Below are 57,381 nucleotides of genomic sequence, written 5' to 3'. Positions count from 1 at the left end.
ATTAGGTTACTCGTGACTCCAAGGTCACGGGCCCTAACCTGCTTAACCTCCATGACGTAGTTGATTATCCTAACCCTAGCATCATTAGGTATCCTGGCTAGGTTGTAGAGGCTGCAGTCAACCATCTGTAACAGGTGGTGCAGAGTAATGTATAAGCCTTACGTAACAAGAAGAACATTGAACCGTAACATGAGGATGAAGGAATTGAATTGGAGGTGGCGGGCCCGGTGGGATTCGAACCCACGCCCTACGGGTTAAGTGCCCGTACTGTGGTTCCGAGGATGTTGAGGTCGTTAAGACGTGGGGGATGCGTAGCTACTCAGTGACTCACTATAGGTGCAGGGCATGCGGTGGCGCATTCAATCGCTACAGGGACCAAGGCACGGGTAGGGAATTCATGCTTAGGTCCGGCAAGAGAAGCAGTCATTAATAGAATGAAGCCGCCACCGAATTCGCTGAAAAGGCGCCATGTACTTAATCAATCGAGGAACAGGCTAATGCCCCCCTCCCCCCTTCATTCTCGTACTGAGCCATACGGGCTCAAGTCGGGCCCGCGGGGGGAAGTAATAAGAACTCCCAACCACGCCCCATACCGGGAGCCAATAAGGGGGTTTAGAGGTTTTTAGGAATGCAGTTCAGGCTTTATAAGTTGAATAGATGATTAAGAATTTTAAATGAGCGCTTGGCTTAGACAGGGACGGGTTCTCGGAAAAGGCCGGGCCGTGAAGGGCGTGGGGAGGGGTTGACGGGGGTGGTTTGGGCCTCGCCATTGAGGATAATCCCTGGGTCGCGATTTTGAGGAGCCGCTCTTATTAGTGATGATGTGGCCGGCGGGGCGTGTTCACGGCCTTTGACTTCACGATCAACGCGAGCAACGTCTTGGCGAACAGCTTGGGGCAGTTCTCGACCCCGAGCGGGGTGGTCACGGAGCTCTTCTACATCGAGGAGCCGGGCCGCGTCACGTTCTACCCCAAGGACATGGTGCGCGGCGAGTTGAGCTGCCTCGACCTAGCCCGCGTCCTGCGGGACCTGAGCAGGGGCGTGCCCCTCCCCCGAGTCGAGGCCCGCATCCTCAGGTACGTGAGGGGCGGGGCTCGCGAGGAGAGCCGCGAGGAGGTTAGGCTGGAGGCGATCGCCGTGGCGAGGAGGTTCCTGCATGAGTACGGCGTGTTGACTCCCCTCCTGGAGTGGGAGGACTTGCAGGACCTCGCGGTGGATGAGGCGGGGGAGGAGGGGCTTCCCCGCGTCTTCGTTAGGGCGAGGGGCTTCGGGAACGCCTACCACCCCGTCGCCGTGACTCCAAGCAAGTGCGAGGCGCGGGGGGAGGGGAGGCGGTGGCTCCCAGCCTCGCTGGGGCTTGACGGAGTTGATTGGGGCGGGGGGAGGGCTTTGTCCTTTAACGAGTGGCTCCTGAACCGCGCGAGCGAGAGGACGGGCGTGCCCGTCACGGCGTTCAACCCCAGGGGGAGGGCGACCGACGCGTCCCTCCGCTTGAGGGTGTCCATGTTCGCCGAGCCCGTGGCGAGGAGCATCACCGCGTTCAGGAAGCACCCCCGCACTCCCTGGACGCTGCCGCGCTTGATTGGGGAGGGGAGCATCGAGGCGGGGGACGCGGCGCGCCTCCTCCTCGCGGCGCTCGGCGTGCCGCCGCACTCGAGGGATGGGGAGCCGAGGGGCGTCCTCATATACGGCCCGATGGGGAGCGGGAAGACGACCCTCACGGCGGCCCTCATGAACACGTTCCCCCCGTTCCTCAGGGTCGCCGCGGTTCAGGACGTGGATGAGTTCAGGATGCTGCCGGGGAGGACGCACGCGCTCCTCAACACGAGGGAGGCGTCCGGGCTTGGGGTGAACTCGATCGGGAAGGGGGACCTAATCATGGACGCCATGCGGAGCGGGGCCCAGTTCATCTTCGTGAACGAGGTGTTGGGGGAGGAGGACGCCTCGGCGTGGGTCAAGGCAGTGACCTCGGGGCACGGCGGGGCGACTAACCTGCACGCCGGTCCCTGGAGGAGTTGGTGGATAGGCTGGAGGCGTTGGGGGTAGCGTCAGCTGGCAGGATCCTCTCCGACTACATACTGCTGGTGAGGATGCGGGACGGGGCGGTCGCGGAGATCCGAGCCCCCGCCAGGGTTGACTGGGGAGTCGAGCCCCCCGCCCCCCTCACGTCCTGGCTGAGGGAGTTGGCGGGCGACCCCTCCCGAGGCGGGGAGGGCGGGGTGAACGCCATGTGGGCAAGCCTTAAGTGCGGCGAGGAGGGGAGCGGGAGCGGGAGCGGGAGCGGGAGCGGAGGGGGGGCGGGAGGGGCGTGAATTGAGGCGAAGACCACCTAGGCACGCGGGGGTGAGTAGGGAAGGAGGAAAGGGAGGGGAAAACGATAATGGATCGCTGTGGCTGAGAAAGTAGGCTGCGAGGTAAGGCTAAGGCACGAGATAATGAGGCGCCACGTGGCAAGCAATGGCGGAGACCCCGAGGGCGGGGAGGAGGTCAGCCCCGTTCCCTCGCTATTCTTAGCCTAGTATTTTTTCCGCATGCGATTCGAGCGCGTGGGGTTCTTATTAGTGTTTCTTTATTTTCTTTTCTCGATGAGGGTTCCCTTCGATGTCTCCATGATAGTCAACATGGGCGGCACCAAGGGCGGGGTGGGCATCAGCACCGTGACCGCTAACCTGGCGTACGTGTTGGGCGGCCCCGGGGCTCAGCTGGAGCCGATTGGGTTGGTGGACGTGGCGTACGGCACGAACAGCACAGTGTCGAAGCTATTCGGGCTCGACCCCAAGCAGCCCGGGTTCTGGGACTTCCTGATGGGCAGGGTGACGGGCAGGGAGGCCTCGATCTACGTGCACCAGATCTATAACCTCAGGATGATCTCGAACGGGAGCCTCAGCCCCGACCAGCTGAGCTGGATGATTGGGGAGCTGCACTCCGCGGCCAGGGGCGACCCGGACAGGGTGGGCTCCTTCGTCCTAAGCAATGCCCAGGAGCTCATAGTCTCCAAGCTCAAGCCATACGGCGCCTCCGTGGTGCTCGTGGACCTCCCGTCCCCCGTGGACTCCGCCGTGAAGTGGGCGTTCCTGCGGCTCGCCTCCGTGGTGAACGTCTTCGTGAAGGCAGGCAACACGCACGTGGATGAGGCCGCGGAGGTCCTCGACCTCATCTCCATAGTCAACGCGCAGAGGGCGAGGGATGGGCAGCCCCAGCTCGCGGTCTACGCGGTGGTGAACCAGTCCTTCCCCAACGACAACACGGTCAGCTTCCTAAAGGGGAAGGGGCCGGTGAGCAAGTTCATAGTCCTCCCCTACTCCCCCTTCGTCTCGGACAGGACGGATAGGGGGAAGGACATAGCCATAAAGTACGACGCCGGGAAGGGAGACGCGTTCTTCCAAGACTGGCGATCGAAGATAATCAACCTAGCAAAGGAGGAGTACCAAGTCGCGAGAGGCGCGGCCCCCAAAAAACGATTCTGGTAACAAAAAAACACCGCCGCCTCCTCCTCTCCTTCCCTACTTCAGTAAGCTACCAAGCCTTGAGGCTAAGGCATACTTCCTACTCCTAACTGAAACTGGCTTACGCCCAAGTGAACCATTCCTCATTAACCTAAGCAACGTGGATTGGGAACGTGGCGTAATTCACATTGGTAAGATTACTGAGACTAAGCGTGCCTTCATAGCCTTCCTAGGCCAGAGACCATTAATTGGCTTAAGAGCGTGTACATGCCTCATAGGGACTCCTTCGTTAGGCTGAAGTACGAGGTTATTAAGGCTGATTACCTAAACGTTGGGGTGAAACCAGAGGAGTGGGGCAGTAGGCTAACCCTTCGACAGGGATAGGCTAAGGAGGGAGATTAAGGAAACAGCCAGGACTATCCTGGGTAGGGAGTTTGAGCTTTATGAATTAAGGGAATTCTATGCTACATGGATGATTAGCCAAGGAGTACCCGAATCCATAGTCAACACGCTTCAAGGAAGGGCACCGCCAAGCGAATTCAGAATATTGGTGGAGCATTACTGGCACCTAGGCATGAGGAGTTGAGGAACTGATACATTAAACATGCACCATGCCTGCTGTGTTAAGGTTTAGGCCTTTGTTAGCATGACACCTAATGCTGCTAGTAGTGTTGGGATTACTACAATTGTTAACCACCTTAATACTCTATACTTGATTAACGATTCTTTAGGTATCACCACGTATCCGCTTAGGAGTAGAATAGCTAATGTAGTTATTACAGGTAGTGCTATTGCGGAGTAGTTGATTATGAGGCTTGGGTGAATTAGGCTAACCACTATTAAGAATAGTGAAACCCCTAATATGGCTAGGCTGGATAGGGCAATAACCCATGCCAGCGTCTTATAGAAACTACTTGAAGTGACGCGATACTTAATATCTATGGGTTCTGCCTTCGATACTCTAAACGTATACACGAAGCTTCTAGGCTTAGGCTCAGTCTCCTCTTTAAGCCCTGGAATACCAAGCTTTAAGTCCTCTATCTTTTCTCCCTTCCTTAAGTTATTTAAATTCTCCTGCAGATCCTTTAGCTTAAACTCCAAGTGCTCATTGTCGAATAGTATTTGGAAGTATTGCCTCTGTCCATGTGGGGGAATCTTCTCTATACCTATTATGAAGTCGCTGAGATCAGCATCATAATAGGGTTTAACCTTATCCCATGTCGTTACTATGATTGGGTAGAGTGATACTGGCCTATGTATGGTGAAGGTAGTTACATGAAGGCGGTTAGGCGTTGCAGGCATTTGAAGACAGATGTAATCCTCACCAGGCTTTAAATTAAACCACTCTTCAACGAAGCGCGTGGGCAGTATGCTGACCGCCTTACCATCCTCATTAATAACCCTCTCAATAAGCAGATACCCACCATCCTCACGGGCAAGGTAAGTACCCACCCCACCACTGTAGACTCTAGGAAAGCATACATAATCAGCGTCTTTACTACATGTAAACGTATACGTCACCTCTTCAATAGTCTCAATAGGACTCCTAATCCTAACATAACGCTGAACACGCACAACCTCAGGACTACAGTAATCAACCATATTTGAAGTCTTGAATGCTCTTTTAAGTATATTTAAATTAACTCCTATTTTGACTAGTATCTTGACTACACTTACTACCATACAATTTATTGGCGGTTTCATACAGTTTCCTATATGGATTAGATCTGGTGAACATAGCATACGCCTTCTTCTCCTTATCATTACCATCCTTCCAGGACTCGATGACCTGAAGCAATTTACACGCCTTATTGGCATCACCTTCATTAAGCGCATATGACAAGTCCCTAGCCATAGCCACTACGGCAGCCTCCCAATCAACAGCCCTCCCAACACCACCTACCCTAGTCCTAACCATTAAACCCTGTATGCGCTCCCCATCTACACCATCCGTAATAGTTTCTGTGGCACCCACACAGGGGAATAAATACTGAGGTTTTAAAATTCTATCAGATATTAATAGTTGATGAACTGGTACCTCATGTACCAATAGCCATGCCGAATCCCGTAAAAGATGAATACATCATTATTAAGCATCAACTGGGTTAAATCAACCATATTCACATTTAGCCAGCGAGTGTGGGGAAACCATACAGAGTGTATTATTGTTTTAGTGATTCTGGTAAGCAGTGCTATGCTTGTACCTGTTTAGGGTTGCGGTTTCATGCACTTGGCCTGTTTCTCACCCCTGTAGAGTTTTCAAGAGCCTTTAATGGGTTTTTAGCCTTGATTAACTTAACTGTCTGCCCATCAACTCCCTAACCTCGATTACTACATTGCTGTTAGCCTCCAGTAACATATCGTATCTGGCTTAATGCCGTGCTTCTCGGCATAATTCGAAGCAACGTTGATCAGCTCATTGATAGTGTAGTCAAGGTCGGTAGCCTTAACAAGCCTTAGCTCGTCGAGTTGGCCTAGTCTCCTGGGGTAGATGTGTAGTAGTCCTATGGCTGCATGTGGTAGGTATTTAAACTTGGTCATGGTGTTCCTGGGCCAGACCAATCACCGTATTGCCATTGCATGCACTGTGTGCAGACAATGGCCAACAATAATAATAGAGCAATCAGTAGTTTAATAATTAATAACACTTCATATCCCTAATTTATTTAATATATCAACTATTATTATAATACCGCTCAGCTTCCCATCCTGTTAAAGAATCAAGCCTAGCTTTTCACACCATAATAATACGTGCAGCTATCGATATGCGCATCAAGTAATGCATGCCTCGAGTTCATGATGTGCGCTTCGCTGCATTGCCTTAATCATTACATACGATAAAGCTAAACCGAAGGATCGCTCATGAGCATTTCATGGCTATCAGTGACGTTACTGCTTTGCCATTTGTTGCACCCAAGTAATTTCATTCATCCGAAACCAGGCAAGCCGCATCGGCGATCCTCAGCACATGACACATCCTTGATCGACATCATCATCTTTGATTATCAGTATTGCATTCATCGATTCTCATCAAGCTGGTGATGAAGCTCCGTATCTCTCTGAGCCGTCCTTTTAGGTTAGGCACATCTATTCTATCGGGAGAGGCGACGCTGATCATGGAAACTATGTTATCCAGTCTGTTATATAGATCATCCATTATATTGGCTTGTTCGTATTTATGCTTGGTGCGCAGAGCGTCCTTAGCGCCGCTGACGTCTCCTTTTAGTTGAGCAAGGGTGTTCCTCAATCCATCAAGGTCCTTATCCGTGAGAACATCGCCAAGCACTCCCAGATATGCGTTGATTGGCTCATAAACGTCACACAAGGCATTGAGTAGATCTGGATCTTGCTCAGACGCGTGTTGGGGGGGCGGAGAGACTGTGGGGGTGGGAGTCGGCGTTGAAGACGTCGATACAGTTGATAATTCAACTAGTTCGGGCGGCGTGAGCCCCGGGATCCTCATCGCCAGCCTACTCCCGAAACCCATGAATACTCCATCCCTGGACAACTCTTGGCTTGATTGAAGATACGTCTTGGTCCTGCCGACATGCCTGACCCTGATGCCGTCTCCCTCCGTCTCTACTAGCACATGCTCGTGGCTCACGCAGTCGTAATCGCCCTTGCTGGTATCGCACCCCCACCTACATCTAACGCCATTAAACTTGTACAGCAGTTTCCCGCTGGAGTCCTTTATTGCTAGGCGATCAAGTTCCTCGTTCTCCTCCTCCACGCGGCCTATTATGAATGGAGGACTAACCCTAAACGACTCGCTGCCGACCCTGACCTCCACCTCTACCTTATTTGTTTGATTTTTTATAGTAATGCGACTCATCTGCACTAGATTATACAATTACCCCTATTATTTTTTACGGTAAGCGTTTTAAAGTAGGACTGGAAGCGGTTGCGCATGGGCGAGGCCGAGAAGGTAACATTGCCGGCCGCCTTCGTATTAGGGCTCATGATTGGTCGCAGAGTTAAGGCGAGGGTCGAGTACGTTGAGCCTAAGATAACCTTCATACCCAGGCCCCAGGGCGGCCAGGCCCAGAGCATCGGGTTTAGGGAATTCACTAATAAACTCAGAGACGAGCTCGCAAAGATGGGCATTCCCCCTCAAGCTGCCTCAAGCATAGCCGGCGAGCTAGCCTCCTCCCAGGAGGTCAAGGCATTCATCGCATTGATGGGCGAGAGGGAGGACATTATCCAAATACTGAGCAGCGCGCCCAAGTCCCTTGAGAACGGCCAGATAAGCTCAATGACTTATCAAGAAATCACGAGGAGGTACATGAATAGGCTCATAGAGGTAGAAAAGGAGCTCAGCGACGTTCAGTCCAAGCTGGATGAAGCGATCTCTGGGATAATTAACAGGGCCGAGGCTCTCATCAGGCAGGGTTTTTCATCACCTCAATGATCTTCCTCCTATGGGTGGCCTCATCTATCTCCCCCGCCATCAACATCTTGTCCAGGTGCTTGATGTAGTCATTGTACATCACGGGCGCCTCGCCGTAGCCGAGACCATCTATAATAGCTCTGAGGAGTGGGTCTTGGAGATCATAATTCGCCTCACCCGTCTTCAGATCTATGAGCACCAGCTTTATGCTGCCCGCGCCCCTCCTTGCTTGTTCTATGGAGTTCCTAGCCCAACCACTTGGAGATGCCAGAACTAGCACTGCGTTCTCGGCTCCGGATCGCAGCTCGTCTACGTCTATCCCAAGTCCCTCCAGCGTCTCGTTGATGCTCAACGGTTCATGATCGTTTCCATAGAGGTATAGCCTCTCTATCCTGGCGTGCGCTCCGGCCACCAGTCTAAGCTTTGCCCTCTTCCTGATAGTGCCGCTCAGCCCGTACCTGACCTCCAGCTTGAATACTCTGGGCAGGACGGACATCAACTCTTCCTCCCTGACCTCCCTGCCCCTGTTCTTCTCCTTGTCGATGAGTCCCTCAACGTGGTTCTCCACAAGATCCTCCGCCCTCCAGTCTATGCCGCCCTCCGCGAGTCCCAGGCTGGGCAACACGTTGAGTGCCCTCTGCTTGAAGTCATCTATGAGGCTCTTTGCCGTCTTGAGGCTCACTTGGTTTATCAACTCGACCAGCTTGGGCCTCCTTATTATGACAACGTCGCCTTCATCCTCTATCACCACATTGCTTTGATCCTCGAGTATAATCGTAACCCCGTTCTGTGTAATGTATGGCACATCATCAACGTAGACGGGCTTCTCAAACTTCCTCACCTCCGGCATGAAGCCCCCCACCGCGAAGCCCGCAATCCCAGCCGCTGCATGTTTGAAAGCCTCGGCGATTAGGTCGCCAGCGTCGATGGTCTGTGGCTGCGATTGCTGGGGAGCCTGCCCGATCGTTTCCTGAACTGCCTGCCGCGGCTGTGGAACTGGGGATCTTGGCTCCTGCGTCGTCTCACGATCGGCGGCACTGCTTTCTCGGGGACCTGGCTCGTCCTTCTTCGGTTCCTCACTCTGCTTGGGGAAATCCAGCTCAATTATGTTCTCGCTCTTACGCGTGAGGACCTTGTTGCCACCATATGCGGCCTCCCACTCCATCGCCAGCGAGTAGGAGCCGGGGCTTGGGGCCTCAACATGTATTTTCACGCTCTTGCTGCTGTTCGCGGCGACGCTCTCTATGAAGCTTCCGCCTCTAATATTGAGATTCTTGCCCCCCTTTACACTGCCCTTAACATCGCAGCTCAGTATCTTGTTGTCGTTGCTTATGATAAGCTCTATTATGCCGGCCGGAGGATTTGACTTCTCGACCTCGAAGTCGTAAGAGATACTGACAGCGAAGTTGTCTAGCTCCTTTTCGAACTCCTCGATGTTATTTAGCCTCTTCTCAATTATCCCCAGTATCCTCTCCCTTATATCGGGCCACTCGATGTTTTTAGCGTTGCTCCAGGCCTTACCTAGCGCCTTCTTGCATTCATCGATGCACCCCAAGCCGTTCAGATCCATGCAGTTCCTTAAAGACTCCAAGCTATCGGCATCCTTGCAAGCATTTATTATCTCGCTGTATCCGCCCATTGGCGAAAACTTGACCGGAGAAATATAAGTTTTCCACGCTATGAGTCATTTATCGCTAACCCGATTCCTCGTTTCATCCGTGTATAGACTGCCTTTCAGCGGGGAATGAACAGCTCGCCCACGTGGCTCCTCACGTCGCTGGGCAGGTCTTGGGCTATTAGATCGGCGAGGCCCGATGCGTTCTTGCCGAGCGTCAAGGCGAGGGCCAAGGCATCGAGCGGCGGGTTCATCAATCCCTTCAGTTTCGCATCGTTAAACGAGCTGATTATAGCGTTCACTTGCTCCTCCTCCACTCCGATGCGATTGAGCTCCTTGCCATACCGCCCAAGCCTATCGGCATCTTTTAATTCCCCTAGCTTCCTGTAAGCGAAACGCAGCTCGCTTATGTATTTGTTGAGGGTCAGATCCTTGCCGCCGTTAATAATCACTATGTTCGGTAGTCTCCTGTATAGATTGACGGTTTCATAGTCCTCGGCCAAGTTATCCCCTACCTCGAATAATAGAAAGCCAAGGACCATTGATTCCTCCGCTTCATCGCTTATCTCTACCGTCACCCCGCCGCTGTTCGCATCCACGCCCTTTACCGCGTACTTGAAGACCCAGTGCTTTAAAACATAGAAGAAGCCGTCGTTGACCATGTCATTTCTGATTACGTCGAATATGTTCTCAACGCGGCTCCTATTGAAGTCCAGCGCATCAGCTATCCTGAGCAGGGCACCATACTTTGCCGTGTCCACCTCATACCCTTCAAAGGTGCTCACTCTGTTCCTTAGCTCGACCTTATTATCGTGAAGCTTGCAGATCTCGCCAACGAGCGATGAGAATCGGGCAGCCCCACCCCCCAACTCCCTTATCAGAGTTACGTCCTTGGGAAGCTTGTGCTCGACATACGACTCGCTGATCCATGGATGATACGCTCTGACGAATCTCAACAACCTAAGCCTGTAATCGATGCTCCTATTCATGCATGCCTTGCTGATGTAGACCGTGCCGAGGTCCGCCACATTGCATGCACTGCCTCTGCAATTGTCCTCGTTGAGGCATCCCTTGAAGAACATGCTGCTTTCAAGCAATTCCCTCTTGAAGTCCCCTATTCTGCTGCCCTTGAGGTCCTTGAGCAATTCATCAACGTGGATGCTCAGATCATCGATGCTCAACGCCCAAGCAGCCATTCCTATATCGTGAAGCCACGTAGAGCAGCCTATCAATGCCCTTTCAAAGCTGTTTCTGCCAACGTTGAACAGCGGAGCCAGGCCGCTGGCTATCCCCTCGACGTTCCTGAAGTGGCGGTAATCGTGTGGCACGAAGTAAGGCAGAATTATCTTCCTGTCCCAGGAGGGGCTCATGAAAATCGATAGTGGGCTCAATTCCCCACCTATCTTTACGCACTCATCCTTGATTATATTCCACCTAATTGCCATATTATTCATAGTACTTAAATTAATTTTAAATATTTTGACTTACAATACAACGAAAACTAAACTAAGTAAGCAAAGATAAAATTCGAGAATTACTTGCCTTTGGTGGACATCCATATGATGGCTCCTATCAGCCCACCTATGGCCGCTAATAAGGCCCCCTTCAACGTCAGTAATATCGGTATCAGTGCCACCAGAGGAAGCAACGCAGTGAACGGGCCCAGTATAGGGCTTAGGTAGCCCATAATGAATGGCATTATTGTCAGTATCAAGATGGCCAGCACTATGCCACCGAACATGCCAGCCAGCAGCCCCGCCGCTACCCCCCTGCCCATGCTCCTGCCTGCAATGTATCCGGCGACGGCTCCAGCAATTATGTCCGATGCGAAGGGTAGTAACGGAGATAGCGCCAGGTCGATTATGAAGCCTATTAGAACCGCCACCAGCAAATTGCCACCGCGCTGAGGCATTTATATCTGGATTAAGCACCATTTTTAAGCATTTCAGTTAGGAAAACTTTAAATATTTTATCCAGGAAAAATGAGTCCCTATGACTATAGTTAGGCTTTCAGGAGATTGGACATGCATAAGCCAGATCGAACTTGCCACAAGGAACCCCTATGACTATAGTTAGGCTTTCAGGAGATTGGACATGCATAAGCCAGATGCTCAATGCCATCGGCGATAGGGAGCCCGTCTTCGTTAACGGTCCCATGGATCATCTAAGGATTCCGTCGATCAACGTGGTCGTCATCAAGGAGGGGTTCTCTATATTCGGCAGTCCGACGCCGAGGGCGTTGGATTACTGCGTGAAGGGGGTGGGAAGGTATGCCGAGGAGCTGGAGGCGCCATTCAGGCTCAAGGAGCTGGAGGCGGCCCTGCCGGATGACCTGCGCGATAAGGTGTCCCAGAGCAACTGCATCAAGTATGCCTTCCACACCAGCAAGGTCAACTTCATGGATGTTCGGAGAGGCGTATACGTGGTTAATGATGTAGTTCTTTTCCTGAACCTAGAGAGGCACTTCAAGGCGTACACAGTCGGCGATCAAGTGCCCTTCGATAAGGTTAAGAAGGCGAAGTGTAATTCAAATGAGCCGAGTCCGATCAATCCTGTAATCAATTATATCGAATTGCCTATATTAAGCGATGAGGATTACATCAATTTGCTATATTACGGTAGCATCGAGAACTTCATATATAGCGTGATAATAGGGGCCTTTCTATCAAAGACCAGGCTAAGGATGCTGAGGCAATTGATTAGGAGGCTGATCAGGTTATGAGGAGCTACTACAAGGAATTGGTGAGGATCGGCGCATCTCTGGAGCTTACATTTGGTTTGGTGGACCTGATAAGGATGATGCTGTTCGCCGCGGGGCTTACCTACTTCTTCGCGGAGTTCATCCCATTAACGCTGCCCGTAATAATGATTCCAGCCGCGCTGGCGGTCGGCATGGGTCTATATACAGTCCTATTCATAGCCAGAAGGGCCGTGAACGATCCTGAATCTATAGGGATTGGCAGGATGCTGACTTGGTCGAAGATAGCCATAGTGGACGCGGTCACCGCCTTAATTGTTGCAGACGTGTTGACGGCACTGTCCAGCGGATTGTTAGCGTTATCATTATACCTATATGCCCGTGAATTGGTAAAGGAAGAAGTAAATAAGAGAAACGCTTAAAAAAATCCATTATAAATTATAATTATGAGGCAGAAGTATTTAGCCAATTTATCCGGCTCCAGCTATGGCGATATAGCCGAATCGCTATTTCGCGCAACGGGTTCCCTATATGAGGAGCCCCTCAATGAGTACAGGTCCCTCAAGCAACGTAGGTCTAATGTAATCGAAAAGATAAAAATGGATGAGGAGAAAATAGCGGACATCAACAACCATGTCAACGAGCTAAATAGGATGCTCGGCAGAACTAAGATGTACTTCATATCGGTATTGGCATTCATTATTGCATTACTGCTATTAACAGTGTTCACCCGCTCATCGCTGTTCATCATAGTAGCATTGATAAGCGGCGCGGGGGTGCTCTACTATGCCTATAATATGAGGAGGAACACATTACGGGATATATCTAACAGCAAGAGGGAGGCCCTTAGGATGGGGACGGAAATAAAGGAGCTCAAGGAGGAACTTAGCAGAGTCGAGTCCCTCATTTCTAACTTCAAGCTGCCCGACATTAAGGCCAGGATATATAGGGTTTACATACCAATAGGCCTGGTCAAATTCAAGGCCCCCACGGGTTCAAGTTACTCGCTCGGCATATCGCCCGCCCTTAGGAACGGCATCTCGTTGAGGTTCGCTGTGGTAGGGAACCCAGAGGATGTCAATGAGGCTATAAGCGAGGTCAGGCAGCAGGATGAGTACTACAGGGATAAATTGATCAGGGAAAAGACGGAAGGAGCCAAGATCATAGATGAGCTCAGGAAGATCAATATGTGGGAGGAGGTGTACAAGGCGAGGTCTCCCGAATCACTGCTCGTAAGGTCGTTAGGTCGCCTTGAGGGTGCGGTGAAGATGATAAAGTACGACGAATTCATGCTTCCCATCATAAAGCCGTCAAACGATAACGTGAAATTTATCAAAAAGATCATTGAATCCTCAACTGATGGCCGCCCACAAAATGTTGACATGGAGGGCGTTGGCATCCTTAGCGCCAGCGTGGGCAAGCTCGAGGACTTGTACAAAATCATAGAAACGCTGTCGAATATCAAGGGCGCCGTGATAGAGACCCATTACATGGCTGACTCAGCAAGTAACTACAGGGATTTAAGCGAAAGAATCCACGATTTAGTCGTTCAATCTATACCAATGGATTCCTTCTCAAGCTTCACCGAGAGCGTTTACTGCAGGAAATGCGTCGAGGGAACCCTAGAGGAGCATGTCAGGCGCGTCGATCTGAAGAGGTGGATAGAGGTTAATGTGCTCGGAGGAGTGTCCGAGGATCCAGACATAGTGAGTCTCCCACCTAGACTCAAGAAGGATGAGGACATCAAGGGACTCCTGGCCAGCATCAATAGGCTATTGATGGAGAAGGTTCCATTACCGGGGGTTTCATCAGAACCTGAAGGCGATCGCTCCATTGATGAGTACGAGAAATTGTACGGCGAGGGCATCATTAAGTACGCATTGGCAATTAGTGGTGCCGATTCTTACATTAAATACATTCTGGGCTCGCCCTTTGAGGAACCCAAGATGGCTTGCGAGGTCTGCAGCGGAGGCGTGAGGGTCGAGGACTTGTACTATATAAGCAACTTGGCGCTGCCATACATTAAGGGCTACATTGCAACCATTTATGAATTCCAGGATAGTTTATACAAGAAATCCGAGGGCGTTAGGTTATCAGTTAATCAATCGAGGCTCTCCAAGGAGCAGAGGAAGAGCATGCTGTCCATCGACGAGACAATGCGGAATGACCTAATAATTAAGATAAGGGATGTTGAATACAACATCAAGAATAATATCAAGTACATTGAGCTGTTGAAGGAACTACTGCTGAGCAGCGAGATCAGCGGCCTGCTGCGCGCATCCACTATATTCAACACGCTAGGCGATATTCAGCGTCTCAATATTCAGGAGCAGGTGATAGAGAGTGAGTGATACAGTACACGAGCTTGAGGAGATCCGCCGGCTTCTCGTGAACATTTATCAAAGCATCGGCGGCATGAGAGAGCAGATCAACAGCTCCACGAACGTTATAAGGACCGAGCTTGATGAGGTGAACAGTAGCATAGACAATCTGAAGGATAAATTGATAGAGTCAACGAACAGCATAAACAAAACCATAAATTACGGTATAACCATGACGATCAGCGAATCTATTTTAAGGGAGTACGCCGACGCCTACTCCAAGGTCGTTGTCTCAAGGCTTCAGCTAAACGTGCTAAGGGAGAGACTCGAGGAGGTCAACCAGAGATACTATAATAACTATAAGAACATAGTTGTCGATTACTTAAGGAATATATACGACTTCCTAAATCAATTCATCAACATGTCGGAGCAGGAATTTAATATCCTCAAGAAGCTCTTGAGGCTCGCCAAGGCTGCCGAGGACATCAATAATGAGGTGAAGCCTGACTGGATCAATAAGGAGCTGATAGAGGTGGTATCGGACTCCAACATCAAGAAGAGACTCGAGGATTTGAGCAACTTCACCGAGAGGTTAAGGGAGATTCACAGCAAGCTAACAGAGGCGGAGAATTCAATCAATAATGTGGAGAGCTCACTTAGAGACGTGCAGCTGCCCATGGACGTCGAAGATGACATTACAGTGTACGTCCCCATCACCATAGTTGAGGTAGAGGTCAATGGGAATTCCCACTCGTACTCTCTTAGGCCTGCTGAGCTCGATGGCGAGGTCCTGGACCAGCTGCTGGAGAGGGCCGGCAGGGTTAAGGATGGCTACCCGTGGAAAATAGATGAAAAGGACATAGACGGTACCCTAAAGATGTTGCAATCCATTGCCGAGAGCGATGATGAACACGAGCTAATTAGCAAGATCAAGGTGTTGCAGGTGAATTAACGTGTCAATGCTTAGGAGGTACCCCCAGGAGGAGGATGTCAGATATGATCCCATCAGCGACTCCGTGGTGCTGCTGGGCGAGTATAGGGGTACATCACCCGTGGTTGGCGTTCGCAAGCTTACCATGGATGCCGGGGCGGTGGAGTTAAACGACTTGCAAGCCTTCGACGAGGTGTACATAGGATCCGGCTGCATCGTTAAAGGCAACGTGGGCAGCGGGCTCAGGGTTATCATTGATACAGCCAAGGGCGATCCAACGGTGATAATTGGAGACGTCTCCGCCGTGCCGATCATCGATGGAAGGAAAACAGTGGAAACATCGATAACTGTGACAGGCAAAGGCAGCACGGTGATCCATGGCAATCTGGTGGCGTACAATATAAGGATTGATGGTTCATCCATAATCCTCGGCGACGTGGTTAGCGAGGGCGATTTAACAATAGATGGGCCCTCCTTGGTGCTGGGCAGGGTAGTCGGCAATAACGTGCAAATCAACGACGCGACCGTATTTCAGGTATACGCGAGGAGAGACGTGACGCTGGGGCCCGGCGTCACGCTGTTGTCACCCATAATCATGTCCAAAGGCGGGGAGATATACTACCTGCAAGACAAGGAGGGCGGTAAGGTGGCGATGAGAAGTGGAGGCGACTCCGTTAGAGTCAGAGTGTTTGGGCCCACGTGCTTGTTCTGCGGCAAGGTAGGTAATCCACTGCTCTGCGAAAAATACCGTAGCGAGGATTGCGGCGACTATGATTACCTGGGGCCTTATGATTACTTCGCGCGTGGCGATAACTATAAGCTGGTCACTTGGTACTGGAGGGCCTCGCCCTCAATGATAGTCCAGAACTTGATGGCGAGGAGGATGTATAATTTGGCCAGGATAACCAAGCCCTCCAACGTTGATTCGACGGCCAAGTTGATCGACGGCGTGGGGCTGGCGGAGCACCCAGGCAGGGTCGCGGGCAGGGTAGTGGAGGATCTGAGGAGCACGTCGGGCTCCTACGCCGAGGCTGTTAAGAAGGCTCTCTTCACGGTTACCGAAGAGTTCTTCAAGGCGAAGAAAATAGGGTATACCCGGTGCCCGAAATGCGGTGCACCGCTGCCCAACGGCACAAAGATATGCCTATTCTGCGGGCAAGTGATGGGTGAGGCAGATGGGCATGGAAGAGGCGGAGCTAGCCATTGAGTCGCTGTACGATGTGGGCGATGACATAATCGGCTTAAGGTGGCTCGGCGGTGAATTTATTATATTGACGGAGCACGGCAATGTCTATGGGTTCAACCACGGCGGGCTTAGGCGGGTTATGGAAAGTGGGTCGAAGGAGCCCATATCCCAATATTCATGGAATGTGCCTCACCTCATAGGCACAGCGTCAGCAACTGGCGACGGCACCATGATCCGATTGATTGACTTGAGGAACCAGAACAATGTATTACTTAGGGTGAATGATGGGATAAATGGATTATTGACCGTGAACGATGGATTGGCATACTGGGGAGGAGGCATTTTGGAGGGTTACCTTGGATTATTCTCGGGAGACGGCGGTTGGAGGATAAAGATCGATCCCCTCCAGGCATTGACGTATGATGATCGCGACGAGAAGCTTTACATGGTCTCGCTCGCCGGCTCGTTGATCGCCATCGAGGTGGGCAAACCAACAGTCCAGGAAACCCTGGGCAAGGTCAGCGGTCGGGTCACCAAGATAGTGAAGCATGGGGACGAGCTAATACTGGCCCAGCCCGACAAGGTCTCCATAATCAACCCGAGGCTCTCAACGAGCGATGCAATCGGGATTAGGCCATTGTCTCTCAACCTAAGCGGTGACGTCCTCGTCGTGACCACGAGAGACGGAGAGATAATTCTCAGGAACTTGAGGAACAATCGGGACAGCGTGGTCAAGGTCGATGGAATATACAAGGCTATCCAGCACGGCGATGAGGTTTACGTGTTGACCAAGGATGGCGTGGTCAGGATAGTTGGAGAAAGCATTGAGAAGCTGCCCCTCGGGGGATTGCCGGTGTCCCACGTGGCGATCGGCGATGGCGTGTCGCTATCTCTTTTTGACATCTTGATGCACGGCACGCCTCAACCGCCTGGGATAGATGTAAAGGCAATGTTGATCGAGGAGAGGGAGAGACCGATGTACTCCATAGAGATCAACGCGAAAACAGTGTCCAGTCTGACGCCCATTAAGAATGAAGAAGTTGTAGTGGAGACCGACGAGGGTTCCTTCAATCTTCAATTAGATGATGAGGGAAGGGCCACCGTGAAGCTCCCGGCTATAGGGCAGGCCAGGGTTAAGATAACGCTGAAGCGCTCTGGGGCAAAGCCGACAGTGATAGCCCTTCCCTCCCCTGATCAATTCGTGGCGGGGGGACACAGGTTAGTGAGAGGCAGTAGGCTCTCCCTTGATGAGCTCCATGAATTGATAATCCAAGAAATGCTGGGGGCAGGGGGCTTCGGGGAGGTGTACAGGGCGTACAGCGCGGCCGAGGATAGGTACGTCGCAGTTAAGCTATTCAAGCTCAGCCTAAGCAGCATTGAGGAGGGGCTGGAATCCATGCTGGGCGAGGTATCGACGCTGGGCAGGTTATCGATGGCGCTGAACACCGATAGGAAAAGGGTGGTCGAGCTGTACGGGCTCCATAAATTCAGGATAGTCACACCGGGCCGTGGATCGGCGGAGGAGGCGTACGGCATGGTGATGGAATATGTCGATGGGGGCTCCCTAAGGAACGTGATCAACTCCAGGGCATCGTTCACCGATAGGATGAGGCTGATAATACGCACCTCGGAGGCGCTGGCTAGGCTGCATGATGCGGGCGTTATCCACGGGGATCTGAAGCCGGAGAACATACTCATCAAGAACAGCAATCCACTGTTGTCGGACTTCGGCATATCGAGGGTGTTCAAGCACCTTGGCGAGAACGTAGTACCCATCGGCTATACAGCCGAGTACGCAGCGCCCGAGGTTGGGCTGGGTATTATCAATGACAAGTCAGACGTCTACTCCATGGGGACCCTAATCATCGAGTTACTCACTGGGAAATTGCCGTTGGGCAAAAGCACTAACTTGCCCGTGAAGATCTTCAACGAGATTAGAACGCTGGAGAGAGGCGGCGAATTGAGCGAGCTGGTGAGCCGCATGAGGGGGCGCGACCCCGATCGCAGGCCAAGCATGATGGACGTCAACGAATCGCTTATAAGGCTTTACGGTCAGCTGTAGAACAGCCGCGTTTGTTTAGGGCGGGGTTCCATAATCGATGCCTCCGTGGCAATGCCGTGGGCGTATATGGGAGTAACGCCCATCCACGATGCCCGTGATACATCGTTATATTTATTATATTTAACGATAATGATGCATCGCCCTCTTGGCCATTATTTAATGCCGGTCACTTTTTCGGGCTTGTTGGGCATTAGTAAACCATAATTCCTTAATATTATTACGATAGCTTAAACTATACCTATGACTTCCTCATTTATTGCGGTCAGCTATTTAGCATTAATTAGCGAATAATTTAAATAGATGTATTATTTACTGTAATAGATGAGTGGTCAGCAGGACCTTGGGATGGCCGTGAAGACGTTGTTAAATTACTTGGGGCAGAGGGCCACGGATGGGTTCCTGACTTGGCTTACTTTTAAGGGCATGGATAACGTAGTGACCCCTCTGCTTGGCCAATTAATCAACCAGATACGCTCCGGTCAACAGCCGTCGCCCTCGGAGATAGAGAAATTAAGGGCCCTGCTCCTACAGCAGGCCCAGTCGCAGTCCCCCCAGCAGGCCCAGTCCACGGATCAGCTGGTCAGCATGGTGATTCAGAAGCTGCAGCAGGCAGGGTATGTTTCCCAGCCTCCGCAGTCAACTCCTCAAGCAGCCGCTAATCCCCTCTACGCGCCGCCTCCAGGCGTTGATTATATAAGGAGTAGGATCAATCGGCTGGAGAGCGAGAGGGATAATCTTCAATCGATAAAGAATGACCTTCAGAGGCAGTACTACGGGGAGTTCGACGATAATAAGAGGAGGGAGATAGAGAGGAGACTTAAGGAGATAGATGATAGGATCAGGGAACTCGACAATGAGATGGAGAGGCTAAGGATGCAATTGCCTGGACAGACGTACTGAGTGGGCTAGCATGTTTGAGAGGCTGCAAGTAATAGCTGGGGCGTTGATCGCCACGCTTGGCCTCTCAATGTCCTATAAATGGTTTTTATCGCCTACCCCATCCAACGTCCCATTCATTGGATTAATAGTGCTGGTGCTGGGCTTGGCGGCCGTCGGCTCCGGCCTCAGATCCGCGTCTAGGAAGTCGAGGAGGAAGGGCACGGGAGGGGGCATAAGCCCCACGACCGCGGTCGCGGGTGGGATAGGCGCAGCGATAGCCATCGCCGGCATAAAGGCGTTAATCGACGAGATGAACAAGAAGTCGGGCGAGAACAAGTCGGAGGCCATCGTCAAGCTCAAGCAGCTCGAGGATGAGTACAACAAGGTTAAGTATCAACTTCCCGAGGACCAGCGCAGGCTATTTGAGAACGCGATCCAGGATTACAAGAGAAGGCTGGGGGTGGATCAATGATAATAGTGGAGGAGGACGGAGGAGTTAGGGCGGTTGATGACCCCAACGAGGTCGTGGACGTGATTAACAAGGCCAAGGGAAGGGTGGTGATAGTCAAGGTAATGGATGTTGGGGAGGATATCATTAAAAGCAAGTGCGCGGGTCAAATAGACGACTGCCTGGGCGAGATAGTTATACTCCGCACGAGCGATCCCGAACGCATTAAGCATAGGAAGGACGTGGAGGTGCTCGATGTTTTCGACCTCGGCGGCGAATATGCAGTCGCCGTCAGGGCGTCGATTGATGCCTTGATCGACATCATGGGCGACGAGAAGGTCAGGGAGGCGGAGAGGGATAGGATGGTGCATACCCTATGAGCGGGTCCGGCGGCGATGTATACGTTTTTTACGGAGACATAGACCTCCAAGCATCCGTGATGCTGAGTACCTCGTTAAGCGATAGGGCTGCCGCATCTGCCTTGGACAGGATGGGGCTTAGGGTGCTGGCGGACCTGGGCGTCGATGTGATGGACGTCTACGGAACAATCGGCGTGGCTGTGGGCAGGGCCGGCGAGCGGGAGCTGAGGGAACTTGATAGGTATGGCATACGCTATGAAAGGGACATCGTGATCAGAGCCCTATCCAGTCCGGGACTACCACCCCAATGGACGCTGAAGCTCATAGGGGTCAATGAGGCGCAAGAAATGGGGCTCAGCGGCAGGGGAGTTAAGATAGCCGTGGTGGACACCGGCGTTGATGGGAGTGCTTGCGGGCTGGAGGGCAAGGTCGTCTACTCCAAGTCCTACGTGCCCCTCGAGGACGCCGAAGACCATAACGGCCACGGAACGCACGTGGCATCGATAGCCGCCAGCAGCGATGATAGGTACAAGGGAGTGGCGCCGGGCGCGTCCATCATGAACTTCAAGGCAGTGAATAGTCGCGGCATAGGCTTCAGGTTCATCATAGCTAGGGCGGTGACGGAGGCGGCCAAGGCCGGTGCCGACGTGATAAACCTGAGCATTGGGGGGCACCCGGCCCGCAAGGATGATTTCCTGAGCCGCGTGGTGGACTCCGCCGTAGCGAGCGGTTCCGTTGTGGTCGCCGCCGCGGGCAACGAGGGGCCATGCAACGGGAACAAGGGGATCAGCACTCCCGGCTCCGCGCCGCTTGCGATAACGGTGGGCGCGGTGGACAGGAACGGCCGCGTTACGTGCTACAGCAGCAGGGGACCCATTGATGACCTACTCAAGCCAGAGGTGGTGGCGCCGGGCGGGGTGCTTAACGATGGGAAGGCTGAGGACGCCGTGATAGCCTCGAGGCCCCGGGACTCGGGTCATTGCCCGGCCGTGGGGGAGTGCTACATGGCGTGCGCGGGGACCAGCATGGCAGCGCCTCACGTGGCCGGCGTTGCCGCGATGCTGCTGGAGGCCATGGGCAAGGAGACGGCCCAGATGAGACCAATAAGTGTAAAGGCGGCCATAGTTAACTCCGCGCGGGATTTGGGCGAGGATAGGTACGCCCAGGGGTATGGATTGGTGAGGGCGGATAATGCCGTGAAGGGCATAAGGAGCTCGGTGAATGCTCAACAAATCCAGCAGCCGGAGTCGTTGGTGGACTCCCTAATCAAGGCGTTTCCCGCAGCGATCATGTTCGGCGGGCTCATGAGCGTCCTCTCTGGCGCGGCTTCCAGGAGCAATACGAGCAGAGACTCACTCGTTACGCTGATCAGGGACCTATTTAGGAGTGGTAGGATCACGCTGAACGACTTATACAGCCTAAGGAATAAGGGGATCTTAACTGAGGAGGATTTGAGGAGGATTCTAAGTTAGCGGATAATTATCAATGCTATCAACAGCATCGCCACGCCCATTATCATGAATGCTTGGTTCAACGCATTATCATTGAACCTGAAGTGACTGATGGCTCGCCTGCGCCCCCTCACGTAGATGCCGTTCTCCGTCATGGAGTCGAGCAGCAGGTGGCTTAATCCGGCCAATGCCCCGATCAAGGCAACGGCAGTCACATAGATGGGAGTCACTTTAGCAAGGAGGGCTAGGGGAGCAGTCGATAGTCCTGTTATCAATGCGCCAGTGGGGCTGTGGGTTCTAGGGATCCTGACTCCGCCCCTGTGCCCAAGCTGGTCAATGGCGTAGTTAACAATTATTGATTGAATGATGGCAATACCGATGATGGCCTCGCTGTCCAACGATGACGCCACTAGGGCGCATAAACCCATGGTGAAGATCACATGGACCTTCAGCAACATCAAGTCAAGAATGTACTCGATATTTTAAGCTTTCCATAATAAAGGGATAATATAAAGCTGTTATGCAGCATCTCCATCACTTGAAAATATATATGTTTGCCTGAGAATCTAGGGCTATTAAGTAACCCCCATCTAAAGCCAATGATACTATGGTGTATCCTGTTGAGTACTTAGATAATATTGCGCCATTATTAGCATTTATGGCATATACATTCCCATCCTCCGTACCAATATAAACAATACCATTAGTGGACACTATGGGAGGCGCCGTGATTGGGCTGTTAAACGTATCACCCCAAATGGTGGCGCCCGTGGCATCATTAATTGCTAAAAATGTACCATTACCTAAACCAGCGTAAAGCCTACCATCAGCAATTGCAGGTGTAGTAAGTACAGGTATATTTATGTCATCAACCCACTTCACCGAGCCGTTTGGCGATACGGCATAAAGCTTACCATTACTTGTCCCAAAGTAAAAGTATCCATCACCATAGGCAGGTGTAGCCGTAATAAATGAGGTAAGATTTAGACTCCATAAATACGCTCCGTTAACGGCATTTAATGCCACTAAGGCGTTAGGACTATTTAAACTAACCACGACAACATTATCCCCAACAGTAGGTATCATGGTAATGTAACCGGTGGTATTCACAGTGGAAGTTAAGTTTCTATACCATACCTTAGCTCCATTATTCAGGAAGTAGGCTATGATGGAGTTACTGCCTGCTGCTATCACTATATAATTATAAATTGTGATAAAACTTGCAAAGAAAGGCATACCTACATCCCAAATCACACTTCCTGCAAAGTTAATATATTCTATTCCTGGAGATGGATAATTACTACATGGACCCTCTGAAGTCATAATATATCCATTATCAGTTAAGTAAGTTAAGGAAAATACTGAGCCGATAGAGCAAAAGCCGTAACCCCAAACATACCCGCCCTGAGCTATAGTACTTAAACTAGAAAGTGATTTCAGGTTTAGGTAAACAATCCATTGCTGATTATCATTCGGTCCAGTATCTGATATTAAGATGTTGGAGCCGTATGCGGTTAAACCTGGTGTACTAACGGGGTTACCATTACTCCCATTCTCATTTAAATCAAGTATTAGCTTCGTTGGTCCAGTGCTGTTTATGAAGCCTGCATGGGCGTAGTCCCCATGGTATTGATTATCCAGTGTTGGTGCGCTGAATACCAGAGAGGCAGTAGTGGTCGTCGTATTTGTCGTGGTGGTCGTAGTTGGAGTCGTGGCCGGTGCCGTGATTGTTTTCATCATAGTCACTGTAGTCGTAATAGTGGATGGGTGAGCAGGCGAGACCGCCGCGCCCGCCGTAGTTACGTACGAGGTCACCGTCGAGTAAATGTATTCCGTCGCTGTGGAGGCGGTCGTTATAGTGGAGTAGACGGTGGATGGTGGGGCGGACGCCGCGGGCATGGGGATAAGGAAATAACTTATCAGGAATCCAATGATAGCGGCCACGATTATGGGAAACCCAAGCCGCCGACCGAGACTCTTATCGCTCAGCTAAACCACCAGGCCAATTATATCAATCCCATTTATAAGTATTTACCTATCCTAAATAAAGATACCTAGATTAGGTCTGATATAAGGCAATGTTTCAACAGTGGATAGTTTGCATTAATTTTATTAAAATGGGCCTTGGCTTAGATATGGGGAACGGCGGCGCTGAGGTGGAGCGCGTTAACGTAGATCAATGCGTGAAACACTGCTAACACGAGCAGGAACGATATGACGGAGTTCACGATATACGTCGACTTGCCGTGGCCCCTATACACCGGGCTCAATGCCTTGGATAGCGCGTAATCTATGACGACCATGGATGCAACGAAGAAGCCCAGGTACGCGACCATCCAGTACTTGAGGAGCCACCACTCCGCCACCAGGACTACTATTGTTATCGGGTAGATCACTACAATGCTTGAAATATTGTTGCCTCCAAGCGCATATATGGCGTAGCTGGCCACGAGGAGAGCCACTGTGATCATCCACTCGCCCATTGCCCAAAAACCCAGCGCCAATAACACTAGCGCGACAGTGGCGGTTAGCGGCAGGCTCCAGCGGCTTGGAGCAAATGCTGCCGCCATCGAGTTGATGGTTATCAGCGATAACATAGACAAGGGCTCCAGCGAACCACGCCCAATGTAGATGACAATGAATCCAAGGAACAATGCTGTGTATAGGGGCAGGTAGTTGGGGGCTTGGTTGCCGTAAAGCAGGCCCAGCAAGGACCTAGGAACCCCCCAATCCCTGTTTTGATAACGGTTAAGGTAATCAATAACGTCACGGCGCCTCCTCTTCATCGCTGCATCAAGGGGTGTCATACCATCCTTATTTCTAGCATTTATATTAGCTCCGTGTTCTACGAGGTACTTAACGACATCGAGCTTGCCTTCCATAGCTGCATCATGTAATGGCGTATTCCCGCCCGCATCTCTGGCACTTACGTCCGCTCCGTGTTCTACGAGGTACTTAACGACATCGAGATTCCCGCGAATTGCGGCGTAGTGCAACGGAGCATATCCATCATTATTCTTAACGTTCGGGTCAACGCCCAACCCCAGCAACTCCTTAACCCTCCCCACGTCGCCTTCCGCCGCTGCATTTAGCAATCTCTCGCTTAGATAATCGGGAACGCTCGCTGGCTTTACTTCAGTTTCTTTGTTCTTTTCTATTTTTTCTTTTGCTATTGCTTCCCCTTCCTTTATTGCTTTTATTACCTTCACTACCTCTTCGCTTGATGGTCTCTCCTCTGGCCTATAATTCAGCATATGCCTTATTATTAAACCTAACAAGGGTTGCCTCAACTCCTTATTGTTTACCTTGCTTAATGCCTCATTAACCTTAGCCTCGTTGACTGCTTCACCATCAATCGTCTCCCCCGTCAAGCATTCTAGCAACACGTCGCCCAACTGGTATACGTCGATCCTATTCTCGAAACCCCCCTCAACGGCCCCCCTCCTCAAGTCCATGAATAACTGCTCCGGTGCGCAGTAGCCTGCAGTGCATATTGATAATCTGCTTGATGATGCAGTGGCCAATAGCATGGTAGCCGTGTTGAAGTCAGTCAACTTAGCCACACCATTAACGATCAAGACATTCTCAGGCTTAATATCATTATGAACAACGCCCCTGCTGTGGATGAACCTAAGCGCCTCAGCCAACTGTGAAGCGTATTTTAGGCAATCACCCCCGCCGAGGCCCTTAGCCATAAGATCCCTAAGCGTGTGCTCGCCATACTCGTAGACTAGGATTGGGAGGTCAACGCCATAGCCGAGGAGCCTAACAATATTAGGGTGATTAAGCTTCGTCAGGATCTCCAGTTCCTTCCTATTGGCGTCGATGCCGGCAACGATGGAGGGCTTGTAACTCCCCTCCACGTAATTCCTGTAATCCCTCGGCACCTTGAATGTTAACCTAGAACCATTATAGTCAACGGCGTATGCGCAGGAGAAGCCGCCGCAGGCGAGGAACTTGAAGCAACCCCCCACCTTCACCTCCCTAAACCCGCCCAAGGTATTATGTACACCAGAACCTAATGTATCATGAACAATCTCCTCCCTTAAATACACCCTAAATGAAGCATTAAAACAAGCCACGTTAATTAAACCAAGCTTAGCCTTTAAAAGTATTACAATGTTGCCAGGTTTGTTTAATATGTAGATTCTTCTCAACTTTGTGTTTGGGGTGATGTGGTTAGCCCTCGCGCTGATTTCCGCCTCTACCGTTTCCCTACCCCCACCCGTTAACTGCATTAACTGTGCCTTTAACTCGCCTAGGGTTGATCTTTCTTCTGGGTTTGGTGATAGACACCTAGCCATTATTGGTCTAGGGCCGCGAGCGACTTGTCGTGGACTGAGGGAGGCTTAAACTCACCCCTGAACTTAGAGCTAATGCTCGTGAATGACGGCGTTCCTATCAACACCTCGTACATTGACTCATAGAGTTGGTAAACATCGGTCTGCTCACCAACCCTACCATCAAATTGCTCCGGCGCAGCGTACGTGGGCGTCAATGCTGGCCTACTTAACAATGTTGGGTGGCTACTCTGGAAAATCCTCGATGCATTCCAATCACTTAACTTAACAACCAAGACGCCATCAGCACCCCTCTTCACCAGCACGTTCCCAGGCTTTATATCACAGTGAACAACACCCCTGGAGTATGTGTACTCCAAGGCATCTATTAGGTTGTGGAATGCTGGGACGACCTCGCATGGATAACTTAACCTTATTATGATTCTCAGCTCTGATAGTTGTGAATGCATTGTAAAGTAGGCTGAATAATACCATATCAACAATATCCCAGTCAGGCAGGTTAATGTTTGTTAGGTTTAAGGATGAGATTGAGCTCTTGGATGAGCTTTTTGACAAGATGGTGCGTTCAACGCTCCAGTTTCCAGACGGTAATAAGCTGTCCTTTGAGGCTAGGTTCAATAAGGATAGCCACCTAGGCTGCGTCATCTATATGCCACGGAGGATGCGGCCAAAGATTGAACTGTATCGCGTCTTAGGACGTTTGCTAAAATAGAACCCATCTATAACGCCTAATTAACAGGGTCGGCAAGAGGTGATGCGGAATGATGTAGGTAAAACCAGGGAGGACTGGCGCTACTGTGAGCGCTGATGCTCCAAGTAATCAGATGAGGATGCGGTTAATGAAAATTAACGCGGAGATTCTGCATGCCATAAAATACCTGTGCTAAAATGAATTCAACGTTGTTTCCGTGGACGATGAAAAAGGCCGTTGTTATAGTGTAGTTCCGATAAAAGGATTGACTTCAAGGAATCGGGAAGAGAAGACTATAAAAACTGCCTCAGGGATTACCATTAACTAGAAAGAGATTGTGAAGGAATGAGGAGGATTACGGCGTGGTCGTAATTAACGTTGATGAGGTCGACATAGGTAAGGTGTTGTCTCAAGTATTCGACAATTGGAAGAGGAGACTGTGTGGACAAGATTGGAGCTTCCGTGAAATTAAGGGCTCCTGGGCCAAAATGGTATTTGCAACTCAGCGGCGATGAGTGCAGAGGTAAGAGATGAGACTAAAGGACTCAGCAGGTTGCAGAGGGGCTTTACATTGTCGTTAGCATTCCCAACTCAATGCATGTCTACTAACAGGATTAATGCTGAGGGCATTAGGGCTATTGAACTGCTTGTTAACAATATAGTGCACGGTAAGCACTCGTCAAGTGCTCATTACCAGCCAGCGAAGCGGAATTACGGGGAAGTGAAAAACGACCAACATTACTGAGATTGGTGATGACAAAACCATCACTTGCGGAGGAACTAGCGAGGTTAATAACCTTAGCCTCAAGGCTTAGCGGCAATGAGGAAAGAAACCCCGAGGAAATAGGTGAGTTAGGGAGAGGCTCCCGTTAATCTACCTGAGCCTGTCAGGTTCCTTGGTGAGGAGGATAAGGGCACCTTCATGCAATTCATGAAGGCACTGTGACAAATTGCTGATGGAGACATTCGCTACAATGACTTTACGGCATTCGGCATAGCTTCCTTAGCTAGGGCCGGCGTGAATAAAGTAATGATATCAATGAGCACTCCGCGCCTAAGCCTCCTGGCCCGACTTCTCCAGGTTAACCGGGCTTATATCCATCAATTAGGTCATTAATGGGGGATGTGATGCATCAAACTATGTAATTGCAAGTTCGGATTGCTTATGGACGCAAGGCAGGCGACAGAGAGTTCTTCAATCCTGTTGATTGTGCGAAAGGTATGCGGGAAAATGAAGGATGTGCGAAGAAGCAGCTCACTGTTCAAGGGCCAACTTCAACAAATGCCGGCATGGAGCTGATTCCGACATGAAGTCCAGGAGGAGCCCAAGCGGCAAGTCAAGATGGTCTGATGCAAGAGGGCGGACGGCTAGGGGGCTCCTTCTAGATCCAAGACATGGAAGTGTCGCAGATACCCCGGAGATGGCAGGTTGGGACGGTATTTTCATAGTTAAAGAGGTTGCTGGGAGAATGCCTCGCATCCGTCCTTAATTATTGAATAATCAGCGAATACAGATAAGGCCTATTTATAACATCATGGAGGCTCGCGGGAATTGCTCAGCATGCATTATAAAAACATAAGGCCGGTTGATAGTTAAAGGAACTCTGTCCACAAAAGGAACAAAGATTAAAAATATTCAACAAAGGAGCTAGAGGCAATTCATGATTAACTAATTGCCTAAGCTTTAAAGCAATGCTTTATAAGTAGTAAGCAAATTATATTAAGTGGCCTTCCCAGTCAACGTTGCCTTAAAGCCAGCCAAACCTGCCTCGCTTCCTAGGAGGCTTAACGTTGCTTCCCTCGAATGTAGAAGCCTTCTTGGCGAGGGCGGCTTCGCCGTGGCGATGCTCTGCGCAGATGACTACGGCGCCAGCCATGTCGTGAAGCTGCCCAGGGAGGTTTACTTCGCAATGCTTAATGGCATCGAGCGCCCAACCATCCTCACCAACACTGATATTGTCAATAGGGAGGTCGAGGTTCTCAGGAGGATTGATCATCCAAACATTGTCAAGTTTGAGGGCTTCGATAAATATCAGTTGGCATTGATATTCGAATACTGCGAGGGCGGCTCGCTTAGGGGAATACTCGAGGGTGGGCCGGTGCCAGTTAAGGAGGCAGTAGGGATAGCCCTCCAAGTCTCAGATGTGGTTAATCACCTTCATGGTCGAGACATAGTCCACGGCGACCTGAAGCCCGAGAATGTGCTGTTCACGAGGGATTCTATACCGAAGGTGTCTGACTTCAACACCGCAAGGTTTGCATCAACGCTGAGTAGAACGGGGCCAGGGTATACGCCGGGCTATGCAGCGCCTGAGCAGTTGATGGGTAACCCAACTAAGGCCAGCGATACTTGGGCGATAGGCATGATAATGCATGAAATGCTTACTGGAAAACTGCCTGAGGTGGATTTCGAGAGGGGCATGGTAAAGATAACACGAACTGGAAACGAACCTATAGATAATGTAATAGAGGAGGCGCTTAGAGTAAAGCAAGGAGAAAGAATAAGCATTAGGGAATTGAGAAGTAAAATAGAAGAGATCTACAATAGATGGGAATCATTGACGGGTAAGACGGCAAGGTCATTGAAGAAGACTGAAGTCGGCGAGACAAAAAAGGAAAATGAGGCTAGAACAACCAATCAAGAATTAAATAGGCAATTAATAGAAGCAGCTAGATATGGTAATGCAGAGAAGGTTTGGGAATTAATGGAAATGGAGGTAAGTCCAAATATTAAGGATGATTACGGCTTGTCACCATTACACCACGCAGCAATGCATGGTGAATTTGACACTGTTGAAATATTACTTGAATATAGTGCAGATGTTAATGCAAGGGATAATTATGGGGAAACACCACTACATTATGCTGCAATGAACGGTGATCTTGATACTGTTAAGCTACTCATCAAATATGGCGCTGATCCTAACACCAAGAATAATGATGGTAAGACACCGCTAGACTATGCCGAGAAGAACGGACACTATGATGTTGTAAAAGAATTGAAACAAAAAGTCAAGAAAGAAACTGAGACAGGATCTCCCAAGAATTTAAGACAAAAAGCCGGGGGAAACACGTAGATAAGAATAGAGGAAAGATAAAAGAATATTATGGATTGCATTAATACTAATATTATTTTTTACTATAACCAGGGCAATTTATATAATGCATTCACCTACTCCGCATGCATCGATCAGCGAGATTATTATTAACTCATGGTATGCGTTCCTCAAGCCGATTAATACTTCATCGAACTCATTCACTACGCCGGAAATGGTAGTCTTGTGGAACTAGGAATATATCATGTAGATAATTACTCTAATTCAGTAATACAAAAAGATGTAAACATCATCAATCAATTTAATAATAATCATGATGATAGCAAAGGTTTTATACTATTGAGTTATGTTATTGGTAATAACAGAGCATCAATAGTAGTAAAAATACCTGTAAAGGGAAACACAATATTATTAAATGAAATAAGTATGGGATACTGGACGATACTGGTTACAGAGCCACAATATATACAACTATTAATATATGCTCTAGATCATCCATGGATTGGATATATAGGTGAAAAAGCAGTATTAACATCAAATCCAGCAATACCCTCTCCAGGCCAGGATACATTAACTATTTTCCAAGATAATAAATAATCTGCAAAACATGGGAGGATTTATTGAAGGATTTATAATGAATGATATGAATAACTACTCAGCGCCAATAATACCATGGGGAATCGCAGTGTATTCAGCAGGTAATTATCTTCCATTGTATTCAAAAGGAATTGAAGTAGAAATTTAAAAATGAAACCGCTGAGAGGGTTAGTAATGGATCCCTTGTAAATACTTATGTGGTTGGGCCCCAGGCTTAACTAAACCTGCTTGCCTTCGCAGCATCCTCTGAGTTATGGTTGAGGAGGCGGGGATTCATGTCTAGAGAATTAGAGGAAGCAACAAGCGTTCCAGATTAAGCAGGGGCTGAGGCAGATGTGATTGGCGGTAAGCCCCTTGGCATTGTTGAGCCTGATGTGGCTAGGTTGCCCGAGGCTCAGAAGGGCCGGGCGCTACTGGATAGGGTCGGCAAGGGCGGTTAAGGTGTATGGGGAATGTTTCCAAGGACTTCGTTAAGGAGGTCGGTGTCTGGCTAAACCTGGACTACCTCAACATAGTAAAGCTACTTGATTACGACGTCAAGCCGCGCCCATATGTGATGATGAAGTCGATGGACGGCAGCTTGGGAGGTTAAGCTACCCCTAAGCGAGGCAGTCCCGACCCTCCTAAGCCTAATTGATGCATTGGAGTACGCCCACTCCAAGGGAGTGGTTTACGGCTACATCAAGCCGGATAACGTGTTGGTGAGCAGGGAGTGGTGGGGTGACTAGGCTAAGTTGACGGATTGGAACGTCTCTAGGATAATGCGTGAGTGCCCAACCCTAGGTAGCATTACGCAGAGCGGGCACACCATGACTCCAATATATGCTGCGCCTGTGCAGTTTGACGGCGGGATGAATGAGAAGACCGACGGCTACTAAATATGCGAGGTCATGTATTGGGTATTAACGGGTGCTCCGCCATTAGCCGACGTTAACTCTAAGTTTAGGGATGAATTCACGGCGTCCTCCATCCACGGCTGGCCGCCCCCGGCCCTGGTTTCCATCATGGTGGATTGCTTGTCGCCGGATCCCATGGCAAGGCCTGGTTTGGGGAAACTAAGGTCGCACCTAATAAACCTACTGCCAAGAGGCGGGGGCGACGCTAAGACTATAAATCACGAAACCAAACGCCGTCAACCTTGGATAAGGTTAATCCGGGATGCTGGACTATACTTGTAGGCGACCAGAATTATTTAAGTAAAATTGCATATGCATTTTGATGTTGGTTGCAAGGAGTTGGCGGGAGTATATGGTACATCTATACAGTACATTAGTTTGTGGCATACGCAGCCAACGGGGCAGTACTGCAAGAAGCAATGAACCTACAACAGATTAAATTGGCTCGTGATTTAATTAAATGATCTTTCTTCTTCTGCTTCGAATGCTGTTTCGTATGTGTTTTCATAACTTATTGCTAGGTATGTTATTGGTGGTTCTGGTCGTGGTGCGCCTGAACACGGCTAGGCTGTTGGGTTCTTTATGTGGGTAAGCATCGTTCACGGTCTCAATTGATCAATCCCCTCCTTTTTTCCTTAATTGAGGCTTCTTCTGCTTCGGAGCCGTAGGTCGTGGGTTCAAATCCCACCGGGTCCGCCAAAAACCATGCCCCCACATTCCCATTCCCTTGTCAGTCTATTCAATGTAATTGAACATGTTGCAGTAAAATATAGTGATTTGACTATTAATGAGTAATTACCGTTAAGTAATTTATGAATTAACATCACGGGTATTAATATGGAAGTGCAGGTTTATATAAATGAGGCACCTAAAGAAGTGCTAATAGCCCCGACTAAAGCGCTAGATTTATTGAATGTTATCTTATACAACATGCTTTTATGAATTTTAATTCTATTTCCAGTAATTGATTCCCAATGCATGGCTTTACTTAATGTTCTCAACGCTCACGTAGCTGGCATTCATTATTATGGCCCCCACGCGCTCCACGGCGCTCACCAATTCCCTCAGCTTTTCCTTACCCCCCCCCCGCTGGGTATATTATTAATGCCCTGCCCATTGCCTCCCCCGGGTTGGCGTACGCATACACCAAATTGGGGACGGACCCAACCACCGAGGACGCTGATTGAAGCACAGACGCCAGCGCACCAACCTCGCGCTTCAATGATAGGTCCAGCACGTAGATCCCGTTCGGGCTGGCCAGCGCCAGCCTAACGACGTGGGGGAAGACGCGCTCCATGTTTTCCAGCGACCTTATTAAATCCATGCCAATGCTCATAATTATCCAGTCCATCTAGCAGTAATTATACCTATCTGTTATATTACAATTATATCAACTTATTTGTTATTTGCATACATAGGTATATTATTACGCTCTCTTACTGCTCGCATTGCCCGTCTCCCTGCCGCGCAGCAGGGATGCGTGGGCGCCGGCGAAGCTGAGGCCCGCCGATGCGGCCAGCACGGTCTTGAGGCCGGCCAGGAATAATGAGTACGCCCCGCCGCCTGGGGCAGCCACCCCCGCCAGCAGGTAGAGCGCCGCGTACCTGCCCAACCTATCCACTAGCACTGCGCTGGCCAGAGTTATGCTCATCAATTGCCCAGTGAACCTCATCGTGCCCAACACCGTTTGTCCCTACGCTTTCATTTCACTCTTTTTGTATTCAATCATGATCGAGTGTAGGGACTTAGCCCTCAACCACCTACCAAACTTAATAATAGGTGGGTCATGGGACTCCTTCGACCCCAACGGCACGGGACTCACATCCTCAGCTCCCTTCCTCAAACTATACAATGCCGCAACATCCCTATGCCATAATTCCCCTCCCTCCCCATAAACACCAAATTGAGCGTTTCGCCTGAACAGGTTCAGGTCCAGCATGGGGAACTCGGTTCGAGTCTCAACGACGGCGAACGCGGCAAGCATGGCTATGGAAATGGCCGGCAGATAGATGAACCTCGACCATCCATACACGGCCGACATCACCATATACGCCACTGCTGATAGGAGCGCCGATCCAAACGTAACGGCCCCCGCCGCAGCCATTGCCTCCCCCCGCCTCCCCAGGTCCAGCTCCCTCATTGACTCCAGCGAGACCCCCAGGCCCAACACCGCCAACGCCGCGCTCATCAGCAAGACGTATCGCCAGCCCAGGAATTGCATCATGGCCCTGCCCAGGAAGGGGGCCGACGTGAGCCCCAGGTAGACCGACATGGCGTTGATGCCGAGGGCGAAGCCCCTCCTCCCCCGCGGGAAGACTTGGCTAACTACGGCGGTGGAGGTGGGCGACAGTATCGCTGAGCCGAAGCCCCATCACCAGCGAGGCAGCGATTAGCGTGGGGAGGCCGGTGGCCGCCGCCCCGATCAGCGACCCGGCCGTCATCGCTACGAAGCCTGCCCTGAATACCTTTATCCTGCCGTGGATGTCGGCCAGCCGCCCCAGCAGAATCATGAGCGGGGGGAGCGGTACTGGGTACGCTATGGGCACGAGGACGAGCGAGTAGAGGGACGCGTGGAACTCCCTCCCCAGGGTGGGCACCGCGAAGGAGAGCACCGTGGAGTTGAAGGGGGTTTGAAATGCGGCAAGCGACGTGGTCAGTAAGATGAGCCCCGGGCCTCGCCTGTCCATGCGAAGCGGCCTGGCGTGCTTATTATAAGGATGCCTAGAGCCCCGCCTCCGTTGGGAACGATTCACGGGCAACCCCGATGGCCTGTAATGATTTTTAACGGGGCCCGCGGTTAACCCGGCGTGGATGCCCTCATAGTGGTCGTGGCGGACCGGGACGTGGGGAGCATATCTATGCTGTTGAGCGATGAGACGGGGCTGCCCATAATTAGGGGGCCTGGGCCCGGGGTCATACCTGTGGTGAACGCACGGGATGGGGAGGCCGTTATCAAGTGGCTGGAGGTCGGGGGATCCGGGAGGGCCATAGCCGTCATGGGCAGGAGCGCTTGGGAGGAGTTGAGGGGGAGGATTCCTCCGATGGACTTGGCGCGGGTCCTCATGAGGGTAGGTCTAAGGGAGTTGAGGAGCGGAAAGCAATGATGCCCTCCACATGTCCTTCATGGCCATGCGCTTTAACGGCTTAACTCGCTAGGCGCGGCCCCGGCGCCCGCCGTGTTCGTAACCATGTGGATTTCTACGAGGCCAAAAGCCTTATATTGCCAATGCATACTTCATAATTTATGCAATTGTCAACTTACAGAGCCGCAATAATGGGATTGGCGTTTTTCTCAATCCTGGCCCTCCTACCTCTCGCGGGCACTATGATTGCCCAAAGCAATGCCGGCCAGGTCGTATCCAGCATAAAGACGGGAACAAATCCGTTTGTGATGATCTACGACCCATCCAACGGCTACATATACGTGGCCAACTTCGGCTCAATTACGATTTCCGTCATCACCCCATCCATCAATGCGGTCACGGCCAACATAACGGTGGGGAAATGGCCTGGCATAATCCTCTATGACCCGTCCAATGGTTATTTATATGTTACCAACGCCTCCTTCGGCTTTGGCTCCCACGCGGTCTCCGTCGTAGATCCATCCACCAATGCCGTGGTGGCCCACGTGAGGGTTGGGTTGTACCCGCTCGCCATTGCCTACGACCCCTCGAACGGGTACATATACGTCGCGGATTACGGCTCCGCCGCCGTCTCCGTCATAGATCCCTCGAACAACTCCGTCATATCGAGCATCCCAGTGGGGAAGTGGCCCATCGTCATTGCCTACGATCCCTCAAACGGCTATATGTATGTCGCGGATTACGGCTCCGCCGCGGTATCCATCATAAACTCATCAACAAACACGGTGATAACCAACGTGACCGTGGGTACTTACCCGGGCAACATATTCTATGACCCATCAAATGGTTTAATATACGTCGCCAACGCAGGCTCCGGTTCGATCTCAGTGATAAATTCCTCCACGGACGCCGTGATAGCCAACATAGCGGACAGCATGAAGCCGGTCCACATCTTCTATGATCCATCGAACGGCCACTTATACGTCATCAACCGCAACTCCAGCATGATATCCGTCATAGATCCAAGCACCGATTCAATAATAGCTGAGATAGCCGTGGGAAGGGAGCCCGTGGACGTGATCTATGACCCATCCAATGGATACTTATACGTGACCGATCACGGCTCCAACGCCGTCTCAGTGATAGATCCCTCAATTAACGCCGTGATAGCCAACATAACTGTTGGAGCGAATCCAGGCGATCTAGTTTACGATCCCTCGAATGGGTACATATACGTCGCGGATTACGGCTCAAACATGGTCTCAGTGATAGCCACGCAGAGCAACGCGGTGAAGCCACCCACCACCTCCACGTCCCCCCTCCCCACCGCGCCCACCCCAACAACGTCGCCTATCAACAAGGCCCAGTCACCCACCACCTCGCAACCGGCTTCAACCGGGGCAACCGGCATCGAGTTCACTCCGTTAGGCATAGCCTTAATAGCGGCCATTGCGGTGATCATCCTGGCACTAATAGCGGTTATAATGCTGTGGAGGCGACCCCACCCCGCCGCCTCAACGCTCAGCGGTTAGCGGCGCGTTAACGCGACTAGGCCCGCGACGGCCAGCGCGGCCCCGCCCGCCATCCCCATCAGCATGCCGAGCCCAAGGGGAGACGCCAGGCCCACCAGCATGGGCGCCCACCCCCCTATTAGGAGGCCCCAATTATACGAGACGCCCAACGCGCTGGCCCTATAATGCTGCCCGAACTCGTTGATCAGGACGTGCGGAACGAGACCCATGGGGAAGTTCTCCACGAACGCCAACGCCACGAGCGAGACTGGGCTGGGGTTGATGAGTAGCGAATAGGGGGCGAGAACCACAGCCGCGACCAGGCTGCCCACAATCAATGGCTTACTGCCCACGCCCGCAGCCAAGGAGCCCGCCAGCAGCACGGCCGCTGTCGCGGCCACAGTAGCGGCGAGGGTGAGTCCAGGAATCTCCGAGGCCCGTCCTAGGAACGCTAGGAGGTCCGGGTATACTAGGTAAGTCGAGTAGTACACGGTCAAGAGACCACCCGTGAAGAGGATCCCCCAAACCAGCGCCCCGCCTGACTTGAACAGCGCGGTTAATGGATTGACCCGGGGCGGGGACCACTTGGGCGACTCCGCCAGCCTGCTCCTGACAATCAACGTTATCAACGCCGCGACGGCGCCCGTCGCCAGGTAGATCCTCCACCCCACCGCGTAGAAGCTGGGCCCCATCATTGAGGCGAAGCCCGCATTCACGAGGGTGGCCATTATGACGCCTATGGGGTAGCCGCTCTGCGTGAAGGCCGATGCGAACTCGCTCCTCCACTTGCTCCATTCCATTATCATGGCCGTGCCGGGCCCGAACTCGCCTCCCAGGAACGCTCCCTGCAGGAACCTCAATGATAGGAACGACGCGGGCGCGGCTGCTCCCATGGAGGCATACGTGGGCATTAATGCCAAGCCCAGCGCGGAGAAGCTGTACCCAGTAACAGTGGCCAGGAGGCCGACCCGCCTCCCAAACCTATCCCCCACATACCCCATCACGGCGGCGCCCAGGGGCCTACCCACCAGCGTGGCAACGAGCGTGGATAAGCCGCCCAACAGCGAGTAGGGGCCGGGGAAGAACAATCGACCCAGCAGCGGCATTATGGGGACCACGAGCAGCGCGTCGTAGCCGTCCAGAACCCACCCCAGGTAAGCCCCGGCAATGGATCTAGCCCTCACCCCCTCCACCGAGTGATTCACGGCTTGCCGATTCCCCTATACTTTATTAAGCAATGCCCCTTAATGCCACCCATTGACCAGCCATGGGCTGTGCGCGTCGAGAGGCGGGGCCATGCCAAATCGCGGCTCATGAATGCTCGATGAGGAACGACGCCGCAGGGGATCCAGTTAAGGCGCGTTGATCACCTTGGGCCCTCCATCATATATCGAGGATACTATGAGGGAACCGCCGAAGCCTCGCGCCGTCCTCAACACATCGCCCAGCCTCTCCCCTCTCACTATGGCGTGTATTGCCTTCCCAATCATGTTCTGAGAAGCACCTATGGCGCCCGCCTCCACCAATGCATCCGCCATCCTGAGGAGGTCCGGGTCCCCAATCCCAGACTCCTCCGCGAACCTCCTGGCCTCTCTCAGCAGGGTCTTAACGGTGGGGTCAGCCCTAACCCTCTCCACGGCCTTCCTCCCCGCCTCGTTGACCCGGGCGAGGGCTTCCTGGGATGACAATACTGAGGACTTCTCCACCCCGCCGAAGTGGACGGAGACCACAGCCAAGCCCTCGCTAAACGGTATCTTATCTATGGAGCCGAACCACGGCGCCCCAGGCTCTATCACGACCCCAACGCCCCCCGCCAGCAACCCCTCAGCCGTGCCGAGCCCGGTGCCGCTGACCACGTCGGCCTCATGCGCTACCCTGACGGCGCCCACGAGCGAGAGGGGGCGGTTCAAGGCCAGCGAGAGGGCCAGGGCGGCTCCGAGCGCGCCGGACGCGCTCGTCCCGAAGCCAGAGCCTATCGGCACGCCAACCTCGTGCTCCACCTCAACTCCCCCCGCGTACCCAAGCAGCCTAGCCGCTATCCTCACAGCGTTCACCGTGGTCCTGGCCTCCTCCAGCCGCCCGTTTATGTAGACCCTCACGCCCGCCCCCTCAGCCAGGCGAACCCTAGTCCTCACTCCAGCGCTAACGGCGAAGCCGGCCCCCCGCGCGCCCACCCTCAACGGGTCCCTTATTGGATTGCCCTCCCCATCCTTGAGGCATGCCTCGAACATGCTCGACACGACGGCCGGAGCGAAAACCTCCGCTGACACGCCGGTTCCCAGTCATTCGTTTTTTAAGGCATTGCGTCAAAGGCCCAGGACGCCGGCCGCCCAGCGAAGCCGCCGCAAGGCTTTAAATAAATGGTTCCCCCTCCCCTCCGTGTACGGACTGGATGGGAGGCAGTGGATGCAGGTGCTCGCGGCCTGGTCCGGGTGGTTGCTTGACGGCTACACTACAATAGCATACGCGTTGGTTGGCGTTACCATAAGCTCGGCGTTCCTCCCCGCCGGACTGGGGCGGTTGGGGCTGGTGGTGACGTTCGCCGGCTTCGCGGTGGAGGCCCTGGCCAGGCCCATTGGCTCCCTAATCTTCGGGAATTACCTGGGGGACAGGATCGGTCGCAGGAACATGCTGGCGACCACGGTTCTCGGCTTCTCCATCTTCGGCGGCGCCAAGGGGCTTCTCCCCACGTACAGTGAGGTCGGCCTGCTGGCCCCCGCGCTTCTCTACGCCTTCCTATTCATCGAGGGAATGTTCGCCGGGGCGGAGTACGGCGGGGGAACGACGCTGGCCATGGAGAGCGTGCCCCCGGAGAGGAGGGCCTTCATTGGCTCCTTCATACAAAGCGGCTTCGGCGTGGGCTACTTCCTGATTGCCGCCGTTTTCGCCGTCCTCGGCGCGGCATTCGGCCCCGAGTTCCAGGCGTGTGGGTGGAGGGTTCTCTTCCTGACCCTCTTCATACCGGGCGCGCTTGCCTTCCTCATCAGGCGGGCGGCCTACGAGAGTCCAGCGTTCGAGGGCCTGCTCAGGCGGCGGGCCGTGGAGAAGACCCCCCTCCTCTCCATGCTCCGCGAGTCGGCGGGGACCGTGGCGGTGGGCCTCCTCATAACCACTGGCCTCCTGTTCGTTAACACTGCCACGCTCAGCTTCTATCCAGCATTCATGGAGCTCAAGAAGTACCCCAACGACTTGGTGGGGACCTACGTGGCCGTGATAAACCTCGCCTCCCTGGCGGGCGTGTGGATCGGCGGCGCGCTGTCAAACGCCGTGGGCGGGAGGCGGAGGAGCATGCTCCTCTACGGTGCCGTGTTCACCGTGGCCGCGGGTCCATTGCTTTACCTGGCCAGCGTGGGGAGTGCCGTTCAGTTATTGATAGCCTTCAGCATTCAAGCCTTCCTGGAGGCGGCAATATTCTCAGTGCTGCCCTCCTTCCTGGCGGAGAGCTTCAGCGAGCGGTACAGGGCCACGGCGGTTGGCTTCACCTATAACGGGGGAGCTATAGTGGGGAGCACAGCAGTGTCCGTTATACTGTCGCTGAGCGGCTCCATGGGCCTCCTCCCAGCTTGGGCGGTATCCATATACGCTTCATTAATCGCTATGCTGATGGGCGTGTCGCTATCCAGGGAGACTTGGAGACCCGGTAAGGATTAACCGCTAAAATATCTAAAGATATTAATTAATGAATTGAAGTGTTTCATCTCCTGGGGTCGCCGTTTATTGAGTACTGCTCGCTTCCTGCTTGGCCAGCTCTATCACAACCTTCTTTCCATCTATGTCCCACTCCTGCGACAAGCCGGTCCCGCTCGGCTGGTCCACCGACACCTCGGCCCGCGTCTCGCCCTCTATGTACTCCCTCATCTTGGTTATGGCGGTCAGCAGCTCCTCGTCCTTAGTGCTTATCCTAACCCTGGCCCTCTCCTCCATCTGTAGGTTCAACTTGCTCCGCATCACCTGTATCCTGCGTATCAACTCCCGCGCGAGCGCCTCGTGCAGCAGCGACTCATCCATGCGCGTGCTTAGGCATATCCTCAACCCGCCAACCTCGGCGGACTCGTGGTCCTCCCCGCACTCCCCCTCCTCCGTGAACCTCACGATCTTCACGTTGGCCAGGAACGCCAGCACCTCCTCGTGCTGCCTCAAGGCACCGGAGCCGCTGCCGGAGATAACTAACTCCCTGAGCGGCCACCTCAGCTTCACCCCCGCCTTGTTCCTAATGTTGGCCGCCTGGGATGCTATCTCGAATATCAAGTCGAACGTCGCCTCCAAGTCGTCGTTTATGGCCGGCTCATCCGGCTCGGGCAGCATCATTAAGTGAACGCTCTCGGGCCCTCCCTCCATGCTCCTCAGGAAGGCTTGGTAGAGGTACTCGGCAGTGAAGGGGACGAACATCGCGCCGACCACTATGGCCGCCCTGAGGGCGTGGTAGAGAGCCGTATAGGCGGCCAGCTTGTCCTCGTTCTCCCCCTCCATCCACGCCCTCCTCCTCATGAGCCTTATGTATCTGTGGCTGATGTCCTCCACGACGAAATCCATCCACTTCCTCGCGGCGTGGTGCAGCTCCATCCTTTCCATGCTCTCCCTCACCGACTTAATCATCTTGTTGGCGGCGGAGATCAGCCAAAGATCCTCGGGCCTCGCGGAGCTGGGGTTCCTCACCGCCTTGGCCGGGGTGAAGCCGTCCAGCTCCATGTAGGTCTTGGCGAATTTAACGGAGTTCCACAGAACCCCCAACGCGTTTAGGGTTAGCTTGACCTCGTCTGGGTTGAACGCCAACGCGTCCCCGGGGGCGGCCTTGGTCAGCAGGTAAAGCCTCAGCGCGTCGGCGCCGTACTTCTCCAGCATGTCGTTCACCCAAACCACGTTTCCCTTGCTCTTGCTCATCTTGTGGCCGTACTTATCCAGTATATGTCCTTGGATCAGCATTGACTTGTAGGGCGCCTTGCCCATCCACAGGACTGACGTGGCGAGGAGGGAGTAGAACCACCCCCTGGTTTGATCTACGGCCTCCGTCACCCAATCGAATGGGTAGAGCCCTCCCCACTCGGGGTTCCGCAAGCCGTCGGGCCCCGCTATCCAGGCGACCCCGCTGTCCAGCCAGACGTCCATGACGAAGGGCTCCCTCACCCACTCCCCGCACTCCGTCTCCATCCTAACCATGTCGATCCAGGGCCTGTGAACCAGCTTCTCGGGAGGCACGTCGGGCAGTTGCTTGGCGACTCTCCTCAGCTCCTCCAGGGACCCAATAGCCATTAACTTGCTCGGATCGCCCTTGCACCGCCATATGGGGAGGGGAGTGCCCCACACCCTTGACCTGGATATCGTCCAGTCCCTTATATTGGCTATCCAGTCATCAAACCTATTCCTCAGGGACTCCGGGTATACAGTCACCTTGCTCAGCTCCCTCGACATTGCATCCCTGAGCGAGGATATGCCGAGGAACCACTGCTTGTCCGCCCTGTAGATGAGGGGGGTGCCGCATCTCCAGCAGTGGGGGTATTGGTGGGACACCTCGTCCCTACGCAGAAGCAAGCCCCTCGTCTTAAGGTCCTTTATCACGAGGGAATTGACGTCCAGGAAGTACTTTCCCTTGAACGGGCCTGAGCTGAACACGCCGTTTATCTCTACGGTGTTGGTGACCGGTATTCCATGCCTCTTCGCGGCCTCGAAGTCCTCAGGGCCGTGGGCCGGGGCCACGTGGACGAGGCCGGACCCGTCCTCCAGGGTCACGAAATCCGCCGTTATCACCCTGCGCGGCTTCCCGTCGTACACGTGCTCGTATTGAAGCCCCTCCAGCTCCCTCCCGCTGACGCTCCTCAATACCCTGTAGCTCCCCACGCCGAACTTGTGCATGAGTTGATCCACGAGATTCTCGGCCACCACCAGCACCTCCTTCCCAGCGTCCACGTAGGCGTACTTGAATGAGGGGTTCACGGCCACGGCCTCGTTGTCTATCAAGGTCCAGGGCGTCGTGGTCCATATCACCAAGTACGTGTTCTCCTCGCCAATGACCTTGAACTTCACGAATATGGCTGGGTCCCTCCTCTCCTTATATCCCTGATCCACCTCGGCATCGCTCAGCGCGGTTTCGCATCTGGGGCAGAACGGCAGTACCCTGTAATCCTCGAAGAGGAGCCCCCGCTCCCACGCCTTCTTCACGAGGGACCACACGTGCTCTATGTACTGCGGCCTACGCGTCTCGTAGGCGTTCTCGGTGTCCAGCCACACGCCAAGCCTGTCCGTGCCAACCTCCACCCACCGGCTCAGGTAGTAATCCACCAACTCATTGCACTTATCGGAGAACTTATCCAGCCCGACCTGCTCTATCTCCTTCTTACTGGATATTCCGAGCGCCTTCTCCGCCTCCAGCTCAACGGGCAGTCCCTGCTCGTCCCACCCCCCCTGGGCCCACAGGGAGTACCCAGTCATGTGCTTGAAGCGGAGCACGACGTCCTTATACGTCCGCCCCCTCGCGTGCCCAACGTGGGGAAAGCCATTCACCGTGGGCGGTCCCTCGAGGAAGGTGAACCTCCCCCTGGGGCCGGCGGCGTCGAGCCACTTTCGCTTCACCTTATTTGCCCTCCAATACTCAAGTACCTTGCCCTCTATGGATTTTGAGTTGAACGACCCGTCCAGTCCAAAATCAATAACGGACACCGCCGCTGAGTCCGTAAAATGGACTTAAAAATATTGCCCGCCCCCGCTCCCCTTTCCGCTCCCTGCCTCAACTGAGGCCTACGCCTCTAATTGCTTGTACAGGTACGCCTTCTGGGGGTTAGTTAATTGAAGCAATGCGTTTATCAAGTCGCTGCTCACCTCGTTTGCGTTCTTTATTAGGAGCGTCCTCACGTAGTCGAGGAGCCGCGAGTCTATCCTCACCACAGTATCGACTGTGTCCAGTATGTATGGGTAGCCAGTGTCTGTGGTCTGCCCAGCCAGGAACCCCACCACCCTATCCACGCCGAGTCCCCCGAAGTCGAGCACCTCCACCTTTGTGGCTATTGATGAGTTGAACGCCTTATAGAACGCGACCACCACGTCCCTGAGCGATCTCAGCTCCGAGTTGAACACCGCCTCCAGGTTGCTCCTCCCCTCCTCTGCCCTCCTCCTCTTAACGTGCTCCTCCTCGTCCCAGCACTTCACGTAGTTCACGTCGACCCACTTGGGCAGTAGCTCCCCGAATGTGCCGAGCTCCAGGTACTCCCCCCTACCCAGCACCATGCTCATGAGCAGCTTATCGTTGACGGGGAGGCATTTATCCATCACGGCGGACACGTACCTGGACCTAACCCTCTTCACCACCCCCACCAGCGTGGTGCCCGTGGCCTCCGCCTCCTTGAGGAGCCGCTTCATTGTCTTCTCCACCAAGCTCCGCTCGCTCCTCCTGCTGGGCAGGTTGTAGGGGAGGGGGTGCAGCGCTATGTCACCGTCCAGCACTATTAAATCGACCCTCCTCTTCCCCCTCCTCTTCTCCCCCAGCAGCTTTATGGCTAGCTCGCGCTCCTTGATGGACGAGTAGATGGATACGTTCCTGTCGACCTCGTTGGTGTCCTCGAAGAAGACCGTGCCCGTCACGAACTTATCCGACTCGCCTCCCCCGTTCCCCACGTAGCCGTAAGCCACCACGGTGAGCACCCCGCCCACCAACTCGAGCGCTGGATCCGCGTAGCTGGAGTCTATGGCGTACGCCCTCAACTCGCCTGCCTCCCCTATCCTCCTGGCCCTGCCTCCCAGGGCTGCCTTGACCTCCTCCACTATCTTCGATGATTCAGCCTTATTCAATTTCTTCACGATCTCCTTAACGTCGGCCACTATGGATAGGAGGAGCGGCGGGTCTATCCAGAAATCAATTGAGTAATCCTCCTCCACCTTCACTCCACCTCCCTGACCTTGAGCAGGAGGGGCTTCCTAAGGGGATTCATCAGGCCGGCGACGAAGAACTCCCTCGTCCCCAGCTGTGACAGGGTGCCCTCGCTTATGTCCGCTATGTCCAGGTACGCGCCTATCTCCTTCAGATCCGCCTGGGCGGAGAGTCGCGAGAAGAAGACCGTGCCCAGGTTAGCCCTGACGCTGGACTTTATGTCCCTCGCTATTCTCTGGCTTGCCAGCAGTAGTGAGAGGCCCCACTTCCTTCCCTCCCTCACCGTGGTCTCTATGGGGTCCTTGCAGATCGTCCACTCATCCTCCGGAACGTAGTTCTGCGCCTCGTCTATAACGAAGACCAGGTTGGCAGGTATCTCAATGGTTCCCCTCTTAACCATATCCCAAGCCGCCTCTATGATGTCCGCTATTATGGCTTGCTTCACTGTGAGGTCCGTGTCGGCGCTCAGGTCTATCACGGCCAACCCATCGCTTGCGGCCCTCCTAACCACGTCGCCCGGCTCCAGGCTCCTCCTGTTCAGCTCGTCGAAGAACGAGTCGTCGACGAAGTACTCTATGAATAGCTTCGCCTTCTCCACGGAGGAGTCCCTCGCGCCTACCTCCCGCATCTTCTCCACCAGGTGCTTTATGAAGCCTTGCTTGCTCCACTTGACCTCCCGAGGCACGGGCTCCTCCAGCAGCGTCCCCCTCCTCTTGGGCTCCTCCGGCATGGTGTACGTTATCGTGGCGACCTCCATGTACTCCCCATAACTCTGCCACCCCAGCCTGGCCTTGCTCGCTATGACGGAGGCTATGGTCGGAGGGCTTATCCTTATCTGCTTGGAGGATATGGCGTGCTCCTTCATGTGGGGAACGTAATCCACCCCGCTGTGGTCGAACACCACGGCCCTATACCCAACCCTCCTCAGCTCCCCTATCAATCCCCTTATCAACCTCGACTTGCCCACCCCAGTGGCGCCGAACACGCCCATGTGGTAATTCACGAATGAGTGATCCAGCCTGATCGACCAATTACTGTACTTATGATCCCCCACGTGAATGCCGCCCCCGCTCCCGGCGTACTCATTGAGGACAGTGCCGTCCCTCACCAGGAACACCTTGGATCCAGGAGTGGCCACGTGGCTGACCTCCGTGGATAGGCCTCCGGGCCCTATCATTCCGTACAGCCTAACAATTCCGTTGGTGAAGGGCATCAGTATTGATTGATCCATTATCTCCGGCCTATCCACGAATGGATTCCTAACCCTATCCCTCACGAGGGGCTCCAGCTTCGTTATCCTCCTCACCACCCCGAAGAACAACCGCCCCTTCAGGGACGGGTCCCTAACCAACGCCAACTGCTCCTCCACCGCGTTATCCTCCATCCTCCTATAGAACTGTATGGGTATGGCCAGGGAGGAGGCCCCGCTGACGGTTATCCCAACCTCCACGCAGCACTTGTCCAGCATTGACTCAACATCCATGCCGGAATGGCGCTGTCCATCTATATAAACATGACATATATTTTAATTGAGGCAGTACTAATCGAAAGTATTATCTCCAATCGGCGCGAAACACCCACGACAATTAACTGGATTGAGGAGGGCAAGGACGGGGCCGGACGCCGCTGTCGTGAGGGGGGTCTCAACGAAGACCAGCGATGATTCTCCGCAATCACGCGATCGCCTCAATCGCTCCGCTTACTCCCATCCACGGCGCTCACCTGCAAAGCTTTTATAGGGGGAATAGAGATCGAGTCGATGCTTCCCATACCGCTCGTCAAGAGGCTGGAGCCCCTCGACAACATAGAGAACGTGTTGATGGATGAGCTGGCTAGGTACAGGAAATTCGACGTCCACATAGACGTGGAGTACATGGATGAGCTGAAGAAGCCCCTCAACGTGATGGTGGGCCAATTCATGGACGGCGGAGACATGAAGCTCGTGGAGGCCATGTACCTGAACGACTCCAACGAGGCCTACGATCACCCCCCGATCACGGTTCAATACGAGCAGGGATCCACCAAATTCATATCGCCCCTCTACATAATAGACATGTACGGCGGGGTACTGATAACGAAGCAGTACACCATTAATTTAACCAACAGGTCAGCATCCCTTGACGGCGTAAAGATACTCATGGTTGGAAAGAAATTCGAGAAGCTGAGGGACAAGGTGAGGACCGCGAAGGACCAGCCGGAGCGCAAGCCGCAGCAGACGTACACGATCTAAATTAACTCCCCCTAATGCTCCTAACAGCCAAGTAAATCAATGTTATGAAGCTAAGGACGGCCCCGCTGGCCGGGTACGCGGCGGCCGCGGCGGCGATCATCAAGGCAGCGACGGACGCGCCCACCCCCCGCCCCTCCGTCCAGCCCGTGTATGCCCAGGCCGCTGCCCCCGCTGCCGCGGCCCCTATCTCGGGGCGGGGCATCAATGCTACTGAGAAGGCCGTGAGGAGGAGCACCGCTGCCCATGCTCTCCTTCTTAGGAGGAGAGGCGATATCAACGCGGTTAAGTAGAACGGGAACTGTCCCGCGAACAGCGCCGCGGCCCCTATGGAGAGGCCGGAGCCGACCGCGCCTAACGTGGAGAACCCCCACTCGCCGGCCCGGGGAGGCTCTGCCCCCCTCATGAGCAGCGCGGCGGCGATGGCCGCCGAGTACGACGCTATTGACGCCGCCAGAGGGAACCAGTACCCCTTGATGATTGAGAGGAGGAGCGACGAGGAGGCCCCAGCAATGGCCCAGGGCTCCCGCGGCCTAATGGATAGGTACGCCCCATCCCCGATCCCCATGGCGAGGCCGGCGAAGGTCGTTGGAGCCAGGATGAACCACTTCGATGCCCCCATGTATTCCAGAATGAATATCGCAGCGTATATCCAGGCCCAGACTATGTTGATGAGGGGACCCACCAAGTGCGGCGACTTGACCTTCACCCGACCCATCAAGGGAATCCCCACGCAGTAAGTCAGCACTGTTAAGAGGAAAAGCGGCGTCGGCAGGCCGGCCTCCTTTATGGCTAGGGGAAGGAGCAGGAACGAGGCTAGGTTGATGGCGCGGGAAATCGCTGCCCCAACTCCCAGCCTAGGCCGCAACGCGTTCACCCTATGGCTTTAACAAGATCTTGCCCACCTTATCCCCCCTCCTCAATTGATCCAGCGCTGCCTCGAACTCCTCCAGGGAGTACTTGGTCACAATAGGCTCGATGGTCTTGACCCTCATCAACTCAAACGTTCTCCATATATCCCCCCTATTGGCGGCCACGTTTCCTATCACGGCTATATCCTTCATTATGGCGTAGCCCAAGCGAAGCTCGTACGCCTCATCTGGCTTTACGTTACCTATTAGCACCAACCGCCCGCCCATCCTCAAGCTCCTCAGGGACTCGCCCAGCGTTGGGGTGCCCACGTTCTCCACCACCACGTCGACCTCGCCCGCCCTCTTCTTCACCTCATCCCCGAACTTGGAGCCTATCACGACCTCATCGGCGTACTTAGCCACCGCCCCGGCCTTATCCTCGCGGCTCGTCACGCCGATGACCCTCGCCCCCATGGCCTTGGCCAATTGAACTGCATGTATGCCAACCCCTCCCCCAGCCCCGGTCACCAGCACCGTCTCTCCCTGGGAGAGGGATGCCCGCCGCAGCCCCTTGTATATCATAGCTATGACGCAGGGAACCAGGACCGCCAACTCGTCGTTGACCCACGTAGGCACCTTTACCAGCGCGTTGGCCGCCACGGCGGCCCTCTCCGCGAAGAACCCATCCACGTCCTCCCCATAGCTCCTCCTGGACCTGCAGTAAACCTCCTCGCCCCTCAAGCACATGTCGCACGTCCCATCCGGCTCGTAAAGCATGGGAACCACCCTATCGCCCGGCCTGTACCTGGGATCCATTGACTCCTCCACCACGCCCACCGCCTCGTGGCCCAGCACCACTGGGTACCGCATCCTGGGGTAATACCCCATCAACTCCAGCAAGTCCCTATAGCACAGGGACGCGTAGCTTATCGACAGCACTGCCCTGCCCGGCGCGGCAGTTGGGTTGGCGGCGTCGGCCACCACGGAGTAATCCATCCTCCCCTTAACCACGACAGCCTTCATGGATCGAGGATCCTCGGGAACTTTAAAGCATTGCCATGCCGACGCGGAGAACCGTGGAGAAACGCATTGATTTTAAGCAAGTAACCGGTTCCACTTATCCTATCCAACGTATATCAATTGATCCGTGTAGTTACTGTACCCCACTGCGGCTCCGCTGGGGTACGAGTACTCCCCCGGCCAGCCCGTCGTCGTCACCGTGGATCCGTTGGAGGCCATGTATTGAACCTCGGTGACAGGCGTGACGTTGTAGTACGCCCTCTCGGCCACTATGTATCCATGCATCGCCGCGTTGGAGAGAGGCGATAGAATCGATGGTGTGGCTGGGGTGTCCAGGTCGCTTGACGGGAAGTGGGTCACCACGTATATAGTCACGGCGGCCGCCCTATCCGCCGCCAGCACTCCGTGGTAGGTCGTCGGGTACCAAGGCGAGTCCGATATACCCCTTATTATGACCCACGGCACCCCCAGCTGGGAGTTTGCGTACGCGAACCCGGATCCCTCGTTCTCCCCAGCATCGGTCTCGTACAAGGCGTTCTGGGCCTCCATCCACGAGAGGGGCTCGGTCCATTGATTGGCGGAGCCTATCACGCCAACTATTAGCCGGGCCGGTATTGAGCCGGAAACATTCATGCCGGTCACGTCGGCCAGGGACGTGTTCCCAAGCACGCCGCTGGCCCCCTCCGCAGCCTCGACCAAGCCCAGCGAGGCCGGTAGGACCGCCACGTAGATGTAGTTGGGGCTGGGAGTGCCCGGCCCGTACCCATACGCGGAGGCGTTCTGGGGGCTTGGCCCGACCTCCCCGTGGGTGGTTATGAATTGCTCGCCGATGAGCGACTCATTGGTGATCACCATCTCGACGCCCGTGTAATCGCTCTGGAATCCCCTGTCGTGGTAGTGAATTGATGATTTATCCACGGCGAACGCCCCCACCACCACATCGCCGACGCGCACGTTGGGGTTCCTGGAGCCAGCGGTTCCGCTGAGTATGGCCGCCACCACGTGGAAGTGCGTATCCATTATATACGTAGCCAGCTCCGCCGCGTACTCCTTCTCACCGCTCCTCACCAGCACCACGGATCTATTGCCTATGGTGCCCAGGTAGAACGTGTATCCCCCTATCTCCGCCACCGCGTTCACCTTCATCGCTGCCAGTATGGGCGCCTCCTCCATCGCCATGGGAGTCACTATGCCTATGCGGGGCGCCTCGAGCAATGCAATCGCCTCCGCCGGCGTCACTGGGCTGCCGTTGACGGCGGTAATCCTCACTCCGCCCAATAGGAGCGAGTCCACGTGCTGCGCGTAGCCGTGCGCCGCTTCGTATTCATAGACGGCCACCGCCGCGGCCGCGGCGGCCATGATGGTTAGTAGGGCTATTGCTATCCACGTCCACCTCGAGCGGGGCTTGTTCTGTATCATATAAATATCTATCTTAATTTGGTTCTTATAAAAATTCCGGTTACAAATAAAATTTTACGATATTCATTTAAATGTATAATTACAGGAAAGCCCAAGACCCGCTACTCCTCGGTCTCAGGAATGAATCGCCTCAATATGGCATAGTAGAATGCCGCGCTGAACACGCCCACGAAGAAAATGGATGAGGCCAGCATGATGTAAATCGCGCCCAACGGGATCGGCATCAAGCTATCGAGCAGGTTGGACGCCGCCACTCCCCCGCTTCCCTCGACGAATATGTAGGGGTACCTGGCCATGTCGTTGGCGTACTCCATCAATAACATGACCGCCTCGGACAGGACGCCCGACGCAATGACGGCCCACCGCCTCACCTCGCCCCTAAGCGATGCATAGAAGGCGTACACGGCGACCGCTCCAAGCACGGCCGCCAGCGCCACCCCAGAGTAGAATGCTGGATAAACCATTGGGCTGCCGTTGGGGTAGCCGAGCAATGGACCGCCCACGTTGCCTGCGACGTAGGGAGAGTACCTCGTCAGCACCGCATAGTAATACCCCCCGGCCGCGGCCTGGGCCGGAAGAAGCGCCAGCCCAGTTCCCAGCGATATCCTCACTCCCCTCACGTCAAGATTGCCCTTGGTTGCCAGAACGGCGGCGATCACGAACGCGCCTATGTCCGTGGCGCCTATCAATGTATGAATTATGAGGGGCGGGTACACTGGATTAGCCAACGCGGAGCTGGGGTCGGCGTACGTCATCCCTGCGAAGAAGTACCTGAAGCCCATGGGAACCAAGAGAATCGACGCCAGGAGGGGCAGGCCGAGGAGGCTATGCAGTCTCGGGTTAATCCTCCCCCACAGGTGCCAGTATATTGCTATTAATGGAATGCTCACCATTATTCCAGTGATGGAAATGGCGACGGGATAGAAATAATCATACGTGAATATGGCAGTCATGCTGGGGTACAGTCCAGCCATCAACACCGTGAGTATCGTTGCCCAAACCCCGCCGAACAAGTCCGAGACAACCAATATCCTGAATGCCCTCCTGGCCAGCAACTCCAGCCCCGCATCACCCCTCCGGTAAGCCACGTACCTCATCACCACGGTCAACGCGGCGGCTCCTATTATGACATTGACGAACACCAAATGCATTAACAACGTGAAGCCCAGCAAGACGAAGGAGAACATGACCATATTCATTGACCACCACCCACCGCTCTCCTCAGCCTATCAAGCAGCTCCGGCCTCTTTGCGGCATATATCATGGCGACGCCCCCGCCTATCGCCACGGCGGTGAACACTAGGAACACGATTGCCTCGAAGGCGGGCGATATGGTAACGGGCGTGACCACCTCGTTCGTCGTTATCATGCCGTACACAGTCCATGGCTGCCGCCCCACCTCCCTGGCCGCCCAGCCGGCGGTGGACGCCACATCGGCGGCGATCGCCATGGCCAGCACCAGCAAGGGCAACACCCTATCCCTGCCAACCACCCGCCCAATCACGCCATAGTTAATCGCATCGCTTAGTCGACTGATGGCCGGGGCCCTCCAGAGGAACGTGAACAACGCGAGAAGCGAAGCGAGCCCAGCCACTATTCCCGCGACTATCATGGAGTAGTAGAATCCGCTCACCAGTGGGGCCAGGGATTCTATGGATTTAACGGCATCCACGCAGTTGTCTGCCAGGGTGGTGTTGGCAATGGGCGCCACGTACCCCAGCATCCTCGGGTCCATCGTGGAATAGAGCTCTCCAAACGTCGTGTTCCCCAGTTCGCTGCATTGATCTATATAGTATTGAAATCCATGTATGGGGTGGTACGGGTCGCCGTACGCGAACAAGGCCTCAATGGGGTCCAGGAACTCGGTGCCGTAAACTCCACTGCCGCCCGTCAACGCAACCATGGCCGTGAACTTAGTGGGCTGGTACTTCACCACGGCGTCGCCCATCAAGTGGCCGCCCAGCGTGGGCTGCACCAGGAGAACCACGACCAATATCCAGAGAATGGGCTTCAACAGCTTCATGTACTTTGGATCACGGCTTCTCGCGTGCTTGAATGCCAGGATAGCCGCCACCGTGCCGAGGCCCACCGCGTACGCCGCCAGCAGCGTGTGCAGGGTGGTGACCAATGCGTCGGGATTCATGAGGGGTAGCCAAGCATCGTCGAATAGCCTGCCCACCATTGAGGTGAATCCCACGTTCGTCACGGCCAGCGATCCGGATGGACTGGACGCCGCGTAGTGCATCAAAACCGCCATCAAGTTCAGCGCGCCCGTCTCATTCAACGCTTGTGGGCCATAACTTGGCAGGAAGGGGTATAGGGCCTGCGGCACGGTCCCGGCTCCCCAGGGCACGTTCATCCAGGCGTTCACCGTGAGGATGAAGTAGCCGGACAGCGACCCCAGGGCCCAGTTAGCCATTAAAACAGCCGCGCTCCTGTACGCGCTCCATTTGCCCAGCGTGGCTAGGTATAGCGTGAGCAGCGCGGCCTCCCCTATGAACGCTATGGTCGCCTCGAACGCCAGGGGGAGGAAGCCGGGGGCAGCGAAGAGAACCATGCTTGTGGGCCATATGTCCAGGAGTCCGAACTCCACTAGGGTTCCCGTCACGACCCCAAGGGAGAAGTTTATGGCTAGGACAACGCTCAACGTCTTTGCGTACCTCAAGTAATCCCCATCCCCGGTTCGCCTCCATTGGATTAGCCAGGCAGTTATGGCCAGCGGGATCCCCAGGGTCAGGGATAGGAAAACCGCGTGCAGGTATATTCCGTACGTGCTCATCGCTAGGGCGGCGTCTACGTTCTGGGTGTGGACGTATATGGAAGCTAGGGAGGAGTTCGTGGACAATTCCCCCATATTTATCCCAAATCTAGCATTAAACCGTACTTATATATTCATACTTCAACGGGATAACAAAAAATCAAAGGAAGAAGATTAATTAAGGAGATCGATTAAACCCAAAGGATTGCTACTCATCATAAAAATATACTATAATTCAACGTGATTTTAAGTTAATTCGACTTATGTGTTCGAATAATAATGGTACCTTTAACTATTAATTACGGTATGTATTGATCTAATAGTGAATAATGCGTATATATTATCCGGTCAACCACGGCCATGCCGGGCATATCCAAGTCCATAGATGCATTCAGGGAATCGCCCACTAGGAGGATAGATGCGATAAGGGAGCGGTTAAAGCGGGAGCGGCGGGACGTCATAGTGCTCTCCGCCGGTCAACCCAGCGTGCCGCCGCCCAGGGATGTGCGCATGGCGTTGGGCGAGGAGCTTCTGGGGGATGACATGGAGCTATTCGCGTACACGCCCAGCCAGGGAAGGAGGGAGCTTCGGGAGGCCATATCGGATGACTTGAGGCGGACAGGGGGCGTTGAGGTGGATCCAGATGACTTGACCGTGACCGCTGGGGGGCAGGAGGCCATGTTCGCCACGTTCATGACCATACTGAATCCCGGGGACGAGGTGATACTCATGGATCCAACCTACTTCGGCTATAAGCCGATACTGGAGTACTTCGGGGCCAGGATAGTTAGGGTGGGGCTCGACATGGATGACGGGTTCAAGCTGGACGTGGAGGCGTTGAAGGAGAAGGTGGGGCCCAGGACGAAGGCAGTGGTGCTGGTGAGCCCGGACAACCCCACTGGGTCGGTGATTGGGGTGAACGAGGTGAAGGCGGTGGCGGACTTGGCCGTGGACCGCGACTTCTGGATAGTTTCTGACGAGGCCTACAGAATGTTGATATACGAGGGAAGCCACGCCTATCCGTACACGTACGCCCCGGATAGGGTGATATCCATAAACACGTTCTCGAAGGACCCCGGCATGCCTGGGTGGAGGCTCGGCTTCGTCTACGGGCCGCGCGAGTTGATTGGCAGGATAAAGCTGGCCGGCGAGGAGATGACGTACTGCCCACCATCCATATCCCAGAGACTGGCTCTCCTCTACCTAAGGTCCAGGGAGAGGGAGGCCCACGTGAGGCGGGTGGTGGAGGAGTACAGGGCGAGGAGGGATGCCTTAATGCAAGCCATCAAGCGATTCCTGCCCGAGGCGAAGTTCCAAGTGCCCCACGGCTCCATGTTCGTCTTCATGGACCTGGGAAAGTACATTGATGATGGGGACTCCTTCGCCGAGCACGCCCTGGAGAAGCACGGGGTGGCCGTGGTGCCGGGAAGCTACTTCAGCGATAGGTACAAGCAAGCCGTGAGGGCATCCTTCGTCTGGGAACCCGCTCACAGGCTGGAGGAGGGGGCCAGGAGGCTGGGGGAGGCCGCTGCATCTTGGAAAGGCAATCCTGGACGGCGTGAGTGAATGAGCGAGCCAGTGAGCCGGTCCTCGACTCAGGGCTCCGCGCATGCATTGAATCCCTCATCTACCGCATCCAGCCTAATCAATTGATGCCGCCTCAGCCTCCACCCCTCGAACACGAACCTGCCGTATATGGGGGCTCCTCCCCCCAGCATTAGCGGGAACCATAACTTATCGTCCTCCCACATCCTGCCGTAGGGGATCTCGCTCAGCTTAAACCAAGCTGGCCTCGCCTCATCGCTCTCCGAGGGGGCTCCCTCGAACCCGGACGCCGTGAATAGGTGAACGAAGTGAACGGACTCCACGCTCCCCGACTCCCAGTTCCAGAACTCTAGCAGTCCCCTCCACCTGAGGCCGAGGGGGGTGAGCCCCACCTCCTCCCTGGTCTCCCTCACCGCCGCGTCGCAGACCCCCTCGCCAGGCTCCACCTTGCCCCCCACTCCATTTATGTAACCCGCCCCAAGCCCCCTCTTCTTCTCTATTAGGAGGACCTCGCCCCCGCGGATTATGTAGACCAACACCTCGAGGAAAACCATGGCCTACAGTCTATCCAAGCCTTTAATTTGATTCCGTCGATGACCCTGGCAAGCCTAGACGCGGCTCAACTTCCCAGCCCTGATTAGTGCTGAATCGATCGCGTAAATCAAAATTATTATGCCCAGCGCAGCGAGCGAGCTGGTCACGAATAGCACGTCGCTGAACCTAAGGTACGAGAATATGGTTAAGGCTATGGCTGGCGGGTGAGAGTACTCGGTCAACATAATGAATGCCGAGACAGCGAATACGTTGATTGTCATCGAAGCTATGGAGGGGCCCAGCAACGCGTGGAGGGCCTCCGAGGATGCTATGGCGAAGCCATACGAAACTGCCAACCCGCTCGGCTTGGAGAACTTTGTATTCCTCTCGAAGAGGACCAGGTAGGCGGATACCGCGTAGGGCGGGGCCAGCAGGAATACCTTGTTGTTGGCGCTCATGGCCAATATCGCGGAGACGGCGGCCATGTACTCCGCGAAGTATAGGAATCTACTCCTCACGCTCGGCAGCGTTTGCCGGCCATTAAAAACATGCATCCGAGCGTCGCCTAGCCATGAGGCGCCGGCCGGGTCATGGAATGCCTCCGGGGAAACCTTAAAAATCCAGCCATCCAACCCAAAAGCCGAGCGGCCGTAGTCTAGTTTGGATCAGGACGGCGGCCTGCCACGTCGCAGATCCCGGGTTCAAATCCCGGCGGCCGCATCAAGCCATTATGGGCGGCATTTATGAGTCCTTCAACAACGACATGAATCGCTTGGCAGCGAGGAGAATCTCCCCGCCGAGACCTATTGCCCCTCACCATTAATTGAGTCGACCCGCCTGCCCACTGCAACTGCGGCAGCAGTGCCCACGGCTATCGCTATCACGACCATGGCGGCGGCATAACCGTAGTTGAAGTACCCACGCGGTCGCGCTGCGCTGGATTCATTGAGGGCTGATGGCGTCTCGTATTTATTGATGGGCTCCACGACCGCTGCCGGCGCGTAGATCATGTAAGGCGGGAGCGGCGCTGGGTACTCGATTATCGACGCGTTTATCTCGGCGGCCTGGCCTGGAACGAATAACCCACGCCCGGTTGCCTCTATTACGCCGGGGCTCGACTCGTAGTAGACTATCTTCCTCACAGTCACGTTCACGTCGACGCCCAGCACGTGGATTGTCTCGTTGTATATGCTTGACTCGTTTGTTCCTGAAACGCCGAGCAGTTGATCGACGTTGACGGAGTAACTGTAAATCATTACGTACGGAATCAAGGGGATGCCGTCTATGATTGCCGCGCCGCTTGACACGTCGCTGCACTGCTGGGTCGGCAAGCTCAAGCCCTCAATGGGCGGCATTGGGATGAGCTCCATGGGGGGTATCGCGCATACGGTGCCATTGCCGGCGGGGCCGGAGGGAAGCATGACCCTCACCTTAACGTTGCCCCTCGCATAATCGCTTAGGGGGAGCATGGTGACCGCCCTCGTCCAAGCAGAACCGTCGTTGATTAAACTCAACGCCTCGCCGCCCGGCAGCCAGGCGTAGCCCAGGTAAGTCGACGTGGAGTTAGCCTCGTACACAACTAATAGGTACGGTAGACCCGGCTCGATGCTGGGCGCCTTAACCATCAAGACTGCGCCGCGGAGGTTGGGGATGTACACGGCGTACCCATCCAGCCAACCGCTTGAGTTGAGCAGCGAGGCCATGTAGATCGTGTGGTTCCCCGGATAAGCAATGGATTGAACGTTTATCAGCGTCTCATTGCCGGCAGACATCCGGGTGCCGTTGGAGTAGGGATTGATCACGTAGTAATCGGCTATCGCGGTGGCTCCATCGACTTGATGAGGGGGGCCTGTCTGTGATGCGGCGCGCGCCATCCATGCCATTGACATCACCACGAGGGCAACCATGATGCCCATCAAGCGGGCGAGCTCCGTTGAATTCATGATTGGGAACCGCCGCTCCCCTAAATATTACTAATCCCCCGCGCGCCTCGGCTGGGCGAGTTTCGCTCGGCATTCCAGGGACTGGTACGTGAAGGTCGAGCGGCTAGTTTTTTAAGTAGTTGAATCGGCGCAACGACGTGGGTAACGAGCTGGGGGACACAGCGCTTAGGGTTTACCTATTGTTGGTGAGCGAGGGCAGGCCGATGAGCATTAGGGAGGTCCAGAGATCCCTCTCTCTGTCCAGCCCCGGCGTCGCCTATCACCACCTGGAGCGGCTCAGGAGGCTTGGGTTGGCCGTGAAGGAGGAGGGCGGGTACGTCGCTGTTAGGAGGAATGGAGTGGTTGAGGGATTGATCATAATCGGCAGCAAGGCCCTGCCGAGAGCGGCGTTTTACCTGGGCTTCAGCGCCTCGCTGGCGGCGTCCTACGCCGTGGCCGTGGCCATGAAGGCAATAGCGTTGGACCCAATGGCGGCCATACCCCTAGCTGCCCTGGTGATATTCTCCTCTCTGGAGTTCAAGGAGCAATGGAGCAAGCTTCGCGGAGCCATAAAGTGAAGGGTCTAGCCAAGATACGCCAGCCCAAGCAACCCCAACGCGGCGTACAATATGGATGCCAGGGATACCGCGATGGTAATAACTCTATCTAACCCGCTGGGGATAGCCGCCCTGGCGCGCCCATACGCCGTCATCACGGCCACGGACCCCAGCGTGAACGCGGCCAGTGCTGCAATGCCGACATACACATCAGCGGCCGCGGCGAGAGCAATGACTAACACCTTGGTCGGCGTCAAGGCTAGGGCGCCCTGAAGCACTCCAAGCCCCTGCGCGCCCCGGGGCCCAAGCTCTAAGTCAATCCCCCTCGCCGCCGAGTAGACAGCCACGCAGGCAATGGCTAGGGATACAGCCAGAGCAGCATCGTCGACAGCCGCCTTGTAGGGCAGGGAGCGCATGGCCAGAACCAGGGGGAGGGCGATAATGAGAAAGCCCAAGCCATGGCCGAGCCCAAAGTGGAGACCGCCCATCGCCCCCCTCTTAGATAGAGATATTGAGGCCAAGTGATCGGGCTCAACTCCGTGGGCAACGCCCAGCAATAGTCCCGCGACGATTATATATAAATTAATCACGAAACGCTGGAGGGAACGGCATTAATAAGCAGATCACGCGCCGGCCGCGGAGCGCGGAATTCAAAAGCCATGCCTCGATTAACCCCACCGCAGTAAGGGATATTCAATATCCGTTGCAACTTTCGTTGTATAGTTGAGCACAGAAATATTCTCGATGCCCAGTATTGCCTTTATGATCATAC

Annotated in this window: 55 protein-coding genes, 1 tRNA gene and 3 pseudogenes (1 of these 59 only partly in view); 29 read left to right on the top strand and 30 right to left on the bottom strand. The window is 54.1% G+C overall.

Annotated features, from left to right (window positions below; translation table 11 throughout):
- Positions 1-125 carry the 5' end (the start) of a site-specific integrase gene (locus ACZ5ZS_RS09645; RefSeq protein WP_188595828.1) on the bottom strand. 1,159 nt of this gene lie to the left of the window's left edge, so the window shows 125 of its 1,284 coding nt (coding positions 1-125); it begins with the start codon at positions 123-125; the stop codon falls past the left edge of the window.
- Between the two features lie 83 nt (positions 126-208).
- Here ACZ5ZS_RS09645 and ACZ5ZS_RS09640 point away from each other — a divergent pair.
- The 7 genes and pseudogenes from ACZ5ZS_RS09640 to ACZ5ZS_RS09610 form a co-directional block, all read left to right on the top strand.
- Positions 209-307 (top strand): annotated as a pseudogene (locus tag ACZ5ZS_RS09640) (hypothetical protein); the annotation flags it as partial.
- Entirely contained in the window at positions 308-430 is a 123-nt protein-coding gene (locus ACZ5ZS_RS09635; protein WP_268237947.1) for a hypothetical protein, read from the top strand. It begins immediately after the preceding pseudogene.
- A gap of 407 nt (positions 431-837) precedes the next feature.
- Entirely contained in the window at positions 838-2,046 is a 1,209-nt protein-coding gene (locus ACZ5ZS_RS09630) for an ATPase, T2SS/T4P/T4SS family (RefSeq protein ID WP_188595827.1), read from the top strand.
- The gene (locus tag ACZ5ZS_RS09625; protein WP_188595826.1) at positions 2,019-2,312 is read left to right on the top strand and encodes a hypothetical protein; all 294 of its coding nucleotides are present in this window, start codon (positions 2,019-2,021) and stop codon (positions 2,310-2,312) included. Before ACZ5ZS_RS09630 ends, ACZ5ZS_RS09625 begins: the two co-directional genes overlap by 28 nt.
- Before the next feature lie 78 nt (positions 2,313-2,390).
- The gene (locus ACZ5ZS_RS09620) at positions 2,391-2,519 is read left to right on the top strand and encodes a hypothetical protein (protein ID WP_268237946.1); all 129 of its coding nucleotides are present in this window, start codon (positions 2,391-2,393) and stop codon (positions 2,517-2,519) included.
- Between the two features lie 66 nt (positions 2,520-2,585).
- Positions 2,586-3,470 carry a hypothetical protein gene (locus tag ACZ5ZS_RS09615; protein WP_188595825.1) on the top strand — a complete coding sequence of 295 codons (885 nt, stop codon included), beginning with the start codon at positions 2,586-2,588 and terminating at the stop codon, positions 3,468-3,470.
- Between the two features lie 448 nt (positions 3,471-3,918).
- Positions 3,919-4,032, top strand: coding sequence for a site-specific integrase (locus ACZ5ZS_RS09610; protein WP_229657629.1), 114 nt, complete (start codon positions 3,919-3,921; stop codon positions 4,030-4,032).
- 44 nt (positions 4,033-4,076) lie between these two features.
- Here ACZ5ZS_RS09610 and ACZ5ZS_RS09605 read toward each other — a convergent pair whose 3' ends face one another.
- The 3 genes from ACZ5ZS_RS09605 to ACZ5ZS_RS09595 all read right to left on the bottom strand — a co-directional run bounded on the left by ACZ5ZS_RS09605 (position 4,077) and on the right by ACZ5ZS_RS09595 (position 7,278).
- Positions 4,077-5,129, bottom strand: a complete 1,053-nt coding sequence (locus ACZ5ZS_RS09605; RefSeq protein WP_188595824.1) for a hypothetical protein — start codon at positions 5,127-5,129, stop codon at positions 4,077-4,079.
- Complete coding sequence (locus tag ACZ5ZS_RS09600; protein ID WP_188595823.1) at positions 5,086-5,421, bottom strand: hypothetical protein; 336 nt, start codon at positions 5,419-5,421, stop codon at positions 5,086-5,088. The genes ACZ5ZS_RS09605 and ACZ5ZS_RS09600 overlap by 44 nt, the downstream gene beginning before the upstream one ends.
- Positions 5,422-6,438: 1,017 nt before the next feature.
- The gene (locus ACZ5ZS_RS09595) at positions 6,439-7,278 is read right to left on the bottom strand and encodes a hypothetical protein (protein ID WP_188595822.1); all 840 of its coding nucleotides are present in this window, start codon (positions 7,276-7,278) and stop codon (positions 6,439-6,441) included.
- Positions 7,279-7,353: 75 nt separating this feature from the next.
- Between ACZ5ZS_RS09595 and ACZ5ZS_RS09590 the strand changes: the two genes are divergently transcribed.
- On the top strand, positions 7,354-7,854 hold the full coding sequence (locus tag ACZ5ZS_RS09590; protein WP_188595821.1) for a hypothetical protein: 501 nt from the start codon (positions 7,354-7,356) through the stop codon (positions 7,852-7,854).
- Here ACZ5ZS_RS09590 and ACZ5ZS_RS09585 read toward each other — a convergent pair.
- The 3 genes from ACZ5ZS_RS09585 to ACZ5ZS_RS09575 form a co-directional block, all read right to left on the bottom strand.
- Positions 7,826-9,472 (bottom strand): COG1361 family protein, encoded by a 1,647-nt coding sequence (locus ACZ5ZS_RS09585; protein ID WP_188595820.1) that lies wholly within the window; start codon positions 9,470-9,472, stop codon positions 7,826-7,828. The genes ACZ5ZS_RS09590 and ACZ5ZS_RS09585 overlap by 29 nt on opposite strands.
- Positions 9,473-9,567: 95 nt before the next feature.
- Positions 9,568-10,893 (bottom strand): HD domain-containing protein, encoded by a 1,326-nt coding sequence (locus ACZ5ZS_RS09580; RefSeq protein WP_188595819.1) that lies wholly within the window; start codon positions 10,891-10,893, stop codon positions 9,568-9,570.
- An 89-nt stretch (positions 10,894-10,982) separates the two neighbouring features.
- A complete protein-coding gene (locus tag ACZ5ZS_RS09575) occupies positions 10,983-11,360 on the bottom strand; it encodes a DUF5518 domain-containing protein (protein ID WP_188595818.1) in 378 nt (125 codons plus the stop codon).
- A gap of 195 nt (positions 11,361-11,555) precedes the next feature.
- Here ACZ5ZS_RS09575 and ACZ5ZS_RS09570 point away from each other — a divergent pair, with 195 nt between their 5' ends.
- From ACZ5ZS_RS09570 to ACZ5ZS_RS09525, 10 genes are all read left to right on the top strand, one after another.
- Entirely contained in the window at positions 11,556-12,170 is a 615-nt protein-coding gene (locus ACZ5ZS_RS09570) for a hypothetical protein (protein WP_188595817.1), read from the top strand.
- Entirely contained in the window at positions 12,167-12,568 is a 402-nt protein-coding gene (locus ACZ5ZS_RS09565) for a hypothetical protein (protein WP_188595816.1), read from the top strand. The genes ACZ5ZS_RS09570 and ACZ5ZS_RS09565 overlap by 4 nt, the downstream gene beginning before the upstream one ends.
- A 24-nt stretch (positions 12,569-12,592) precedes the next feature.
- Positions 12,593-14,497, top strand: coding sequence for a hypothetical protein (locus tag ACZ5ZS_RS09560; protein WP_188595815.1), 1,905 nt, complete (start codon positions 12,593-12,595; stop codon positions 14,495-14,497).
- Positions 14,490-15,419: a DNA repair protein RecN gene (locus ACZ5ZS_RS09555; protein WP_188595814.1), complete on the top strand. Its 930-nt coding sequence runs from the start codon at positions 14,490-14,492 to the stop codon at positions 15,417-15,419. The genes ACZ5ZS_RS09560 and ACZ5ZS_RS09555 overlap by 8 nt, the downstream gene beginning before the upstream one ends.
- Before the next feature lies 1 nt (position 15,420).
- On the top strand, positions 15,421-16,605 hold the full coding sequence (locus ACZ5ZS_RS09550) for a hypothetical protein (RefSeq protein WP_188595813.1): 1,185 nt from the start codon (positions 15,421-15,423) through the stop codon (positions 16,603-16,605).
- On the top strand, positions 16,574-18,646 hold the full coding sequence (locus tag ACZ5ZS_RS09545) for a serine/threonine-protein kinase (protein ID WP_188595812.1): 2,073 nt from the start codon (positions 16,574-16,576) through the stop codon (positions 18,644-18,646). Before ACZ5ZS_RS09550 ends, ACZ5ZS_RS09545 begins: the two co-directional genes overlap by 32 nt.
- 321 nt (positions 18,647-18,967) lie before the next feature.
- Positions 18,968-19,546, top strand: coding sequence for a hypothetical protein (locus tag ACZ5ZS_RS09540; protein ID WP_188595811.1), 579 nt, complete (start codon positions 18,968-18,970; stop codon positions 19,544-19,546).
- A 10-nt stretch (positions 19,547-19,556) separates the two neighbouring features.
- The gene (locus ACZ5ZS_RS09535) at positions 19,557-19,997 is read left to right on the top strand and encodes a hypothetical protein (protein WP_188595810.1); all 441 of its coding nucleotides are present in this window, start codon (positions 19,557-19,559) and stop codon (positions 19,995-19,997) included.
- Positions 19,994-20,353, top strand: a complete 360-nt coding sequence (locus ACZ5ZS_RS09530; RefSeq protein ID WP_188595809.1) for a hypothetical protein — start codon at positions 19,994-19,996, stop codon at positions 20,351-20,353. Before ACZ5ZS_RS09535 ends, ACZ5ZS_RS09530 begins: the two co-directional genes overlap by 4 nt.
- Complete coding sequence (locus ACZ5ZS_RS09525; RefSeq protein WP_188595808.1) at positions 20,350-21,804, top strand: S8 family peptidase; 1,455 nt, start codon at positions 20,350-20,352, stop codon at positions 21,802-21,804. Before ACZ5ZS_RS09530 ends, ACZ5ZS_RS09525 begins: the two co-directional genes overlap by 4 nt.
- On the opposite strand, the gene ACZ5ZS_RS09520 is transcribed toward ACZ5ZS_RS09525, so the two are convergent.
- The 4 genes from ACZ5ZS_RS09520 to ACZ5ZS_RS09505 all read right to left on the bottom strand — a co-directional run bounded on the left by ACZ5ZS_RS09520 (position 21,801) and on the right by ACZ5ZS_RS09505 (position 26,533).
- Entirely contained in the window at positions 21,801-22,241 is a 441-nt protein-coding gene (locus tag ACZ5ZS_RS09520) for a DUF1286 domain-containing protein (protein ID WP_188595807.1), read from the bottom strand. The two genes, ACZ5ZS_RS09525 and ACZ5ZS_RS09520, sit on opposite strands and share 4 nt — an antisense overlap.
- 76 nt (positions 22,242-22,317) lie before the next feature.
- Positions 22,318-23,106: an outer membrane protein assembly factor BamB family protein gene (locus tag ACZ5ZS_RS09515; RefSeq protein ID WP_188595806.1), complete on the bottom strand. Its 789-nt coding sequence runs from the start codon at positions 23,104-23,106 to the stop codon at positions 22,318-22,320.
- Positions 23,107-23,912: 806 nt separating this feature from the next.
- Positions 23,913-25,865 (bottom strand): ankyrin repeat domain-containing protein, encoded by a 1,953-nt coding sequence (locus tag ACZ5ZS_RS09510; protein WP_188595805.1) that lies wholly within the window; start codon positions 25,863-25,865, stop codon positions 23,913-23,915.
- A 221-nt stretch (positions 25,866-26,086) separates the two neighbouring features.
- Positions 26,087-26,533: a protein kinase domain-containing protein gene (locus ACZ5ZS_RS09505; RefSeq protein ID WP_188595804.1), complete on the bottom strand. Its 447-nt coding sequence runs from the start codon at positions 26,531-26,533 to the stop codon at positions 26,087-26,089.
- Positions 26,534-28,499: 1,966 nt separating this feature from the next.
- Between ACZ5ZS_RS09505 and ACZ5ZS_RS09500 the strand changes: the two genes are divergently transcribed.
- The 4 genes from ACZ5ZS_RS09500 to ACZ5ZS_RS09485 all read left to right on the top strand — a co-directional run bounded on the left by ACZ5ZS_RS09500 (position 28,500) and on the right by ACZ5ZS_RS09485 (position 31,020).
- Complete coding sequence (locus tag ACZ5ZS_RS09500; RefSeq protein WP_188595803.1) at positions 28,500-29,852, top strand: ankyrin repeat domain-containing protein; 1,353 nt, start codon at positions 28,500-28,502, stop codon at positions 29,850-29,852.
- Between the two features lie 204 nt (positions 29,853-30,056).
- Positions 30,057-30,428, top strand: a complete 372-nt coding sequence (locus ACZ5ZS_RS09495) for a hypothetical protein (protein ID WP_162508339.1) — start codon at positions 30,057-30,059, stop codon at positions 30,426-30,428.
- Positions 30,429-30,438: 10 nt separating this feature from the next.
- Positions 30,439-30,576 (top strand): hypothetical protein, encoded by a 138-nt coding sequence (locus ACZ5ZS_RS09490; RefSeq protein WP_188595802.1) that lies wholly within the window; start codon positions 30,439-30,441, stop codon positions 30,574-30,576.
- Positions 30,577-30,873: 297 nt separating this feature from the next.
- Positions 30,874-31,020, top strand: a complete 147-nt coding sequence (locus ACZ5ZS_RS09485; protein ID WP_188595801.1) for a hypothetical protein — start codon at positions 30,874-30,876, stop codon at positions 31,018-31,020.
- A gap of 1,379 nt (positions 31,021-32,399) precedes the next feature.
- On the opposite strand, the gene ACZ5ZS_RS09480 is transcribed toward ACZ5ZS_RS09485, so the two are convergent.
- The 5 genes and pseudogenes from ACZ5ZS_RS09480 to ACZ5ZS_RS09460 form a co-directional block, all read right to left on the bottom strand.
- A complete protein-coding gene (locus tag ACZ5ZS_RS09480; RefSeq protein ID WP_188595800.1) occupies positions 32,400-32,660 on the bottom strand; it encodes a hypothetical protein in 261 nt (86 codons plus the stop codon).
- Positions 32,661-32,750: 90 nt separating this feature from the next.
- A complete protein-coding gene (locus ACZ5ZS_RS09475) occupies positions 32,751-33,008 on the bottom strand; it encodes a hypothetical protein (RefSeq protein WP_075059220.1) in 258 nt (85 codons plus the stop codon).
- Between the two features lie 9 nt (positions 33,009-33,017).
- Positions 33,018-33,224 (bottom strand): annotated as a pseudogene (locus ACZ5ZS_RS09470) (hypothetical protein); the annotation flags it as partial.
- A 318-nt stretch (positions 33,225-33,542) separates the two neighbouring features.
- A pseudogene (locus ACZ5ZS_RS09465) lies at positions 33,543-33,674 on the bottom strand (hypothetical protein); the annotation flags it as partial.
- The gene (locus tag ACZ5ZS_RS09460; protein ID WP_268237945.1) at positions 33,646-34,011 is read right to left on the bottom strand and encodes an MFS transporter; all 366 of its coding nucleotides are present in this window, start codon (positions 34,009-34,011) and stop codon (positions 33,646-33,648) included. The gene ACZ5ZS_RS09460 and the pseudogene ACZ5ZS_RS09465, both read right to left, overlap by 29 nt.
- A 120-nt stretch (positions 34,012-34,131) precedes the next feature.
- Here ACZ5ZS_RS09460 and ACZ5ZS_RS09455 point away from each other — a divergent pair, with 120 nt between their 5' ends.
- Together ACZ5ZS_RS09455 and ACZ5ZS_RS09450 are read left to right on the top strand one after the other, a co-directional pair.
- Positions 34,132-34,428 (top strand): hypothetical protein, encoded by a 297-nt coding sequence (locus ACZ5ZS_RS09455; RefSeq protein ID WP_188595799.1) that lies wholly within the window; start codon positions 34,132-34,134, stop codon positions 34,426-34,428.
- Positions 34,429-34,568: 140 nt separating this feature from the next.
- Positions 34,569-35,939 (top strand): YncE family protein, encoded by a 1,371-nt coding sequence (locus ACZ5ZS_RS09450; RefSeq protein WP_188595798.1) that lies wholly within the window; start codon positions 34,569-34,571, stop codon positions 35,937-35,939.
- Here ACZ5ZS_RS09450 and ACZ5ZS_RS09445 read toward each other — a convergent pair.
- Positions 35,936-37,123 (bottom strand): MFS transporter, encoded by a 1,188-nt coding sequence (locus tag ACZ5ZS_RS09445; RefSeq protein ID WP_229657628.1) that lies wholly within the window; start codon positions 37,121-37,123, stop codon positions 35,936-35,938. The two genes, ACZ5ZS_RS09450 and ACZ5ZS_RS09445, sit on opposite strands and share 4 nt — an antisense overlap.
- A gap of 147 nt (positions 37,124-37,270) precedes the next feature.
- A complete protein-coding gene (locus tag ACZ5ZS_RS09440; RefSeq protein ID WP_188595797.1) occupies positions 37,271-38,188 on the bottom strand; it encodes a GHMP family kinase ATP-binding protein in 918 nt (305 codons plus the stop codon).
- A gap of 136 nt (positions 38,189-38,324) precedes the next feature.
- On the opposite strand from ACZ5ZS_RS09440, the gene ACZ5ZS_RS09435 reads away from it, so the two are divergent.
- Positions 38,325-39,569 carry an MFS transporter gene (locus ACZ5ZS_RS09435; RefSeq protein WP_188596009.1) on the top strand — a complete coding sequence of 415 codons (1,245 nt, stop codon included), beginning with the start codon at positions 38,325-38,327 and terminating at the stop codon, positions 39,567-39,569.
- 63 nt (positions 39,570-39,632) lie between these two features.
- On the opposite strand, the gene ileS is transcribed toward ACZ5ZS_RS09435, so the two are convergent.
- From ileS to ACZ5ZS_RS09420, 3 genes are all read right to left on the bottom strand, one after another.
- On the bottom strand, positions 39,633-42,572 hold the full coding sequence (ileS, locus tag ACZ5ZS_RS09430; RefSeq protein WP_188595796.1) for an isoleucine--tRNA ligase: 2,940 nt from the start codon (positions 42,570-42,572) through the stop codon (positions 39,633-39,635).
- Positions 42,573-42,650: 78 nt separating this feature from the next.
- Complete coding sequence (locus ACZ5ZS_RS09425; RefSeq protein ID WP_188595795.1) at positions 42,651-43,790, bottom strand: DNA double-strand break repair nuclease NurA; 1,140 nt, start codon at positions 43,788-43,790, stop codon at positions 42,651-42,653.
- Positions 43,787-45,259 (bottom strand): ATP-binding protein, encoded by a 1,473-nt coding sequence (locus ACZ5ZS_RS09420; protein ID WP_229657626.1) that lies wholly within the window; start codon positions 45,257-45,259, stop codon positions 43,787-43,789. Before ACZ5ZS_RS09420 ends, ACZ5ZS_RS09425 begins: the two co-directional genes overlap by 4 nt.
- 276 nt (positions 45,260-45,535) lie before the next feature.
- On the opposite strand from ACZ5ZS_RS09420, the gene ACZ5ZS_RS09415 reads away from it, so the two are divergent.
- A complete protein-coding gene (locus tag ACZ5ZS_RS09415) occupies positions 45,536-46,006 on the top strand; it encodes a hypothetical protein (protein WP_188595794.1) in 471 nt (156 codons plus the stop codon).
- Between the two features lies 1 nt (position 46,007).
- Here the strand turns inward: ACZ5ZS_RS09415 and ACZ5ZS_RS09410 are convergent, their stop codons facing one another.
- The 5 genes from ACZ5ZS_RS09410 to ACZ5ZS_RS09390 all read right to left on the bottom strand — a co-directional run bounded on the left by ACZ5ZS_RS09410 (position 46,008) and on the right by ACZ5ZS_RS09390 (position 52,147).
- Positions 46,008-46,871, bottom strand: a complete 864-nt coding sequence (locus ACZ5ZS_RS09410) for a hypothetical protein (protein WP_188595793.1) — start codon at positions 46,869-46,871, stop codon at positions 46,008-46,010.
- A gap of 10 nt (positions 46,872-46,881) precedes the next feature.
- Positions 46,882-47,877 carry an acryloyl-coenzyme A reductase gene (locus ACZ5ZS_RS09405; RefSeq protein WP_188595792.1) on the bottom strand — a complete coding sequence of 332 codons (996 nt, stop codon included), beginning with the start codon at positions 47,875-47,877 and terminating at the stop codon, positions 46,882-46,884.
- A gap of 99 nt (positions 47,878-47,976) precedes the next feature.
- Positions 47,977-49,293, bottom strand: coding sequence for a 5'-methylthioadenosine/S-adenosylhomocysteine nucleosidase family protein (locus tag ACZ5ZS_RS09400; protein WP_229657625.1), 1,317 nt, complete (start codon positions 49,291-49,293; stop codon positions 47,977-47,979).
- Between the two features lie 101 nt (positions 49,294-49,394).
- A complete protein-coding gene (locus ACZ5ZS_RS09395; protein ID WP_188595791.1) occupies positions 49,395-50,492 on the bottom strand; it encodes a cytochrome ubiquinol oxidase subunit I in 1,098 nt (365 codons plus the stop codon).
- Entirely contained in the window at positions 50,489-52,147 is a 1,659-nt protein-coding gene (locus tag ACZ5ZS_RS09390) for a cytochrome ubiquinol oxidase subunit I (protein WP_188595790.1), read from the bottom strand. Before ACZ5ZS_RS09390 ends, ACZ5ZS_RS09395 begins: the two co-directional genes overlap by 4 nt.
- A gap of 264 nt (positions 52,148-52,411) precedes the next feature.
- Between ACZ5ZS_RS09390 and ACZ5ZS_RS09385 the strand changes: the two genes are divergently transcribed.
- On the top strand, positions 52,412-53,617 hold the full coding sequence (locus ACZ5ZS_RS09385) for a pyridoxal phosphate-dependent aminotransferase (protein ID WP_188595789.1): 1,206 nt from the start codon (positions 52,412-52,414) through the stop codon (positions 53,615-53,617).
- 29 nt (positions 53,618-53,646) lie between these two features.
- Here ACZ5ZS_RS09385 and ACZ5ZS_RS09380 read toward each other — a convergent pair whose 3' ends face one another.
- Positions 53,647-54,150 (bottom strand): 8-oxo-dGTP diphosphatase, encoded by a 504-nt coding sequence (locus tag ACZ5ZS_RS09380; RefSeq protein WP_188595788.1) that lies wholly within the window; start codon positions 54,148-54,150, stop codon positions 53,647-53,649.
- A 54-nt stretch (positions 54,151-54,204) separates the two neighbouring features.
- Positions 54,205-54,648: an HPP family protein gene (locus tag ACZ5ZS_RS09375; RefSeq protein WP_188595787.1), complete on the bottom strand. Its 444-nt coding sequence runs from the start codon at positions 54,646-54,648 to the stop codon at positions 54,205-54,207.
- A 126-nt stretch (positions 54,649-54,774) separates the two neighbouring features.
- Here ACZ5ZS_RS09375 and ACZ5ZS_RS09370 point away from each other — a divergent pair.
- Positions 54,775-54,850 (top strand) — tRNA-Gly (locus ACZ5ZS_RS09370).
- Between the two features lie 83 nt (positions 54,851-54,933).
- Here the strand turns inward: ACZ5ZS_RS09370 and ACZ5ZS_RS09365 are convergent.
- The gene (locus ACZ5ZS_RS09365; protein ID WP_188595786.1) at positions 54,934-56,073 is read right to left on the bottom strand and encodes a hypothetical protein; all 1,140 of its coding nucleotides are present in this window, start codon (positions 56,071-56,073) and stop codon (positions 54,934-54,936) included.
- A gap of 137 nt (positions 56,074-56,210) precedes the next feature.
- Between ACZ5ZS_RS09365 and ACZ5ZS_RS09360 the strand changes: the two genes are divergently transcribed.
- Positions 56,211-56,630, top strand: coding sequence for a LexA family protein (locus tag ACZ5ZS_RS09360; RefSeq protein ID WP_188595785.1), 420 nt, complete (start codon positions 56,211-56,213; stop codon positions 56,628-56,630).
- 5 nt (positions 56,631-56,635) lie between these two features.
- Here ACZ5ZS_RS09360 and ACZ5ZS_RS09355 read toward each other — a convergent pair whose 3' ends face one another.
- Entirely contained in the window at positions 56,636-57,199 is a 564-nt protein-coding gene (locus tag ACZ5ZS_RS09355; protein ID WP_188595784.1) for a hypothetical protein, read from the bottom strand.
- Positions 57,200-57,381 lie beyond the last annotated feature (182 nt).

It is taken from the genome of Thermocladium modestius, from assembly GCF_055398215.1.
The sequence above is the reverse complement of the archived record's forward strand: the minus strand, read 5'-3'. Positions and strand labels throughout refer to the sequence as shown.

Bases quoted from the DNA above. Each gene is read 5' to 3' on its own strand.
- ACZ5ZS_RS09635 (WP_268237947.1), top strand. From the start codon at position 308: ATGCGTAGCTACTCAGTGACTCACTATAGGTGCAGGGCATGCGGTGGC.
- ACZ5ZS_RS09615 (WP_188595825.1), top strand. From the start codon at position 2,586: ATGAGGGTTCCCTTCGATGTCTCCATGATAGTCAACATGGGCGGCACC.
- ACZ5ZS_RS09610 (WP_229657629.1), top strand. From the start codon at position 3,919: ATGATTAGCCAAGGAGTACCCGAATCCATAGTCAACACGCTTCAAGGA.
- ACZ5ZS_RS09605 (WP_188595824.1), bottom strand. From the start codon at position 5,129: ATGGTAGTAAGTGTAGTCAAGATACTAGTCAAAATAGGAGTTAATTTA.
- ACZ5ZS_RS09595 (WP_188595822.1), bottom strand. From the start codon at position 7,278: ATGAGTCGCATTACTATAAAAAATCAAACAAATAAGGTAGAGGTGGAG.
- ACZ5ZS_RS09590 (WP_188595821.1), top strand. From the start codon at position 7,354: ATGGGCGAGGCCGAGAAGGTAACATTGCCGGCCGCCTTCGTATTAGGG.
- ACZ5ZS_RS09585 (WP_188595820.1), bottom strand. From the start codon at position 9,472: ATGGGCGGATACAGCGAGATAATAAATGCTTGCAAGGATGCCGATAGC.
- ACZ5ZS_RS09580 (WP_188595819.1), bottom strand. From the start codon at position 10,893: ATGGCAATTAGGTGGAATATAATCAAGGATGAGTGCGTAAAGATAGGT.
- ACZ5ZS_RS09575 (WP_188595818.1), bottom strand. From the start codon at position 11,360: ATGCCTCAGCGCGGTGGCAATTTGCTGGTGGCGGTTCTAATAGGCTTC.
- ACZ5ZS_RS09570 (WP_188595817.1), top strand. From the start codon at position 11,556: ATGCTCAATGCCATCGGCGATAGGGAGCCCGTCTTCGTTAACGGTCCC.
- ACZ5ZS_RS09565 (WP_188595816.1), top strand. From the start codon at position 12,167: ATGAGGAGCTACTACAAGGAATTGGTGAGGATCGGCGCATCTCTGGAG.
- ACZ5ZS_RS09560 (WP_188595815.1), top strand. From the start codon at position 12,593: ATGAGGCAGAAGTATTTAGCCAATTTATCCGGCTCCAGCTATGGCGAT.
- ACZ5ZS_RS09545 (WP_188595812.1), top strand. From the start codon at position 16,574: ATGGGCATGGAAGAGGCGGAGCTAGCCATTGAGTCGCTGTACGATGTG.
- ACZ5ZS_RS09540 (WP_188595811.1), top strand. From the start codon at position 18,968: ATGAGTGGTCAGCAGGACCTTGGGATGGCCGTGAAGACGTTGTTAAAT.
- ACZ5ZS_RS09535 (WP_188595810.1), top strand. From the start codon at position 19,557: ATGTTTGAGAGGCTGCAAGTAATAGCTGGGGCGTTGATCGCCACGCTT.
- ACZ5ZS_RS09530 (WP_188595809.1), top strand. From the start codon at position 19,994: ATGATAATAGTGGAGGAGGACGGAGGAGTTAGGGCGGTTGATGACCCC.
- ACZ5ZS_RS09525 (WP_188595808.1), top strand. From the start codon at position 20,350: ATGAGCGGGTCCGGCGGCGATGTATACGTTTTTTACGGAGACATAGAC.
- ACZ5ZS_RS09520 (WP_188595807.1), bottom strand. From the start codon at position 22,241: ATGTTGCTGAAGGTCCATGTGATCTTCACCATGGGTTTATGCGCCCTA.
- ACZ5ZS_RS09515 (WP_188595806.1), bottom strand. From the start codon at position 23,106: ATGACTTCAGAGGGTCCATGTAGTAATTATCCATCTCCAGGAATAGAA.
- ACZ5ZS_RS09505 (WP_188595804.1), bottom strand. From the start codon at position 26,533: ATGCATTCACAACTATCAGAGCTGAGAATCATAATAAGGTTAAGTTAT.
- ACZ5ZS_RS09490 (WP_188595802.1), top strand. From the start codon at position 30,439: ATGGGAGGATTTATTGAAGGATTTATAATGAATGATATGAATAACTAC.
- ACZ5ZS_RS09485 (WP_188595801.1), top strand. From the start codon at position 30,874: ATGGGGAATGTTTCCAAGGACTTCGTTAAGGAGGTCGGTGTCTGGCTA.
- ACZ5ZS_RS09480 (WP_188595800.1), bottom strand. From the start codon at position 32,660: ATGAGCATTGGCATGGATTTAATAAGGTCGCTGGAAAACATGGAGCGC.
- ACZ5ZS_RS09460 (WP_268237945.1), bottom strand. From the start codon at position 34,011: ATGGACAGGCGAGGCCCGGGGCTCATCTTACTGACCACGTCGCTTGCC.
- ACZ5ZS_RS09450 (WP_188595798.1), top strand. From the start codon at position 34,569: ATGCAATTGTCAACTTACAGAGCCGCAATAATGGGATTGGCGTTTTTC.
- ACZ5ZS_RS09435 (WP_188596009.1), top strand. From the start codon at position 38,325: ATGCAGGTGCTCGCGGCCTGGTCCGGGTGGTTGCTTGACGGCTACACT.
- ACZ5ZS_RS09420 (WP_229657626.1), bottom strand. From the start codon at position 45,259: ATGGATGTTGAGTCAATGCTGGACAAGTGCTGCGTGGAGGTTGGGATA.
- ACZ5ZS_RS09415 (WP_188595794.1), top strand. From the start codon at position 45,536: ATGCTTCCCATACCGCTCGTCAAGAGGCTGGAGCCCCTCGACAACATA.
- ACZ5ZS_RS09405 (WP_188595792.1), bottom strand. From the start codon at position 47,877: ATGAAGGCTGTCGTGGTTAAGGGGAGGATGGATTACTCCGTGGTGGCC.
- ACZ5ZS_RS09400 (WP_229657625.1), bottom strand. From the start codon at position 49,293: ATGATACAGAACAAGCCCCGCTCGAGGTGGACGTGGATAGCAATAGCC.
- ACZ5ZS_RS09395 (WP_188595791.1), bottom strand. From the start codon at position 50,492: ATGAATATGGTCATGTTCTCCTTCGTCTTGCTGGGCTTCACGTTGTTA.
- ACZ5ZS_RS09390 (WP_188595790.1), bottom strand. From the start codon at position 52,147: ATGGGGGAATTGTCCACGAACTCCTCCCTAGCTTCCATATACGTCCAC.
- ACZ5ZS_RS09385 (WP_188595789.1), top strand. From the start codon at position 52,412: ATGCCGGGCATATCCAAGTCCATAGATGCATTCAGGGAATCGCCCACT.
- ACZ5ZS_RS09380 (WP_188595788.1), bottom strand. From the start codon at position 54,150: ATGGTTTTCCTCGAGGTGTTGGTCTACATAATCCGCGGGGGCGAGGTC.
- ACZ5ZS_RS09365 (WP_188595786.1), bottom strand. From the start codon at position 56,073: ATGAATTCAACGGAGCTCGCCCGCTTGATGGGCATCATGGTTGCCCTC.